Consider the following 57671-nt stretch of genomic DNA (forward strand, 5'->3'; position numbering starts at 1 on the left):
GGGTGAGGATCTCCACGTCCTTGTCCCGGGCGCTCATCGGCAGCAGACGCAGGGCGGCGAAGGCGTTGGTGACAGTCAGGTATGCCAGGCGAAGCAACACGAGTGCTCATCCTGCCGCAACCACCAAGCAAGCCCGTGAGCAGCACGGATGACATTCTCGGCAGGCGCAGAGCAGGTGAGCAGCACGGTCGGGGCGCGCGGCGGTGTCCTTCTGCAACCGGGTGGGACGGGGGACGGTAGGGGTGGCCTTACGGGAGCCGGGGGGATAGCAGCAGTGAACGGGGACGGCTGCTCCGTCTAGCGTCTGACGGTATGGAACATGCACAGAACACCTCGAAGAGATCGCCATCGTCATACGCCGGCCCGCCCGACCCGTGGCTCGCGCGCTGACAGGGGCTGCGGTGCCAACGACCTACCCGGTGCACATGCAAGGCGATGTCGATCGCGACATCCAACGCCTCAAGGAGACTCCGTGACCACCCCCAGCTCGGCCGCGCGCCGTACCTCGGCCGTTGGCCTCGCCCTCGCCACCTGCCTCGGCGCGGCCCCCAATGTCACGGCCGCGGCAGTCCCCGCCGCACCGAAATCAGAGGCCGGGCTCGACCGTTACCACCACCAGCACCTGCGCTGGGGCAACTGCGCCACGAACCCGGACGACACCATGGGCCGCGATCTGGACAAGGCCGGCGTGCGGTGCGCGGACGTCGTTGTGCCGCTCGACTACGCGGCTCCCAATGGCCGTACGATCACCATCGCGATATCCCGGCTCAAGGCCACAGACACCCGTCATCGCATCGGCTCGATCCTGCTCAACAACGGCGGCCCCGGCGGTCCCGCCCTTCAGTCGCCGCCCGAATTCCACGCGTGGATGAAGAAGGCCGGCCCGCGGTACGACATCGTCGGCTTCGACCCGCGCTTCGTCGGGCGTAGCACCCCGCTGGACTGCGGATGGTCCGTCGGTACCAACCTGTTCTCGGCCGGTATCAGCCGGGCCGGTTTCGAGCGCCAGGTCGCCCTCCAGAAGGACTTGGCCGCCAAGTGCCGTGCCTCCAACGCCTCCGTGCTGCCGCACGTCAGCACGCGCAACACGGCCCGTGACATGGACGTCATCCGCGGTGCGCTCGGCGAGGAGAAGATCTCCTACTTCGGCTACTCGTACGGTACTTACCTGGGCACCGTCTACACTCAGATGTTCCCCGGCCGCACCGACCGCATGGTCCTGGACGGTGCCGTCGACCCGCGTATGTACGGCCCCCGGCTGCTCCGAAGGACCACCAGCGAGAACGAGCGGGCGCTCGCCGACTGGGCCACCTGGGCAGCCGCCCGCAACGAGACCTACGGTCTCGGCCGCACCCGCGCCCAGGTTCTCGCCATCGTCGATCGCGTCATCAGGGCGTCCGCGCGCGGCCCGCTGACGGTCGGCACCGCCCCGGAGACCTTCCAACTGGATGACACTCAGGTTCCGTTGGTCCTGTTCTCCGGGGTCGACAGCGACACCGATGCGTCCCGGGCAGCGCTCAGCGACCAGGTGTCCGCGCTCAACAAGGCCGCGGCCGGGCAGTTGACCCAATTGTCGCCCCAGTTCGAGGAGACCCTGCGGGCGGCGACGACCGGAGAGCAGTCGCATCATGGCAGCGTGCAGTCTGCGGTCTTCTGCGGGGACCGGGCGGCCCCGCGCGATCCCGAGGTCTACTGGCGGGACATCGAGCGCAGCCGTGCCGCTTCCCCGCGTTTCGGCGCGCTGACCAACAACATCACCCCGTGCGCGTTCTGGGACCGGCCCCGAGAGGAACCCACCCGGGTGCAGCAGGACGCCAAGGTACTGATCGTGTCCGCCACCGGTGACCCGCGCACCCCGCACAAGGGCGCCGTCGCCCTGCACGGACTGCTGCCGAGCTCCAGGCTCATCACCTTGGAGGGCGCCAACCGGCACGCCATCTACGGCCTTTACGGGAACATGTGCGTGGACAGCAAGGTCAACCATTACTTGACCACCGGCAAGCTGCCCAGCGACGACCAGATCTGCTCCAAGTAGGTCAGGCGCTGCCGGAAGTCACACAGCCACCGGCCTCTGCCCGATGTGGAACCACCGTGGCACCCAGCCCAGCGTCCAGCGCCCTGGACTCCACGGTGGGGACCAGCCGCACTCTGACACTCTCAGCGGCGCCGTCGGCGAAGCCGCGCGGCGCCCTCCTCGGTGGCTGAGTCGATCAGTGGGCCGTGCCCCAAGTCGCAGTCCACGGGGGTAGGGCCGTCCCTCGGGAGGAGCCGCACCCAGATCGCCTACGACCTTGCCTACACTCCCTTGGGCACCCCCGTCCGGGAGCTGGTACTGATTGCCGGGTCGCGCTGGGTGATCCAGAGTGTTTCCAGGCCGCGAAGAACGAGTGAGGCCTGGACCAGTACGAAGTCCGCCGCTACGTCGGTTGGTTTCGGCACATCACCCTGCCGTGCTCGCGCCCGCCTTCCTGGCGGCTACGGCAAACACCAGACCAGGGGAAAGAGTGCGGAACCGGAGGGCAGTTGGGACCATCGCGCTCACAGTGGCGGAGGGCCGGCGACGCTTGGCATCTTGTCGGCCTCGGCCCCCGCACCTGTGCGGACGACGAGGCCGACGCCGCGCGATGAGCTGATCGAATGGGCGCCGACGACGCAGGCAAGCGCACGTCGCTGCCATTACCTGGCGCAGGTCGCGGCAAAGTTCCAGGACAGTCTCCACGTCCGACAGGCCGTTCAGGACCTGTAGCACCACCACGGTGGACAGCACCTGCGGCGGATAGCTCGGCCGCCCGTTCTTGGACGGGTGCATGTCCGCGAACGTCCCTGCTGGGAACAGCGCCTCCCGGTGGTCGGTCAGGAACGCGAACACTCTCCGCTGCGAGATCAACTCCCGGCAGGCTTCCCACACGTCAGGAGGCCTCACCGGAGGAGCCTCGCCTCCCTGTATACCCACAGTGTGGCCCCGCCCCTTCCGGGCCGGGGCCACAACCCCAGCATCTTCAGTGATCTTCTAGCCGACCCGCTTGACGCAGGTCTGGTCCTTCGTCGGCAGGTTACCGGTGGCCAGGTAACTGTTGACCTTGTCGTCTACGCACGCGTTTCCGTAACGTCCGTAGAGGGCGTGCCTGTTCGCGCCTTCCAGAGTGAGCAGCCTGGAGCCCGGCAGGTGGTCGTGCAGTTCGACGCTGCCCTTGTACGGGGTGCGCGGGTCGCCGGTCGCGGCCACGATCAGCGCCTTGGCGCCGTGCCGTATCCGGGTGGGTTCCTCGCGGGGCCGGTCCCAGAAGGCGCAGGGGCCGATGTTGTTGGTCAGCGGGCCGAACAGTGGGTGCGCGGCACGGCTGCGCTCGATGTCCCGCCAGTAGACCTCGGGATCGCGCGGGGCGGCCGCGTCTCCGCAGAGCACTGCGAGCTGTACGCCCGAGGGCTCGCCCCCGCCGTGCAGCATGTAGCGGAGCCCCGCAGCGAACTCCGGGGACAGCGCGGTCGGCGCTGCGCCCGCGGCGGCCTTGTCGAGTACGGACATTTGCTCGGCGAGGGATGCCCGCGTCCTCTCGCTGTCGTCCCCGAGGCCCGTGAAGAGGAGGACCGGTACCTGGCTGTCATCGAGCCGGAAGGTCTCGGCGCCGACGCCGACCGTCAGCGGGCCGCGGGCGGACGCCGTGACGACGCGGGCGATGGTGGCGAGCACCTGCGCGCGGGTGCGGCCGAGGCCGTAGGTGTCGTGGCGCCGGGCCGCCCAGGCAGCCCAGCCGGAGAGGGCCATCTCGTTCACGCGCTCGGAGCCTTGCAGCAGCCGGGGGCCGTAGTCGCCCGGGGAGATCGCCCCGTCGAGCACCATCCGGTCGGTGCGGCCGGGGAACAGCTGTGTATAGACCGTGCCCAGGTAAGTGCCGTACGAGTAGCCCAGATAGGAGACTTTTCGCTCGCCGAGCGTGCCGCGGATGACGTCCATGTCGCGGGCCGTATTGCGGGTGCTGACGTAGGGGAGCACGGCGGCACCGGTGGCACGGCACTTGTCGGCGAGGCTCTTCTGCAGGACGACCTGGTGGTCGAAGCCCGCCCGTCCCGCGCCGGCCGAGAGCCAGGACACCCCCACGGGCCAGCCGCAGTCCAGCGGGGTGCTGCGGCCGACGAAGCGCGGGTCGAAGCCGATGATGTCGTAGCGCGCGCCGACCTCCTTCATGGCTTTGCGGGCGTCCGGCGGGGATTGGACGGCGGGGCCGCCGGGGCCGCCGTTGTTGAGGAGGATCGAGCCGATGCGATGGCGGGTGTCGGTGGCCTTGAGGCGGGACACCGCCACGCTGATCGCGCGCCCCCGGGGAGCGGTGTAGTCAAGCGGCACGGTCACGTCCGCGCACTGCACACCGGCCGTGTCCAGGTCGCGGCCCGTGGTGTCGGTGGGGCCCTTGACGCAACTGTCCCAGTGGAGGGGTTGCCGGTAGTAGCGGTCGAGAGCAGTTCCGGAGTCGGTCTTGGCAAGGGGCTCCTGGGCCGAGGCCAGGGCAGGCGACGTGGTGCAGCAGGCGGCGAGGGCGAGGCTCGCGGCGATGGTGCGCCGCACCGCGGGGCTGAGGGTTGTCACGGGTCTCCTTGGGGCGGTCGGTTGTCACGGGTTCTGGCGGCGACGGTGTCCTCGCGACGGCGGGGCCCGTGGCGGAAGGGGTCCGCACTGCGAGGCGGGCCGCGCCGCATGAGGCGGTTGACTCAGGTCGGCTGATCGTGGGCCCACCGGCCACTGGTGCTGCTCACCGAGTCCGGCTTGATGTGACGGGCGCCGTGGCGAGTGTGGTCGTAGGTCGCTGGAGCAGGCCGCCCGCGGTGGGCCGTGTGTGTGGGGGGCCACCAGACGCTCCGGACGAGGAGTGTGGCCAGGGCGGGGACCAGCACCAGTGAGAGGACGAGTGCGGAGAGCACCGTGGGAGGTCATCGCCCTCTGGGCGGTGCTGGGTGTCGCACTTATCGCCCTGACCCCGACGCCACCACGGTGACGGTGCTGGTCGCCCACGCGATGTCTGGTGGAGTACCGGCTCAAGGCGCGGATCATGATGTCCTCCGGCGGACGGACTTGAGTGCGGACGTCTGCCAGGGGGCTCCCAGCCAGGCTCCAGCCCATCACCGGAGAGGGCAACCGGTCGTCGTGGCAGCGGATGATCAGGACCGGGGACCTGGGTCCCTCCCGGGCTCCCGACCAGGACCCTGGTCCTTGTCCTGGTCCGGGGCACCGGACCAGGACTGTCGCTGTGTGGGGGGGCAGGACCTCAATATGGGGCAGGGGACGTGGAGTTGGATTGTTCCGGATGGGCTGTGGGAGATCGCGAAGCCGTTGATCCCACCCTCCAAGGTGCGGCCACAGGACGGCGGAACACGGGACAGACCTGATGAGACGCTGTTCGTGGCCATCATCTACCTGCTGGTCAGCGGCTGCGCCCGGCGGGCTCTGCCGCCGTGCTTCGGTATCTCGAAGTCGACCGCCCACCGCCGGTTCCTGGTCTGGTCGCGGGCGGGTGTGTGGGGTCGGCTGCACCGGGCCGTGCTCGACAGACTCGCTGAGAAAGACCTGCTCGACCTCTCCCGCGTCCTTCTCGACACCGCTCATGTGCGGGCCAAAAAAAAGGGGGCGAACTCACAGGTCCGAGCCCCGTGGACCGGGGTAAACCCGGTTCCAAGATGCATATTCTGTCCGACCGGTCGGGACTGCCTCTCGTGGTCGGTATCTCACGTGACAACACCCAGGACTGCCAGGGGCTGAAGGCCATGGTCGCCGGGCTCCGATCGAGACACGATCCCGACCGGGGCCGGTACTACAAGCCGCGCAAGCTCCACGCCGACAAGGCGTACGACCAGCCCGACCTGCGGAAATGGGTCCGCGGCAAGCGCATTGGCGTACGGATCGCCCGCAAGGGCATCGAGTCCAGTGAGCGTCTGGGGCGCCACCGTTGGGCGGTCGAGCGCACCATGAGCTGGCTGACCGGCTACCGCCGGCTGAGCCCCCACTACGAACGCCGCCCCCGCAACTACCTGGCCTTTCTCGGCCTCGCCGCCGCCCTCTGCTGCTACAAGCGATACATCCGCCTCACCACACAGGGCACCGTCTAAGCTGAGAACGCATCCTGTCCGGGGCTGCAGGCTGGCCCGGCTGAGTACTGACCCGCATCGAGGGCACCTGGCGATCCCCCACCCGGCCTGCCAGGGTTCATCAGCAGTACTCCGTGGGCGCTTACCCGGGTCCGCGCTCTTGACCCGGGAGACGGCTAGATCGACTACCGGCCCGTCGGGTCGCTGATAGTCAAGCGGACACCTTCCCCCGCCGAGATCGCCAACCCGTGCTCCGCCAGGCTTCGTTGGAGTTCGGATGCTTCCGGACATCCTTGTTCGCGGCCACGTACGTCGACGGTGACGGGAGGGCCGTGAGGCTGCCCCGGTCCTGCATGATCTGCCCCATGTGCGAGCGGCGCACCGTCCACGCGCTTTCGCCGCGGCCGCCGAACGGGCCCACGCGGCCGAACACGCCGAACGCTCGTCCCGCGCCCGCTACCTGCACGTGCCGCACCTGCACCGGCGCGACCCCTCAGGAACCCGGTGCGCCCGTCCGCAGCCCGTCCATGACGAGGTCGAGGAGACGGGTCGAGCGTGTCTGCCAGTCGCTGTGCGGGTCGATCTGGAGCAGCCCGGCAATTGCGAGCAGGAAGTCGTCGGGCGTCACTCCGGGACGGATCGTGCCCGCCTCCTCGTTCGCCCGCAGCAGCATCGATACCGCCGCGACCATGGGGGCGTGGCCCAGGGCGCCCAGGGTGCGGTAGGCCGTGGTGCCGCCGCGCAGGGCTGCCGCCAGACCGACCTTCGCCATCACGTACTGGGCCAGGCGGTCCATCCATTCCCGCAACGCCCGGTCCGGCGGCCGGGTTTGGACGAGGTGCGCCGCCGCGTCCGAGAGTTGCTGGACCTCGTAGCGGTAGACCTCCAGGACGAGCGCCTCGCGGTTGGGGAAGTTGCGATAGAACGTGCCCTGCCCGACACCGGCCTTCTTGGCGATCGAGCTCAGCGGCGTGTCGGCCGAGCAGGTCAGCTCCTCCAAGGCCACTTCCAGGATGCGCTCGCGGTTGCGCAGGGCGTCCGAGCGCAGGGGTGCGTCCTTCTTGTGCCGCATCCGTCCTCCTTCCGACGCCCGGTACTCCGGCGCCCCTGGGACTCGTGCCCGAAGTCCTCTTGCTAAGCGGACAGCTGTCCGTTAGGTTCGAGGCTAACGGACAATTGTCCGCTTGACTGCACCATAGCGGCACGCGGAGCCCGTGCAGCTGGTCGGAGGGCCGCGCGATCGGGCCGCGTTCCGCCGCACATGCCGCCCATCTCGGCCCCGCCCTTCGTCTCCGTACCCCTTTGCTTCGCGCACACGCCTCAGGCGCACGTGACAGGGGCCTTCCGGCCCCCGGCCTCGCCCGCCGTCCACACCACGCACGTGAAAGAAGGCTGTTCATGGCCCCGTTGACGTCCAGCGTCATCACCCTCAACATCAACGGCGAGAAGCACACGCTGCCCGTCGACCACCGCACCACGCTGCTCGACGCCCTGCGCGAGCGACTCGATCTGACCGGCACCAAGAAGGGCTGCGACCAAGGCCAGTGCGGGGCGTGCACGATCCTGGTCGACGGGCGCCGGGCGGTCTCCTGCCTCCAACTCGCGGTCGCCGCCGAGGGCCGCGTCATCACCACCATCGAGGGGGTCGCGGACGGCGATCGGCTGCACCCGGTGCAGCAGGCCTTCCTCGACCTCGACGGCTTCCAGTGCGGCTACTGCACGCCGGGGCAGATCTGTTCGGCCCTCGGAGTGATCGAGGAGCACACGGCCGGCTGGCCCAGCGCCGTCAGCGCCGACGTCAGCCCCAAAGCGGAAGCACCACCGCTCAGCGCCGAGGAGATCCGAGAGCGAATGAGCGGCAACCTGTGCCGCTGCGGGGCGTACGTGGCGATCGTGGCGGCGGTCGCCCGGGCGGCCGGGGACGCGACGGACACCGCCAAGGAGGCGGTGGCGTGAGGGAGTTCGGCTACCAGCGGGTGCACGACGTCCGCGGCGCGGTCGCGCTGCTCGGCGCGGAGCCCGAGGCGCGCTACCTGGGCGGCGGCACCAACCTCGTCGACCTGATGAAGGCCGGTGTGGAGCGGCCCGCGCTGCTGATCGACGTACGGGAACTGCCGCTCGACCGGATCGAGGCGACGGCGGACGGCGGCCTTCGCATCGGCGCGACTGTCACCAACAGTGACCTCGCAGCCCACCCGCAGGTGCGACTCGGCTATCCGGCGTTGGCGCAGGCCGTGCTCGCCGGCGCCTCCGGTCAGCTGCGCAACATGGCGACCGTGGGCGGAAACCTGCTCCAGCGCACCCGCTGCGGATACTTCACCGACACCGCGCTGCCGTGCAACAAGCGTTCTCCGGGCAGCGGTTGCCCCGCCGTGGCGGGGGAGCACCACAATCACGCCATCCTTGGCGCCACCGAGCACTGCGTCGCCGTGCACCCCTCCGACATGGGCGTCGCGCTCGCGGCCCTCGACGCGGTCGTGTCGTACGAGACGGCCGCCGGGCCGGGCGAGCTGGCGATCACGGACTTCTACCTGCCTGTGGGGGACACCCCGCACCTGGAGACCGCGCTGCCGAGCGGAGCGCTGATCACCGGGATCACCCTGCCGCCCGCTCCGGTCGCGGCCAACTCCCGCTACCGCAAGGTCCGCGAGCGCGCCTCGTACGCGTTCGCAATCGGCTCTGTCGCCGCCGCCCTGGACGTACAGGAGGGAGTGGTGCGCGACGCGCGCCTGGCCCTGGGGGCCGTCGCGTCCCGGCCGTGGCGGGCGCGTGCCGCCGAGCGGGCGCTGATCGGCGGACCGGCGAGCGCCGAGGCATTCGCGGCCGCCGCCGCCACCGAACTGGCCGCCGCCGAGCCGCTGCCCCACAACCGCTACAAGCTGGCCCTGACACGCAACCTCGTCGTGGCGGTGCTGACCGAACTCGCCGAGCAGGCCGACCCCGCCGAGGAGACCGTCCGATGACCACCACGACCGGAACCCCCGTCACCACAGGCGCGGTCGGCGCCGCGCACAGCCGGGTCGAGGGCCGGGACAAGGTCACCGGAGCGGCTCGCTACGCCGCCGAGGTCCCCTTCGCCGACCTCGCTCACGGATGGATGGTCGCCTCCACCGTCGCCCGGGGCCGGATCCTGGAGGTGGAGGACGCCCCCGTCCTCGCCATGCCGGGCGTCCTCGCCGTCCTGCACCACGGCAACGCCCCGCGCGTGAACGGGGAATTCATCGGTCTCCTCGGTCGGCCCGACCCCGTCATGGCGGCGTTCCAGCACGACCGCGTGCCGTTCGTCGGCTGGCCGATCGCCCTGGTCGTCGCCGAGACCTCCGAACAGGCCAGGGAGGCGGCCGAAGCGCTGGTGGTGCGCTACGACACCGAGCCGCACGACGTCGCCTTCTACGCGGGCCGCCCCGGCACGTACACGCCGGAGAACTCCCCGATGCTGCAGGCCGAGACCACGAAGGGCGACCTGGAAGCCGAACTCGCCGCGTCCGCCGTCGTCGTGGACGCCCGCTACACCACGCCGGAGGAGCACCACAGCTCGATGGAGCCGCACGCGGCCACCGCCCGGTGGGAGGGCGGCCGCCTGGAGGTTCACGACTCCAACCAGGGCAGCAAGTGGGTGGCGGACGAACTCGCCGCGCTGTTCTCGCTCGATCCGGCCTCGGTCCGCGTGCGCTCCGAGCACGTCGGCGGCGCCTTCGGCTCCAAGGGCGTCCGCCCCCACCAGGTGCTCGCCGTGATGGCAGCGACCGTCCTGGACCGCCCGGTCCGCGTCGTACTGACCCGTCACCAGATGTTCTCCGTCGTCGGCTACCGCAGCCCCACCGCGCAGCGCGTCCGGCTCGGCGCCGACGCGGACGGCCGGCTGCGCGGCCTCGACCACCAGGCGCAGAGCCTCACCTCGACCGTCTTCGAGTTCGTCGAGCAGAGCGCCTCCTTCGCGCGGATCATGTACGACGCCGACGCGCACCACACCGTCAACCGCGTCGTCCCGCTGGACGTCCCCACGCCCACCTGGATGCGGGCACCCGGCGAGGCGCCCGGGTCCTTCGCCCTGGAGTCCGCCCTGGACGAGCTCGCCGAGAAGTGCGGCATCGACCCGATCGCGCTGCGGGCACGCAACGAGCCGTCCGCGGGACCGGTCTCCGGACTGCCCTTCAGCAGCCGCAACCTGAACGCATGCTTCCAGGAGGGCGCGCGCCGCTTCGGCTGGGCCGACCGCGACCCGCGTCCCGGGCTGCGCAGCGAAGGGCGCTGGCTGCTCGGCACCGGCACGGCGGCGGCCACCTACCCCTCGGGCGTCGCCCCCTCCACGGCGGCCGTGACGGCCGAGGCCGACGGCACCTTCACCGTGCGCATCACCGCGGCGGACGTCGGCACCGGGGCCAGGACCGCGCTGACCCAGATCGCCGCCGACGCGCTCTCAGTGGCGGCGGAGCGCGTCCACGTGCGCATCGCGGACAGCGACTTCGGGCCGGCGATGGTCGCCGGCGGTTCGACCGGCACGCGCTCCTGGGCCTGGGCCGTGATGGCCGCCGCCGGGGAGCTGCGGGAGCAACTGGCCCTGGGCGGAGACATTCCGCCGCAGGGGATCACCGCCCGCTCCAACACCGCCGATCTCGTCGGCTCCCTCCCGCCGAAGGAACGGCACTCCTTCGGGGCGCAGTTCGCCGAGGTCGCGGTGGACGTCACCAGCGGCGAGGTCCGCGTCCGCCGACTCCTCGGGATCTTCGCGGCGGGCCGGATCGTCAACCCCCTGACCGCACGCAGCCAGTTGGTGGGCGGCATGACCTGGGGCCTGTCCATGGCCCTGCACGAAGAGGCGATCAGGGACCAGGCGTCCGGCGGGCACGTCGGCGCCGACCTCGCGGGCTACCACTTCGCGGCCAACGCCGACGTGCCCCTCATCGAGGCGGACTGGGTGGACGACCCGGTGCCCGACGACCCGGTCGGCGGGATCAAGGGCATCGGCGAGATCGGGATCGTGGGTGTCGCGGCGGCCATCGCCAGCGCGGTCTGGCACGCCACCGGCGTACGCCACCGCGACCTGCCGATCCGCCCCGACCGCGTCCTGCGGGCCGCGAGCGCCCCGCAGGCGGCCGGACAAGCAGCTCCCGAGGACGGCTCCCTTGCTTGACCTGGCGGGGGAGTTGCGGCGCTGGGTCGAGAAGGGGCGGGACTTCGCCGTGGCCACCGTGGTGGCCGTCGGCGGCAGCGCGCCCCGCCGGCCCGGCGCGGCCCTCGCCGTGGACAGCGCGGGCACGGCCATCGGTTCGGTGTCCGGCGGGTGCGTCGAGGGTGCGGTGTACGAGCTGTGCGGGCAGGCGTTACAGGACGGCCGCCCGGTGCGCGAGCGGTTCGGCTACAGCGACGAGGACGCCTTCGCCGTGGGGCTGACCTGCGGCGGAGTGATCGAGGTCCTGGTGACGCCGGTGACCGCCGCCGCGCCGGACCGGGAGGTGCTGTGCGCGGCGCTGTCCGCCGCAGCCGAGGGCGAGACGGCCGCGCTCGCCCGGGTCGTGGACGGCCCGGGCGGCTTGCTGGGCAGGGCGCTCTTTGTCCGGTCCGACGCCTCCTACGAGGGCACCCTGGGCGGGCGGCCGGAGTCGGCCCGCACGGCGGCGGACCTGGCACACGCCCTGCTGGAAGCGGGCCGCACCGGCACGTTCGCCCTGGAGTGCACGGACGAGGGCGTCGACGAAGGCCCGCTGACCTTCTTCGTCGAGTCACTCGTGCCCCCGCCCCGCATGATTGTTTTCGGCGCGGTCGACTTCGCCTCGGCGCTGGTGCGCACCGGCAAGTTCCTCGGCTACCACGTGACCCTGTGCGACGCACGGCCCGTCTTCGCCACCCGGGCCCGCTTCCCCGAGGCCGACGAGGTGGTAGTCGACTGGCCGCACCGCTATCTGCGGCGCACCGGGACCGACGGGCGCACCGTGCTGTGCGTGCTCACCCACGACGCCAAGTTCGACGTGCCCCTCCTGGAGGAGGCGCTGCGGCTGCCGGTGGCGTACGTCGGAGCGATGGGGTCGCGGCGCACCCACGAGGACCGCGAGCGCAGGCTGCGTGAAGTCGGCGTCACAGAGGGGGAGTTGGCGCGGCTGCGCTCGCCGATCGGCCTCGACCTCGGCGCCCGTACGCCCGAGGAGACCGCCCTGTCCATCGCGGCCGAGATCATCGCGCTGCGGGAGGGCGGCACGGGCGCCCCGCTGACCGGTGCGCGCACGCCGATCCACCGCGACAGGAGGCGGGCGGCCGCGTGAGCTCGCTCTGTCGGAGATCTTGGAGTTGCTGACGTCAGCTGCCCAAGGTAGCGACAGCGTCGCATGCTGTGGCCGTGGGCGAATTCGTTATCCCTCCACTCCGGAGCGGACCGCGTAGCGGTCTCCCACTCCGGTGTCTGTTGCCTGGTGCGGAGGCGGGGTTGCAGGCGCGGCGGGGGACCTGAAGACTGGAATCCGGCCTGACTGCTCTGGGGTGTACGGGACGAGCGTTCCGTCACCGGTCGGGTGGCCAGCCGTCCGCCCCGGGCCGTGGTCACTCCCACGGCCCCGCGCGGGGCTTCCCGGGCCGCGGGCGTGCCCTCTTCCCCCGGGCGGGCGGGGTGCGCGAAGTCCCAGGATCTGACCCAGGTCCCGGGACTGCCTTCGTGCACTTCTTATTTTCCTTGACCGCCATCTCGACGAGCGACGGCGACCGGGGTCACCCGGCCGCGTTCTTCTGCGCTAGGGCAGTGTGGTGACGGTGGCGACGTCGAGTTGTTGGTATGCCTCTGCCATGTGGACCGTGCAGGCGGTGAGGGTGTCGCCCATACGGTCGGTGATCCGGTGAGCGGCGAGTTCTGCGCAGGGCTGGTCGAGACGGTCGTAGGTCCAGCGGCGTCCGCACTTCGGGAAACAGCAAGGCGCTGCTGGCCGTACGGCAGACCGTCGCTGGACGGTGCCGGCTACGACGCCGTTCCGCCCCTGGCCAGCGCGGTTCGTGCCAGCCCGCGCAGCCAGGCGTGGGCGTGGTCGGTGTCGTAGCGCTGATGCCATGACAGGTATATCGGTGCGGGCGGTAGTTCGAGCGGGAGGGGGAGCGTGGTCAGGCCGAGGTCGGCGACTGCTGACCGTGTGGTGGCTTCGGGGACGCAGATCAGGAGGTCGGAGCCGCGCGCGAACTCCAGCGCGGCCGCTTCTGTGGGCGCGGTCGCCACCACGCGGCGGGTGAGGCCGAGGCGCGCGAGGGCGTTGCTGAGGTTTCCCCGTCGCGAGACGGTGACGTGCTCAGCGGCGGCGTACCGCTGTGCGGTGAGAGTCCTGTCACAGGTCAGGGGGTGGCCCTGCCTCAGGGCGACGACGAGGGGGGTCTCGCCCACGTTCTCGGCACGGATGTCCGGTGCGCTCGGAGGGTTGGCGTTCGCCTCCAGGTCCACCTCGCCGCGCCGCAACTCGGGTGTGGCGATGCTCGATTCCGCGACGAAGCGCAATCGCACGCCCGGTGCCTCTTCCCGTACGGCCGAGAGCAGTGCGAGGCCGCCCAAGGCGACCAGGGAATCGTGCCAGCGAAGGGTGAAGGTGCGCTCCAACGTCGCCAGATCGAGTTCACGGCTGGGTGCCAGCACCCCCTGGACCTGGTGCAGCAGCTCATGCACCTGTTCCCGGACTGCGATCGCGTACGGGGTCGGTGTCATCGTGCGGCCGGTGCGCACCAGGATCTGATCCCCGGTCGTGCGCCGGATGCGGCCCAGGCTCCGGCTCATGGCGGGGGCGGTGACGTGCAGGCGGGCGGCCGCCCCGGCCACACTGCCCTCCTCCAGCAGCGCGTCGAGCACGGCCAGCAGATTCAAATCCAATTGCATGTGAGTAAACCTAGCCGTGCTTTACGTGCAGTTGAAGTTAATCAAGGTGCTGTATAGCTTCGGGACCAGAGCGCTGAACAGAGCGCACAGTCCGATCCGGACAGCCCCATCACCCGCTGCCCGCAAGGGAGTTCACCATGCCCGAAACCGTTCAGACCCTTGACGCCGCCGCCTCCGACGCCGACCTGCTCGACCAGACCGCGACCGCCGTGCGCGCGGCCGGTTCCGCGCTGCGCGAGCGCTTCGGCGAGGTGGTCCGCCACCGGACCCGCGAAGAGCTGATGCACGCCCTCGCCGCCAACGACGACACCGCCCTCGCCGTCCTGCGCCCCCGCCTCACACACCTGCGCCCGGACGCCGGATGGGTGGAGGACGAGCTCGACGGCGGGGCGCTGCCGCCCGGCGAATGGTGGGTCGTGGATCCGGCCGAAGGCAACGTCAACCACCTGCACGCCCTGCCCGAATGGGCGGTGACCGCCACCCTCGTGCGCGACAACCAGCCGGTGCTCACCGCGGTCCACCTCCCGTTGACCGGCGAGACCTGCACCGCGCGCGTCGGCGCGGGCGCCCATCTCGACGGCCGGCCGCTGCACGTCTCCCAGACCACGGACCTCGGCCTGAGCATCGTGGCCACCAGCCAGGCCCGGCCGGACGAGGACGAGAAGGTCGTGCGGCGCGTCGGTTCCTCGATCACCGCGATGCTCTTCGACGCGCTCGTCGTCCGCACCGCAGTGCCCGCAACCCTGCACCTGCTGAACGTGGCCGCCGGCCGGATCGACGCCTTCTGGCAGTTCGCCGGCGCCCGCGCGGACCTGCTGCCCGGGGCCCTGCTCGTCTCCGAGGCCGGCGGACGGATCTCCGACGCCGCAGGCCGCCCCTGGACCCCGCAGAGCGAGAGCCTCCTGGCCGCCGCACCCGGCGTCCACGCTGCCGCCGTCACCACGCTCTCACGCTGAACGCGCACCACGACCTGCACGCATGGAAGGGGAGGGGCACGCTCTCGCCTGCTACAGACGCTTCCGATAGGCCGGTGGTGGTGCGTGCCGTCCTCTCCGCGCTGGACCCTCGTCGCCCGCGTCGGAGAGCGCGCCTCGAACACGCTCGCGAAGGAGCGGTCGTAGCGGTACACGGTGGCGAACCCGGCCGAGCTGCGCGTACGTGTCTCCGCAACGCAGGTGGGCCAGCGCGAGTAGGGCCCGCTTCCCCGCCGCCGCTGTGCGAGGGCGGCGGTCTGCGGCATCCCAGGGTCAGCTGGCCTGCCCGGTGGGCATGATGGTGACCTGCTGCAGGTTGACCCGCGGCGGCAGGGTGGCGATGAACCCGACGGTCTGGGCGACATCCTGCGGCGTGAGCCATTCCATCGTCTCCTTGGAGCCGGCCAGCCACTCCAGTGCGCCTTCATCGGTGACGTGGCTTTGCAACTCGGTGCCGACGATGCCCGGCTCGATCGCCGACACCCGCACCTTCTTCGCACCGAGCTCGGCCCGCAGGTGCCGGGACAGGTGGGTGACGTACGCCTTGGTGGCGGAGTAGACCGCGAAGGTCGGGAAGATGTTCTGCGCCGCGATCGAGGAGGTGTTGATCAGGTCGGCCACCCCGCGCTCACCGGCGGCCTCGACCAGCTGGGGCGTGAACGCGCCGATGGTGTTCATCAGGCCGGTGACGTTGAGGTCGATCTGGCGCTGCCACTGGTCGGTGGCCAGCTCCTCGACGGGGGCGGGAAGCATGACGCCGGCATTGTTGAACAGCAGGTCGGCGTTGCCCAGTTCGGCCGCCACCCGGTCGGCGACAGCCTGCACGGCCGCCGTGTCAGTCACGTCGGCGGCCACAGCGAGGGCCTGGCCGCCGTTCTTCTCGATCCGGGCGACCAAGTCGTCCAGTCGGTCCGCGCGCCGCGCCAGGACGACGACTCGGGCTCCCAGGGCGGCCAGGTGCTCGGCGGACGCCTCACCGATGCCGCTGGAGGCACCGGTGACGACCGCGATTCGGCCGGAGAGAGGGCGGAGGGAAGTCTGCGCGGTCATGAGACACACCTTTCAAGGTGGGTGAGATGAGGGGGTCGGGACCGCGGCCTCTCGCCGTCGGCCCCTCCACAAGAACACCACCCACAGACGCCTCATGGGGCGCCGGAAAGGGCCCTGCCCAGGCAGGTATCCGCGAGGCAGGTACCGGCAGTACTACCCACCCCCGGAGTGTGGCCGCTCTCGCCCGCCACACTGGGGACATGGAAAACCGTAGTCGCGAGATCGCCGATTTCCTGCGCACCCGCCGTGCCCGGGTAACCCCCGACCAGGCGGGGCTACCCGATGACGGCCGGGCCCGTCGCGTGCCCGGCCTGCGCCGCGACGAGGTCGCCCGCCTGGCCGGAGTCAGCACCGAGTACTACACCCGCCTTGAGCAGGGCCGCGCGCAGAATCCCTCCCCGGAAGTACTCGAAGCCCTCGCCAGCACCCTGCAACTGGACCCCTCCGAGCGCGAGCACCTCACTGACCTTCTGGCCCGCCCCACACCGGCCCGCCGCGCTGCGACCAGCCCCCAGCGCGTGCGCCCCGGCCTGCACCTGATGCTGCAGACCCTCGACCATGTGCCCGCGTTCATCCTCGGCCGGCGCACCGACGTCCTGGCATCCAACCGCCTGGCCCGCGAGGTCCTGACCGACTTCGACGCCCTGCCCGCACCTCGTCGCAATCTGGCCCGCTACTACCTCCTGGACCCCGAGGCCCGCCAACGTGTCGGGGACTGGGAGCGGATCGCCGCCGAAACCGTCGCTGTCCTCCGCCTGGAGGCGGGCCGAAACACCCATGACCGCCAGCTCGCCGACCTGGTCGGCGAACTCACCCTGAAGTCACCAGAGTTCTCCACCTGGTGGAACGACCACCGGGTGCTGCGCCGCACCCACGGCGCCAAGTCCTACCACCACCCCCTCGTCGGAGACCTCCACTTCTCCTACGAGTCCTTCCAAGCGCCCGGCGAAAGCGACCAGACCCTGTGCGTCTACAACGTCGAACCGGGCTCCGAAACCGCCCGCTCCCTCCAACTCCTCACCAGCTGGACGGCACCACAGCCGGACACGCTTCCCCGCCCCGAGCCCACCATCCCGCCCGAAGCAACCCCATAACGAATCCGCCGGGTGATTGCGGCAGGGATCTGAGCAGCGGAAACAGCTCTCCGGCTCGCTCCGGTGCCGGAAGTCGCGCTCAGATCACGCAGCCCTGAGCAGGGCGTTCACGGGTCAAAGATCCACTCATTTGCCCCTTTGACCCGTACCTCGGCGATACCCGAGGTAGACCAAAAGCCGCCAGTAGTTGATCTTGGTGTCAGTGGACCGGCTGTCAGCGGTCGCCGCGACACACTGAGGTGATCATCGATTGGGGAGGTCGGATGGCGTTTCGGGCAGTGCACGCTGAGTGGGGAACAGTGTTCTCGCACCTGCCGGATTTGGGGTGTGGTCAGGCGTGGGAGGCGGTGTGGAAGGTCAGGCCACCCGCGCCGATTGTCTGCGTGGAGTGCCGACAACCGATGTACGCGAGGACCTCCGAGCGGCGCCTGCGGTTCTTCGCGCACGCCCCGTACGCCCCTACGACGCCGATGCCGACAAGACCCGCAGCACAGGTGGCTTCTTTGGACGGCGGTGAGGGATGTGTCCGCGGGTCGGCCGGTCCGAGATGGCGAGTTGGTGAACAGATGCGGCGGGCTGTTTCCGCGGCCACGATCCGTGCAAGTGTGGGAAGTGGACTGGCCGATGCCGGGCACTCGGAAACCGATCGGCTGCGGCGGTCGGTCGTCCGTGACAGTAAGGAGCGCGCCATGGGCGCGAACACCGTCGAGACTGCGTTACCCGACCCCATTCAGGAGGTCACGGACCGGCTGACTGCCTCCTTCGCCGGCCTGCTGACGGCCTCAGTCGTACGGGATGTCGTGCAAGGCTGCTACGAGCCGCTCCGTGACGCTCGTATCACCAACTACGTACCGATCCTGGTCGAGCACAACAGCCGCACCAAGCTACGACAGCTCATCCGCCGCACCGATCCCACGCCCCCCTTCGCGAGAGGCCCAGAAGGACAACCGGCCATTCCGTCTTCACGGCCCTGCGAAGCATTCGAAAGACCCTGACCGGCTCGGCATAGGCGCCGCGCCGGTCCAAGGCCGGCCGGACACACGGACCCTCTCCGTCGACCGTCTCGCCGGACCACTGCGATGCCCGCACACGCGGACGCCGTTCACAGGGGTGGTGTGGTTGGTACCCGGGAGCCAACTGCGAGCTCGTCGCCGACGGTTTACGTCCGACTGACGCTTCAACTCCGGTACCTGTGTGTATGTGTCCGTTCGTGCGGATTGCGGCTGCGGGGTTCGCCGTCGCCTGCGTCGACTACCGGCTCGGCGGCGAGGCCGCCTTCCCCGTCCCGCTAGATGACGTGCGCACCGCACTGCTGGCTCACCCTGCGCTCCGCAGAACCCGGCATCGACACTCAGCGGACAGTGGTGTGGGGAGAATCCGCCGGCGGACACCCGCCTCACTCCTCGCCCTGGCTCAACCGACCCGTCCCTGGTCGGCGCCGTGACCTGGTGCGCACCCGGCGACCTGACCACCGCGCGGGGCTGCTTCACTCACGAAGACACGCCACCCCTGAGGCGCTCATGCTCGGCGCGGCCCCGGCCACCGTCCTGGAGCACGCGGCGGCAACCAGCCCCCTTGCTCAAGTCCACTCCAGCGCGCCGCCGTTCCTCCTCGTCCACGGCCACGAGGACAGCCTGGTGGCTTGCTCACACAGCGAATCCCCGCCGACGCACTGCAGGAAGCCGGGGCTCCGGTCGAACTGTGGCCGGTGCCGGGCGACGACCGAATGCCGAATACTGCGTGTGTGGGGCAACGGGGGCGGGGCCGTAGGCATGATCCGCACCACCCAACGTGCCTGCAGGGACTGTGCCGTGCTCATGGCGCAGCAGGGGCGTTGCCCACGATCCCGGTGTCCCGGACTCTTGTAGTTATGGGGTGACCGGCTGGGTTCACCCGTTCCCGAACCCTGGGGAAGACTCGGTCTACGGACCGCAAACAACCACGGGGCGGCGCTACGGGTGACGACTCCGGTCAGCCGACACCTGCTGTCTTCGCGTGGCAGACGGATACCGGTTTGCCGCCGTTGACCTCGCTCCACGGCGCCGTCCAGGAATGGCGTGGATCAGGGTTTCGAGTGACGTGTTGGTGGCCAAGTACTTCGACTATGGGCTTATCACCGGTTGCCGGTCATCCTGCTGTCGCTGTCTTTCGCGAGCCCCGGGGCGGGCGGTCCGCCCCGGCGCTGGGCCCGCGGGTCGATGCCGAGGCCAAGCGGGCCGAGCGCGTGCTGGCGGGGGTGGCGACCCATGCCAGGCCTGTCGAGCGGACTCTCGCGCTGCGGCACGCCGCCGCAGCTGCCGGTGCATTGGTGGCCGCCCTGTCGGACCAGGCTCCGGCCGTGGTCGGTGAGGCACTGCCGGCCGATTCGATCAGCCAGTCCTTCTTCCGGGTCCGTGAGCAAGAGCTGTCCGATCAGCAGGCCGCCCTGCACGGCGTCCTGGTCATCCACCGCGCTCTGGAGGACCTGTGTGAGGCTCCGCTGTCGGGCGGTGACCTGGCACTGGAGCTGGCCGGGATGCGTCAGGCGGTGGTCGACCTCACCGGCGCGACGCAGGGCACCGGCCGCGAATCCGAGCCGTCGGCGGCAGTCCTGGAGCCTGGTATGGAGGCGTCGTTGGAGGACGTGTGGAGTGCTCGGTGGCTCATCGGCCATCAGGTCCATGTCCTGTTCAACGTCTGCGCCGCGGTCGCCGTGGCCGACGCCGCCAGCCGTCTGCGGCACGGCGACAGCGACGCCGCGCTGCTGCGGCTGTCAGACGCGACGGTGTACGTGCGGGGCTTCCCGGCGGCCATGACCCACGCCAGTACCATCCCGGCCGAGTACTACAGGGCGTCGATACGCCACACCATGGCGCCGCCGTCGGTGGACATCCCGTTGAGCGGGCGCCAACACCGCGGCTACAAACTGTTCCGGGCGGCGATGAGGGACCTGCTGTCCGTGGTTCCCGACTCCTACGAGCACCTGGCGGCTCACGCCCCGGAGCTGGCCGAGGCACGGGGCGCTCTCCTCGAAGCCGACATCGTCGACGGTGAACGGCACGTCACCCTCGCGTACTCGATGGTGCATCTGGATCGTTCCATCGCCCAGAACCCCGAAGGGCCCGACAACGCCGTCGCCGAACTACGGCTCATGCGCCATCGCCGCGCGGCCCAGTACGCCTCCTTGATCCGGTTCGGGGACCACTACGTCGCCGAAGCCGTGGCGAGCCTGCGCCACAAGTGAGTCCGCGCGTCCGCCGCCCACGCCCCGGCAGGAGACCCTGATGCCCGACACGACGCCCGACAGCACCCCCAGCACCGACGTGACCAGCCGGGAACTCGATCCGGCCGATACCGACGCGTGTGAGCGACTGGCCCGCACCCTGTGCACCGGCGGGATCGATCAGGTCGACAGCCCCGAGTGGGTGGAACGGGCCCGGGATGCCTGGGAGGACCTTCCGCTACGGCTGCGCCGCGAGGTGCGGCGGTTTCGACGACATTCCGGCCCGAACGGCACCTTGCTGATCGGCGGCCTGCCCGTCGATCAGGCGGCCCTGCCCCCGACACCGACCGTATCCGGCTCGGTCCAGCGCCAGGCCACGATTTCGGCCGCGGTGCTCACCATGGTCGCCTGCGGACTCGGCGAACCTCTCGCGTACCTGGCCGAGAAATCAGGCGCCCTCGTACAGGACGTCGTACCCGTGCCGGGGCAGGAGACCTTCCACGGCAACGCCGGATCGACGCCGCTGTCCTTCCACACGGAGAACGGCTTCCACCCTCACCCGCCCGACTATGTGGTCTTCCTGTGCCTGCGCGCCGACCACGACCGGATCGCCGGCATGCGTGTCGCCGGCATCCGCCAGGCACTGCCCCTCCTCACCCCAGCCAGCCGCCAGGCCCTGTTCACACCGGAGTTCCGCACCACCCCGCCCCCCTCCTTCGGCCCCGACGCCGCGAGTGGGCCCGACGCCAAGCCCCGAGCAGTACTCTCCGGAGCAGCCGAGGACCCCGACATACGCATGGCCCAACTCGTCACCACCCCGCTCACCCCCCGAGCCGCCACAGCGTTGAGTGAATTCGGCCGCGCCTGCGAGGCGACCGCCCGCACCCTGCGCCTCACCCCCGGCGACCTGGTCGTCATCGACAACCGCGTGACCGTCCACGGGCGCACCGCCTTTCACCCCCGCTACGACGGATCAGACCGCTGGCTGCAACGTACCTACGTCACCACCGACCTGCGCCGCTCCCGCGACCATCGCCCCCACGACGGCCACATACTCGCCCGGTGACCCAACTGCGGGAAGGACACGGACCCGTGGCCGTTCGCAGGGCCGGAGGTCTTGATTGCGCACAGGCGCCGACGGTCGGGATGCCGTGGGGGAAGCGGATGAGTAAGGCGTACCCCAGTGCCCTGGGCTGGGCTGCCGAGATCGAACGGGCGGCTGAGGCAGTGGGTACTCCGCCGATGGAGATGTCCTTCTCCCTCTTGGACGAGTTCCGCGCTGAGCGCAGCACACTGCAAGCCAGGCTGTAGAGGCGGCAATTCCTCCCGGCAGACGGCAGACGGCAGACGGCAGACGGCAGACGGCAGACGGCAGACGGCTCGGCTGGCATCCGCCTGGCCCAGCACGACTTCGATGATGGTGGGGGTGGGCCCGTAGGCTGGGGACGGTGGCTTACGACATCATGTTCCTGCGGGTTCTTCCGGGCCGTACCTTCGACGAGGCTCTGGAGGAGGTCAACTCCGCGTACGACCCGGACGCCGGCCTCAGGCTTATGACTGTGACCGGTGTTGAGCGTGGCGTTTGGGACAGGCTCGTACGGGCCTTGCCCCCTCCGCTCGTCGCCCGGCGGGTGCGCATCTCCCGGAAATCCGCTCTCAGCACATGGCATCCGGGCGGGGACACAATGCAGACCGTCGACGAGAGCCATTACAACTGAGCGCGCTCCCCGAGGCCCGGTCTGGTGCAGTCATCACCCTGACGGGCCGACATCAGTAGGTGGGGGCGACGGCTTCCTCGCCGTGTTCGACGGCGGTCAGGCGGTCTGCCGCGGAACTTTTGACGAACTCGCCATGCCGGGTGATCTGTCCGTTCCGGTTGAGCGATATATGGCGATGGCGCGGAACAAGACCGCGGTGTTGCTGGAGGCGGCGTGTCGCGTCGGTGCGATCCTTGGCGGCGGCGATGAGCGGGATGCCGAGTCTCTGGGCACCTTCGGCGCCCACCTCGGCATCGCGTTCCAGATCCGCGACGACCTCCTGCCCTACCTCCCGGGTCCTGCCGGAACGAAAGGCAAGCCTGCGGAGAGCGACGTCCGTAACCAGCGCCCCATCTTGCCGGGCCTCCTGGCCCACCGCAACGCCGACCGCGCGGGCCGCGCGGCCATCCGCCATGCCTTGCTCAACGAGTCCGACCCGCGCGTGCCGCTGGAGCAGATGTCCTTCTTGTCAGAGAGATTCGGAGCCGTGCAGGCAGCCTGCCTGATGGCAGATGAGCACCTCGATCAGGCGCTCCGGGCCATCGCCGAAGTCGGTGCCGGCCCCCACTGCGAGGCCCTTTCGCTGATCGCCGAAACGCTGGTCGGCAGGAGCCCGTGATCACGCACGCGACCCACCCCACGGACTCCGCCTCGCACCCCCAGCACGACGGTGCGAACACAGGGAGGAATCCCATGACGCGTTACGACGTCCGCTTCACCGGCCGTTGGAGGACACCCCTCCCACCCGACGCCCTCTACACGACACTGGCCGACATCGCGAACTACGCCTCATGGTGGCCCGAGATGCGCCACACCCGACTGACCCGGGAAGGAGAAGCCGAGGTGACCCTCAGGGCGCTGCTCCCTTACCAACTGACGATGCGCGTGCAGCGACTCGTGGAGGACCCCGTCAGCCGGGTGCTCGAAGCAGCACTGGACGGCGACATCACCGGCCACATCCGCTGGGACATCCGCGCCAGCACTCCCGCAGGCTCCATCGCCGTGCTCACCCAGGCCGTCACCGTCAACAAACCTTCCCTGCGCCGCTTGATGCCACTGGCACGCCCCCTGTTCCGCCTCAACCATGCCCTCTCCATGCGATCCGGCAGACGCGCCCTCCTCACGCGCACATGCTCAGCGGGTGGGTAGCTCTGGGGTGCGGGCGGCTGGGCCTCGGGCTCGCCGGACAGGCCGGTGACCAGGCACTGGCCACAAGGGTGTGCTCGCCCTCCGCGGGAGGGGGATGAGCGCCCCTTGAACGCGTCAGTCCTTGATGGCGCTCGATGGAAACGACCACCTGGCAATCTCTGGTGACCCCGGACTTGCTCGATGGATCTCCCCATACATGCCGTGCACAGGTGTCTTTTCCTGCGCTTTGTCTGCCTGGGTGTCGTGCCGCTGCCCTCGGCCGGCTTGCAGGGCCGGTCGGGGGCAGCGGTGTCTCGTGGCGGGGATTCACCGCGTGTGGGGTGTCAGGGGCAGGTGACGAGGATGATGGAGATGGCGGTGCAGGTGGCGGTCGCGCTGTCGTTGGCTGGGTTGGGGTCGGTGGGTGCGGAGGTGGTGCGCAGTCCGGTGACGGTGACCTGGCCGAGGGTCAGCAGGCTCAGTGGGACGCGGAACGTCTTGTTCACGCTCGCCCCGTTGGCGATGGCCCCGTAGGCGCACGTCACCGTGGTGCCGGCGAGTGTGCATCCGGCGGCGAGGTTCGTGGCGGAGCTGCCCGCCGGGAGGGCCGCGGTGAGGGTCGCGGAGGTGACCGCGTCGGGGCCGGTGTTCTGGGCGGTGAGGGTGTAGCTCAGGTAGGGCACCAGGATGCCCAGATGCGGCTGCGCGACGAGGTTGACGTCGATGTCAGCCTTCTTGGGCGTGGGCTTGGGGAAGAAGGCGATGTCGTAGGGGCTGTTGAACCCGGGGATCGTGGCCGTGACCGTGTTGGACGCGGTGCTGATCACCGAGACGGTGTTGCCGCCCAGGTTGGTGGAGTAGGCGGCAGTGCCGGCAGGGTTGACCCTGACCTCGGCCGGACCGGCACCGACCGCGACGGTGGCCGTCACGGCATTGGTTGCCGTATTGATGACCTTCACGTCGGAACCACCGTTGTCGGCGACGTAGGCCGTGGTGCCTGATGGGGTGAACGAGACGCCGTTCGGGGCGGACCCGACCGCGATGGTCGCGCTCACCGTGTTCGTCGCGGTGTTGATCACCTTGACGGAGTTGCTGGCGCTGTTGTTGGTGACATAGGCGACCGCTCCTGACGGGCTGACCGCCACGCCGGTGGGGGTGCTCCCGGCCGGGATGGTCGCGGTGACGGTGTTCGTCGCGGTGTTGATGACCGAGACGCTGTTCGCCTGGTTGTTGCTCACGTAGGCGGTGGTGCCCGCCGGGTTCACCGCCACCCCGTTCGGGGCGGACCCGACCGGGATGGTGGCGGTGACGGTGTTCGTCGCGGTGTCGATGACGGAGACGGTGTTGGTGCCGCTGTTCGCGACGTAGGCGCGGGTTCCGGACGGGTTGAACGCGACCGTCAGGGGGCCGCTCCCGACGGGGATGGTCGCGGTGACCAGGTTGGTCGCGGTGTCGATCACCGAGACGGTGTTGGAGGAGTAGTTGGTGACGTAGGCGCGCGGCTGTGCCGGGTTGATTGCCACGATGATGGGACTGCTTCCGACGGTGATGCTGCCGGTGATGGTGTTTGTGTTCGTGTCGACCAGCGAGACGGTGTTGCCGCCGAAGTTGGTCACATAGGCCAGCGGGCCGTTGTTGGCGTGGGCGGGTGCGGCGAGCGCCACCAGGCCCGTCAGCGCCAAGGCGCCGCCAGCAAGAAGGGAGGTCAGTCGGCTGCCCCAGCGGGATAAGGAGCGGCGGGGTCTGGAAGGTTCAGAAGTCACAGGACTTCCCCCTCTGTTGGTTCCGCACCGTGACGGCGGATCCGAAGGACCCTGAGAACCGGCAGGGGTGCGGCCGCGCAAGCCCCACCACCCGCGGTTTGCTCAACCGCCCGGCGACCGGGCCCCGTGCCTCGCGCACCGCGCCACCAGCAGTTCCGTCATCATCCGGCAGCACGACACACGTCGCGCACCACCACGGCAGGATCCGGGCCGCAACAGCTTTTCCCCGCCCGGACACCGTCAGAAACGGCGACCGTCGGAGTCACCAGCATCGTCCCGCTCCCGCACCGGCTCTGACCCGGAACCTCCATAGTTGTCCGTATCCAGTCAAAAGCTGGCCAATCGGCAACTTGACACCCCCGACACCCTGCAAGCAATCGCCCAGCCCTGCACGCCACCTGGCGGTTAAACGAGCACAGAGCCAACACGCTCGGTGAGACTCCCCACTCACTTCAAGATCCAACGAAGCGGAGGGAAGAGCAGCACCGGCCGATTTCAAGAATCCTCATCATCCTCATGGTGCGGTTCGCGCGCGATGGCTTCCTCCACCGTGGCGACGGGGCGTAGAGCCGTGTTCAGCCCTGTTGCTTGCAGTAGCTGCAGGTGCCACGGGTGTGTGCAGATCAATCCGATGGTGCCGCCGGTGTGCAGGGCTCGGCGGCGGGCGCGGCAGATCAAGGCGAGGGTTGTGCAGTCGAGGAAGTGGGCGGGCCGCAGGTCAACGATCACGCGGGCACCCGCGGTTGAGGTGGCTGCGTCCAGTTGTTCCCGGACCGCGGGAGCTGAGCACAGGTCGAGCTCGCCGTGGAGCTCGACCACGGTGTATCCGTCGAGGGTGTGGGTGTGTGCGCTTCCCTGTGCTGTCGGGACGTGTTCTTCGCGTGTGGGTTGGGTTTCGTGCGTCATGGCAGTTCCCCGGTTGAACGGGCCCCGCGTGGACGGGGTGTGGCTGGCTCAGGCAGCCACCGGGGTCTGGAGTGACACCTGCCCACGGTAGGGAGGCATTTGGGTGCAGAAACGTGCAGGCAGTTGCTGGTTCATCCGTGTGAGCGGTGCCGTCTCCAGCAGCCCGCGCGGCCCCGCCCCTGCCCGATAGGGTCATCGGCCAGCGCAGTCAGGAGCGGGCACGACCACCACCATCTCCCCGCCGGTCGCCGGTCGCCGGTCGCCGGTCGCCGGTCGACGGTCGGTGGCCGTGGCCCTCGACCACGGGGCACTGGCTGCGGGAGTTGCCAGGTGCCTCCAGGCGAGACCGATGAGCTCCTGCCGGCAACCCAGGGCAGAGCGGGACGGCGTTGGTAGGCCTGTAGCTGGCCAGCAGAGGGCACGGTCCGCCGCTCCTCCACGTAGAAACAAGGGTGGGGCTCTGCGTCGTCATCGACGAGTTGGCGGGGGCCTGGTGGTGAACGGCTGTCACCAGGATCGATTACATGGCCGAAAGCCAAGGGCCAAGGTTCCGGCGTCGGCGTATCCGGCCTACGCTGCCCGCAGAGGGGTGCAGTCCACCCGCTGGCAGTGCTGGGAGTGGTGACTGCGCACTTGCTGCTCTCCCAGACCCCGAGGCGGCACCGACACCAGGACAGACAGGCCAGCTGGAGCCGCAGCACCGACTCCGCGGCTCCAGCCCATGCCCGTCCGGTGACTTCAGGGCAGGGATTCCCGCATCCTTGCCGCCGGAAGGGCGCCTCGCGCGGGGGACGTTGGAGGGGAGCTCACCGTTCCCCGCGCGGATGAGGCCGCCGCTCCTTCAGCCAGGGGCGGCGGCCGTCCCGGGCACTCGCACCCAGCATCCCACCGTGCTGCCGAACAGGAGCAGTGTGCGCGGCCCCAAAGCACAACCTTGGTGGACAACCGCGGACACGGAATCGTCCGAGCCGCGAGCCGGGGCACGTTGGCGACCGGGGACCGGGGGCCTGTGACCTGCGGGAGGTCGTGAACGCGATCTTCTATCAGAACCGGACGGGCTGTCAGTGGCGCTATCTGCCCCACGATTTCCCGGCCTGGTCAGCGGTGTTCTACTACTTCGGCCTGTGGCGCCAGGACGGCCTTGTCCAGCGGATCCAGGAACTCCTGCGCTGCCAGGCGCGGGAGAGAGCCCGGCGATTGGAGGACCCGTCCCTCGTGATCCTCGACACCCAGTCCGTCCGCGGCGCGGCGGGTGTCCCGAAGACCACGACGGGACTGGACGCCAACAAGACGGTGTCGGGCCGCAAGCGGGGACTGGCAGTGGACGTTCTGGGACTGATCATCGGCGTCGTGGTGCTCGCTGCCTCGGCCCACGACAACGCCCCCGGCACCGGCCTGCTCGACCAGGCCGCCGAGCGGTGCGGGATGCGCCTGGAGAAGGCCCTGGTGTACCAGGGCTTCAAGGACGAGGTTCTCATCCACGGGCCCTGCTGGACATCGACGTCGAGGTCGTCCGCCGCAACCCCGAAGACCAGGGCAAGGGCTTTGTCCCGCAGCCCAAGCGGTGGATCGTGGAGCAGGTCAACGGCACATTGACGCTGCACCGCTGCCTGGCCAGCGAGTACGACCACCGCGCCGACACCTCCACCTCGCGCGTCTACTGGGCCTCCATGGCGAACATGGCCCGCCGCCTCACCACACCGACCCCCACCTGGCGCGACGCCCTCGGGCTGGCCGCGTGAACGTCATCGAGCTCCTGGCGGACCTCCAGGCCCGGCACGACGAGACCGCGGCTCGCGCCGGTGAACTACGCGAGCAGATCGCGCACTTGACCGCCGCCCTGACCGAGACCGAGGCTCGACTCATGGACCTGGCTACCACCCGGAAGGTCATCGCCGAACTCGTACCGGTCGCAAGCGAACCCGAACCGGCCGAGACGAACACCGCCTACCAGGCCATCGTGAACGCCTTCAACCAGCACCCAGACCAAGAGTTCCGAGCCCGTGAGCTGCACGAACGCCTCGGCATGCCCACCGACGAAGCAGCCGTCAACATCACCCGCAGCCGCCTCGGACGCCTCACCTGCCAGGGCTTCCTCACCCAGCCCGGACGAGGCCGCTACCAGAAAAGGACTTAACGTCCACTGAGAGCCGGGCTCAGCCGAGAGAAGCCTCCGCGCGTCAGCGCCGAGGCAGTGTCGGTGAAGGTGGCGAAGTCGCCGCTGGCGGTGAGGGTCTGGCCGGCCGATAGTGGCGGTCAGGTCCTGGTCGGCGCCGCGGACGGCGTGGTGGAAGGCGAGGGCGAGTTCCAGGAATGGAACAGCCAGGGGGAGCCCAGCGTGCAGGGTGCCGGCCCGGTCGACGACGTCGCGGCGTCCTGGATCAGGGCGACGGTATGGGCGAAGAAGGTGCGCCCGGTCGTGCGGCCATGACGGGGCACGGTCCGCGCCGTAGCCTCGCGCCGACCTCGCTTGTCACCGCGGGAGGCGCCGTCGGCAACTTCTCGTGGCCTCGCTTGAGCACGAGACTGGTGTGGCCACCTAGGGCGAAACCGCGCGCGAAGTCGGCAGCGTCGGCATCGTGGATGAGTCGACGTGCCGCACCGGTGCTCAAATCCCTTGCGGGGAAGGGGGCCTTCGTGTTGACACTGTTTGCATGATCAGGGCGGCGAGGGAACTTCTACCGGCGGGCGGTCTCGTTCTGGGCGTGCCGGACGGGTGGCCGGGGCCGCCTCCGCTGCGTTTTGAGCGGGGCATGGACAGGCAGTGGTACCTCCGGCAGGGCGAACAACCGCTGATCCAGGCCCGGTCGGAGGGCGAGGGCTGCTGCCGCGACCTTCACCTGCGCCGCCTTCCCGGCTACCGCTCTCCACTGCCACCTCTGACCGCCGCGGTGATGCGGGCCGGCGCCGAGTGGTCGCACCGGTACGCCCGGTGGCTGGAGGAGACGGGGCACGGTCCGTTGCACCACGGGCGATGGCGCCTGACCCCGCGCACCACTTTCGCTCCGGGCATCTGGAGTTGCGACCTCGTCCAGGACTGGCCGGACGTCACCCTCGACATTCTCTGCGGGGGCGGCTGGCACGGTGTCCTGCCGCTGCGTCCACTGCCGGCCCCGGATGCCCCGCGTGTGAAGGCGTACCGCAAACACGTCCGCGAGGGCACCCTCGCCCCCGTCCTGCTGTGGTGGGTGTCCTTTCTGGATAGCTGGCTCATTCTCGACGGCCACGACCGGGCTGCGGCCGCGCTGGCCGAGGGGACGCAGCCGGCCTGCGTGGAACTGGTCCGCGTACCGGACCAACCTGACTGGCAGGCGACCGCGGAACACGCCGCTGGGGCGTACGAGGAACGGTTGGCGCGCCTGGCCGCGCTCCCCAAGGGCCCACACACTGCTCGCCAACGGCAGACCCTGGACCAGGGCTACGCCGCCGCCGTCTCCACCCTGCCGTACGACGCGGAGGCCACCCCCTTGTTCGAACGCCCCCGAGACTGACGCTGGCGTGCTGCGTCCCATCTCGGAGGCGCCAGTGTCGAGAGCGGTGCCTTCCGCGCCGCCCTGTCCGCTGCATGAACAGGAGACCATCGCCATCAAAGGCTCCGCACAAACGACGACCGTGGCCGGTTGGGTCCTGAAGTTCATGGACGCCATTGACACCCTGGAGTTCGATGAGGGCTTCGCGTCACTGACCGAGGACACCGACATGTTCTTCGGCACCGCGCATGTGCACGGTGTCGAAGCCATCAAGGCGTTCTTCGTGAAGATTGACTCGCCGCTGAACATCACCCATGAGGTTCTTGAGTTCTGGACCGCGGACAACGGGGTCCGTCTGCTGCGCGGCGAGGCAACTATGGCCAGGAAGAGCGAACCGGACCAAGTGGTGCGGGCCCCGTTCATGCACATCTTCTACCTCGACCAGGAAGAGCCGGTCCGCATCCGGACGCTGCGCATCACTGCAGGCCCGCTGCAGACGGACGCCGTGTTCCCGGAGGCTTGATCTGCGGCTCGACGGCGGCGAGACATGTGCAGGGCTTTCACCGCGCCGGCCGCCCGCCTCGCTACGACGGTGAGCGTTGCGCAGGCTGGACCTCAGGCGGCGGCCGTGAGGCATCTGGCCGTCCGGTGGCACCGACGACGACTGAACCCATCGCAGAAATCGCCGCCGAATACCTCTGTGCGGAAGAGGAGATCGGGGTTGGGGAGGCGACGGCCCCGACCGTTCCCTTCTTCCTGGAACTGGCCGGGGCCCCGCATGTGCCGTGCAGGGCGGAACTACTGGACCTGCTGGAGAGCATCTGCCAGACAGAGCAATGGCACTCCGACGCGGCGGCGAGCGGCCCGAGGAACAAGAGCTTCCAGGAACAACCCGCCTGGGAGGTGGCAGCCAGGGCGGCTGTGCTCGCCGGCCGACCGATCATCGAGGGCCTCGCCTCGTCTGTGCGGCCGGAAGAGGCCGGAGCAGCACGCAAAGTGCTGCAGGCGATGGACGAGGTGGCGCCCTTCCCGGAGCTCTAAGCGGCGGGCGCGCGCTCTCCGGGCGGTAAACCTCTCGTGCCGGAAGTGAGGGAAAGGATGTTCAACGATCAATGCGGGACGAGCCTTAGCCACGTGCTGGGGTGGTCGGTGTGGCCTTGCGTCCGCGTTGGGCCGCGCGCAAGGCGAAGTGGGCTGTCAACCCCGCAGCAGCGAGAGGCAGGACGGGATACAGAACTCCCGTTGCCCACGACGTGACGCTTGTGTCGATGACCTCGAAGGCTCCCCACGGTGTCCTTGCAGCGGGCACAACCTCTCCCTGTTGGCCGTCATGGCGGATCTTCACGGTGTCCGTGCTTTTTTCCCCCAAAAGCTGCCCAGAGCACTGAACGTAGCTCCCCCCACGCCCCCCGCCTTTGGTCTGGCACTGGGCAAGACGCAGGTGGACTTCGTCTCCAGCCAGGCCCAGCCGAACAAGCCCGAGAGTTGCGACCCAGACCGTTGTTCCCACGAGCAGCACTGTGATCACGCTCCAGGCTGCAACGGCTATAGCCCACCCCTTGCTCGTCATGGTGTCAGCATGGCGCACCAGAAACAGAAACGGAGCACTCAGTTGGCTTCGGCCTGGGCTTTGGTGTGGGCGAGGCGGTACGAGTCGGTGCCGGTCTGGATGATCGCGCCGGTGAAGGTGAGCCGGCTCGCCGGGCGAGGGGGTGCTGGGGTGGGACCAGAGCGCTTTCACCGGATCTCGGACGTCCTATGCACGGTGGGGGTTCGAGTGGACGGATGTGGCCCGTTGTCGCTCAGTTGTTTGGAATGCTGGGCTCATCGGCGGGATCGGGGCTCGTGTGGGCAGGGGGGAGCGCGTCGATGGGTCGGCAGAAGCGGGTTGATAGGGCCGGTGATCTCGGTCGGGGCGGTGGGAGCGGCTGCCGTTCACATCGTCAAGCCGGATGTGAAGATCGACGGTGCCACCCTGGTCCTGGCCGCGATCGCGATCGTGCCATGGCTGGGCGATCTGTTCGAGAGCATTGAGCTTCCTGGCGGTGCCAAGTTCCAGTACCGCAAGCTGGAGGAGCGTTTGGAGGCCGCCGAGCAGAGGGCCGAGGACGTGCGGCTGGCCGTGAATGATGCGAGTCGTCAGGCGCGGGTCGCGCTGGTGGCGTCTGGAGACGAGAGTGTCCAGGGGGAAGAGGCGGCCGAGGGAGTCGGGCGGCTCATGGCTGAGTTCACTGAATTGCGGCGCAGTATGCATTCCACCCCGGCGCGGACCCTCCGTCAGGAGCGGATCTTCGCGGAGTTGGTTAGGCTCGCACCGCAGCTCGTCGATTTTGACATCGCTGGCGCCCTCGGCTCGGCAGACGGCGGTATTCGGTTGACCGCCTACGCCCGCCTGTACGCCTGCCCGGAGGGGGAGTTCCTGCCAGCTCTCGTGGAGGCCGCCGCCGAGGAGGTCCTGCCGTTTGGCCAGTTCTGGGCGTTGCAGGCGGTCCGTGCGGTGATCGACGCCGTCGGGCCGGGCAACGTCCAGTTGGCAACGGTGCAGCGGCCTGCGCTCGTGCCTTGCACGACTCCCGCAGGGCGCGGTGGACCGTGCCCAGACACTGCGCGCGATCCTTGGGCACTTGGAGGACACAGCGGGCTGAGCGTGGCCGCGGTGGGCTGGGTGGGGACCGGGGCTCGGCCCTGAATCTGCCTGATGAGCGGGCTGCATTCGAGGGCACCCGCCTGGTTCCCCCACGGTTTGATGCCGACGGCTCGCCACGTATCGAGCAGCTCGTCGCGTGCGCTTCGGAATTGGGCGTCGTGCTTGCCCTTGAGGAGCAGGGTGGTGGCCACGGTTCGGACGGCTGGGATGTCCAGGGAGGGGACGGCCAGGATGCGCTCTGTGTCAGTGACCACGTCGTCGACGCTGCGCGGCGGGAGGAAGCAGTGCATGGCGTAGTCGCGTACGAGGTCCAGGACCTGGTCGGCGTCCACGTCCGCGTCTCGTGCGCGCCGCAGGACGTCCAGGACCTGCCACAGCGCTTCCAGTCGGAAGGCTGGCAGGGCCATGAGAAACAAGGCGCCGGGGCGGGCGGGTGGCATGCCGGATCTGATCTGGCCAAGGGTGTCGGCGGCGACCTGGTACGGAAGGCGCGGCAGGACGTACTTATCGGGGTCTGCGTAGTCGTGGGCGACCGCCGCCGCGGCGGCAAGGGAGTTGAGGACGTCCTGCACCTATTGGGCGTCGTGGATCCAGTTGGGGTCTCCCGGCAGCACACAGGGGTAATCCGCTCGTCACCCCGCCACCCTGCCCATGCGGGGCCTCGACGGAACCTCAGCACCTGCTCCTAGCCGCCGTCGACCGCGCCGTCCTTGCCCAGCAGATCGCCCGGGAGGAACAGCAGCGCCGCGCTCCGGAGGAGTTCATCGGTCGCTGGGGCGCGGCGGGCCGGGCGAGTGAGAGGCCGTCTTAGGGAGTGTCCGGTGGGTCACGCATAAGCTGGCGTGCCGCTGGACTTGCTGTGCCCTGCATGCCGTGGGCGGCCTTGAAGCTCCTATTCGCGGCCAGCTGACAGGGGGGTGACCCAGGCTTTGGGGTTGGTGTCGTCGCAAAGGGTGTAGTGGAGCTCTGGTGCCGTGGCGTGGCCGAGGCGGGTGGGAGCCGGGGTGGCGGTGGGTTGGGGAGAGTAGTTGAGGCCGGTGCCGCGTAGGGAGCCGGGTCCCAGGGTGAGGGCGACCGGGACGGGCGGGGTTCGGCGTGTGGTGGGACGGCGAGGTCCCGGCGGGCTGCGCGCTGGGTGACGAGCATGGTGCGCAGGTTGTGCTGGGTGGCAAGGAGTTCAGCCAGCTCCGGGAATGCGGCCAGGGGTGCGGTGTCGTCGGGACCGTAGCCGATGGCGAGGGTGATGTGCTCTTCGATGCCGGCGGGGGCGTGCAGGATGCGAGCGGAGGAAGTGACGAAAAAACGGCACGGTCAAAGGGGCCAGCCGTCGCGGCGGCCGCATACGCTGCGTCATCGAGCTCTCGCTTTCCGAGCATGTGAATGGGTGGCACCTTCGACGCCAGGGACGAGAATCCGACCCCACACCGGCGCGAGGCGGCTGCCTCATCCCGCTCCGGTGCATCCGCGGCCGCCGAGGTCGTGTCCCGCGGTGCGAGCAGTCCCGGTCCGACCTCCGCCAGCCAGCCCCGCTCGGCCAGTCGTTGCAGCTTCGACCGGAAGCCTTCCACCTTGTTTTGTCCGTCAACAGGTCCAGCGTGGCGCAGATGCGGTGGGCACGCATCGGACGCACAGCGTCGTCGAGGACCTCAACGATGTCCTGGTGCGAACGCGGCAGTACCTCCACCGTCACCTCAGGCGTCCACTCCGGCACCAGCCGCACCCCAACCGATGCTTCCCCCGCCCCGGACCAGTCCTCCTCCTTAGGCAGCCCGGACGCCTCCACCGACCCGCCGGCCTCCCCCCTCCGCTCCAGGTCCCGTGACGGTCTCGTCTCCGGACGGGATCCCCGTCATCGTCTCGTGGGTGATCTACAACCGGGACAGCACCTTCTCCTGCTCAGTCAGCCGATCCGTCAACTCCCCGATCTGGATGCGTAGTTCAGTGAGTCGCTCTCGCGCAGCAGCCTGGCGCCGCTCCAACTCCTCCAGCCACGAAACCGTCGCCGCCCCCAGCAACCGACCCCTGGACACGACGATCGGGCAAGCCATCGCGATCAGCACCGACGCAGCTGAAGGAACTCACTGGAGAGGAGCCGCACCTTTCCAGGATGAGGGCGGCGGCTGCTTCCCCCTCGTTGTGCTCGTTTGGGTGAACGTGTCTTTTGCGGAGCACTGGTTGGCGCCATGTGGCGTTGATCGGGATGCCCTATTGGCTTACTGAGAAGGGGATCGAGCGGCTGATGCGGAGCCAGAACGGCATGTAGTCCCAGCGCGGGGCCCGGATGGCAGGGCGGCTGCAATGAGCTGCTGCGCCGATGCCCCAGAGGGGCCGATTGGATGCCCCGGTTGCCTTCGGGCCCGGCATGCGTGACGAACCCTATGAGAAGAGGAGAGTGGGCCTTGCGCTGCGAAGGCGGGTCAAGCGAGCCGGCGGAGGTCCTGGTGGCACCGTCGGGGCACGTTCGGTGGCGGCATTGCGCGGCAGTGTTGACTTTTGTTCTTGGGGCTGCCTATGCGCTGCTGTCGAATGGCAGTGCCAGCGCGCTGCAGTTCGCGTTCACCGGACGCGTACCAGTCGCGATCACCGCGGATCAGATCCACGTGACCGGCCTGTCCATCGCTCCGGGTCTCTCCTCGGGAGAGCACTCCGATACGGCGCTCCTGTCGCTGTTTGAGGACTTTCAGGCCGATGGCGTATGCGTGACGTCCACGGTGGAGCTGCCGGTGATTGGGGCTACCACTGCACGTCTGTATGCCGACACGCTCTCCGGCTCGAGATTTACCATCGAAGCCGCTTCCCTCACCTCCTCGGGCGTTTCCCTTTCCGCCGCCAGTATGAAAACCGACCTGGCGGGTCGGAGCCAGGCTTCGCCCTTCAGGCTGACAGCAGGCTCCTTCACGGCATCCAAGGTCCGCGTCGAACCCCGGACGTTCGCCGCTGCCACCCTCGCCGCGAAGGGATTCCACGCGGACTTCGTCCACGGCCGACAAGGCTGCCCCTCCAGCCCTCAGGGCTCCGAGGAGTGACTGTGAACCGACTTTGGCCGTCCGTCCGGTCCCGCTGGCTGCCCTGGTATCGCACACGTCCCTTCTGGGGCGGCCTGTTGATGTGCCTGGGCGGCGCCGAACTCGTGCTAACCACCTGGAACGGCCTGAGCATGTTGCCGTTCTCGGGAACCGCCGGCGCGTCGGCATGGCTGCTGGGCAGTCTGTGCCTGGTGTCCGGGATCACCACCTGGCACGTACCCGAGAGACGACTCTTCCCCGGGGTTCTCGCTCTCATGCTGTCCCTGGTCAGCCTTGTCGCGGCCAACATGGGTGGCCTGTTCCTCGGCTTCCTGCTGCTGGCATCCGGTGGAGCGATCACCGTGGCCTGGACCCCCGAGCCACGCACACGCAAGGCACCGTAGAAATCACCTCCCGAGAAAGGTCAAGCCTTGGCACGTTGGGAACTGGGCAAGTTCGACGAGTGCCTCGATCTAGCAGGTATCAAGGACACCAGATTGAGGAAGTCTTACCGGGCTTGCTTCAAGTTGGCGCTCAAGACGGACTGGACCATGGCCATGGCCGGGGCGTTCCTGCCGCCGCATCGCCGGCCGGCGATGGCCGCGGTGGGAGCCGTGGTGCGCTGGGTGGATGACCTGGCGGACCACCGCAAGGGCAATGTCGCGCGGTTTTCCGAGGAGACGCAGGAGCTTCTGGCGGAAGTCCGTTCGGGCCATTCAGCGCACCCTGTGCGCGCCGCGATCGTGCATAGCATCGCCGCTTTCGCCTTGCCGGTGCCTTCGCTGGAGCGGTTCGTCGCGACGACCCGGGCAGACATCGGGAGAACCGAGTTCGCCACCGAGGCAGAGCTGTCGGAGTTCGCCCGCCACGCCGTGGGCGCCCCTGTTCTGCTCGGCTGCCCCCTGCTGGGCGGTCCGGTCGACGATCCTGCGTTCGACCAGGCCGTGCTGTCGTTCGGTGAGGGACTGGACCGGGTGGACAACCTGCGTGATCTCTCCGAAGACCTGGCGCGCGGGTGGCTGGGAATCTCGAGAGAGACCCTGGACAACTGCGCAGCCGATCCCGCAGATCTAAAGAACCGCAGGGCAACTCCCGAGGTGCTGCAGGCGCTGCGATGCGAAGCCGACCGAGCCGCGGCGCTCCTGGCCGGCGCCGACATGGTGGCGGCGGGCCTGCCGGCGTATGGCAAAGCCGCAATCGACACCATGCAGTCCCTGTACCGGCTGCACCTGCAGACCGTGACCGAGGATCTGCCCGCTGTTCTGCGCCGACGCCCCCGCCCGCGCACGGCTTCTCTGAAACGGCTGGCGGTTTCCTCACTGGGATCCATGGCCGGAGCCATTCCTCAACCCCGCACGGAAGCGGCTCCCCTCTGCCCTCCCATCGCTGCTCCCAACGCGCCCGAGCAGTCCGACAACGTACGTCATTGGGCATCGCACCGGGCGATCAGCGCAGAGCTGCGGCGCTGCTGCGAGCAGTCGCAGGACGGAGTGCTCGCCGCGATCCAGAGCCACGCCCTCTTGCCCGTCGGGAAGTTGCTCCGACCGGTTCTCACCGTGGAAGGTGCCGGAGCGGTCGGCGGGGAGCCGGCCATGGTGGTCCCGGCCGCGGTCAGTACCGAACTGGTCCATGTCGCCAGCCTGATCAACGACGACATCATCGACGGTGACGACCAGCGCAGGGGCCGGGACTCAGCCCCCGCCCGCTTCGGTGTGGACCTCGCGCTCCTGGCCGCCAACGGCCTGTTCATGAAGGCCCTCCAAGGGCTCTCCCGCTGTCGCGAGCAGGGCGTCAGCGCAGAGCGCCTCAACCAAGCCTTCAACGACGCGGGCCAAACAGGCGAAGATCTGACGCGCGGCGTGGCTCTCGAACTGTCCATCACCGACGATCTCACCTGCCCGGTGGATACCTACCTGGAGATGATCAAACTCAAAACGGCTGTGCTCTTCGCCTACGCCAGCCGCCTTGGCGCCTACCTCGTCGACGGCGGCAACGACCAGGTCAAGGCGCTGAGCGCGTACGGCCTGGCTCTCGGCATGGCCTTCCAGATCCGTGACGACCTCCTGCCCTACGACAGCACCTCAGAGGCTGCCGGCAAGGACGCCTCCAGCGATCTGAGAAATCGTCGCCCCACCCTGCCCATCCTGCTCGCGTACGCCCATGCCACGCCGCATCAACAGGACGAACTGCACGCTTTGTGGAACGACACGGACCACGAACGGGCTCTGCCGGCCTTGCACCGAGTGCTCCAGAGCACCCAGGCGATGGTTCGTGCCCGCAACCTGGCCACTACGTATGGCGAGCAGGCCCAAAGCCACCTGGAGCAGCTGCCCGATACCCCCCACCGAACTCGACTGCGACATCTCGTGCGCCAGGCCACACAACGAATCAACTGACCAGCATCGCGCTGGACCGTCAGCTGCACGCGACGATCAACCAAGCACGGCGGACAGCCATGGCCTCGGGCGGGTGCCTGCAGCTGCCGCCCACACAGCAGGAGCGTCGCCCACAGCGCGGCAAAAGCCGCAGCGGTATCCTCTGCCCCAGCCTTGTTCCCACACGGTGACCGGGCCGGAGACACATCCCCCCTCCGGCCCGGATCTCCGCCGCCCGCCGCTGACTCACTAACAACTCCAGAACCACCGTTAACTCTACGGACCCGAGGTCTGCGTTACGTTCGCTTCACTCCATTGAGTGAGCGGTGAACGGTCCTTGGCTGAGGTTCCCCAGGCAGTTGGCTGGGCACCCTGTGCCAGCCCCGCCGAAGTAGTTGCTCTGCAGGAGATCCTGACGTCCTTGAGCCTGCTGCCAGGGTGGGCCCGACCCCGGGGCGATGCTCGCAGAATGGTGGGTCAGGTGACTTTCCAGGCCGCCTCGATCATCTGGAAGATCTCGTCCACGGCGGCCTGCGGATCGTCCGCCTCACGGGCCAGCGAATAGGCGTCGATCACGAACCTCGCGATCGTTCGGCAGGCCGTTGTGCTCTGTGCCAGGCCGGGATCGGCAGCGATGGCCGTGGACAGCGACTCCGCGTGGCGCAGCCGCATGGACTCCTCGTACTCCCGCAGGGCGCGTGACTCGTCGATCATGCGGTAGATCGGGGCGGTGCCGTCCCCCGTGCAGTGCCGGACCATGGCCTGGATCTCGCGGCGCAGTGCGGGGATGAGTGGCTCGTGCGGCGCGCGCTCTGTGACCGCCTGGGTGAGGCGTTGTTCGAAGTTGTCGTCCTGCTCGAAGACCAGGGCCTCTTTCGAGGCGAAGTGGGAGAAGAGCGTGGTGACGGCCACGTCGGCCTCGGCGGCCACGTCACGGATGCCCACCGCGTCGTACCCGCGTTCCAGGAAGAGCCGCAGGGCGGTGTCGGCGATCTTCTGGCGGGTCGCGGCCTTCTTGCGTTCACGGCGTCCGGTCGTCGGCACGGTCATGCCGCTGACACTATCAAATCCAAAGGAGTGACTGTTCCTAAAAGCTAACCGTTAGTGTTACGGTCGGCGGCATGAAGAGAGTGAGCTTCGCCGAGTTCGGCGGTCCCGACGTTCTCCACCTCGTTGACGCCGAGGAGCCCCATGCGGGTCCCGGTCAGATCCGCGTCGTCGTGCGGGCGGCGGGCGTGAACCCCGTCGACTGGAGGATCCGGGAAGGCCAGTTCCAGAAGGTCCGCCCGATCGAGTTGCCCGCCGGCATTGGGCAGGATGCCGCCGGGGTGGTGGACGAGGTCGGCGCGGGCGTCGACGGGGTCGAGGTTGGTGACCACGTGTTCGGGCGCGGCTCGAGCACCTATGCCGAGGTTGCCGTGCTGTCGGCCTGGGCCCGGATACCAGAGGGGCTGACGTTCGAAGAGGCTGCCGGGTACCCCTCCGTGGTGGAGACCGCGCTGCGCATCCTCCGCCAGGTCGGTGTGCGGACCGGGCAGACGCTGCTGGTCAGCGGCGCGTCCGGGGGAGTCGGTTCGGCGGTGCTGCAGATCGCCGGCGACCGCGGGATCACGGTGATCGGCACCGCTGGGGCCGCAAACCAGGACTATCTGCGGAGCCTGGATGCCCTCGCGGCGACGTACGGCGAGGGCTGGGTCGAGACGGTGCGGCAGCTCGGCCGGGTTGACGCGGCGCTCGATCTGGCCGGATCGGGCGTGATCCGCGAACTCGTCGAGCTGACTGGGGATCCGCAGAAGGTGATCTCCATCGCCGATCTCGGCGCGCCGGAGCTCGGTGCCCGGTACTCCGGCGTCACCGGGAACGTGCCGCAAGCCCTCGCCGAGGCCGCCGCCCTCATCGCGCGGGGAAAGCTCCACATCCCGGTCGAGAAGTCGTACACGCTCGCCGAGGCCCCGGCGGCACACAGCGACAGCCAGGCCGGTCACACGCGCGGGCGCCGGGTCATCGTCGTCTGAGCCGTTCCCCGCCCGGTCGCACGGCCCGGCGAGCTGCCTTCCTTCCAGCGATCCTGCCGGGGCCCACCCGGCAGGTGTGCGACACGCAAGGAGCCCCATGCACACTCCTGTCACGATCATCGGCGCCGGCCTCGGCGGCCTCGTCCTGGCCCGCGTCCTGCACCTCCACGGCATCCCGGTCACGGTCTACGAGGCGGAGTCCTCCCCGACGGCGCGTTCGCAGGGCGGGATGCTCGACATCCACGACTGCAACGGCCAACTCGCCCTCAAGGCAGCCGGACTGATGGACGAGTTCCGCGGCATCGTCCTGGAGGGCCGCCAAGCGATACGGCTCCTGGACCGCAACGGAACCGTCCTGTTCGACAAGGCCGACGACGGCACGGGCGAAAGCCCCGAGGTACAGCGCGGCGAGCTGCGACAGATCCTGCTGGACGCACTCCCCGACGGCACCGTCCGATGGGGCCACAAGGCCACCGGCGTCCGCGCCCTCACCGAGAGCCGCCACGAGGTGACCTTCGCAAGCGGCGCCGTCGTCGTAACGAACCTGCTGGTCGGCGCTGACGGCGCATGGTCACAAGTCCGACCGCTGCTCTCCGACACCACACCCGAATACGTCGGCCGGTCCTTCGTCGAGACCTACCTGCACGACGCCGACACCCGGCACCCGGCCACCGCGAAAGCGGTCGGCGGCGGGACACTCGCCGCCCTCGACCCGGACGAGAACGGGAAGTGGCTCGTGGCTCACCGGGAGAAGAGCGGGGTCCTCCGCACCCTCGTCACCCTGGCCAAGCCGCAGGACTGGTTCGGCGCCATCGATTTCACCGATGCCGCCGCAGCCGCCGAGCGGATCGCGGAGGAGTACGGCGGCTGGGCACCGGAACTCACCGCCCTGATCACCGCCGGCCGGACCGCGCCGGTCCTGCGCCCCCTCCACGCCCTGCCGGTCGGGCACCGCTGGGACCGGGTGCCGGCAGTCACCCTGCTCGGCGACGCCGCCCACCTCTCAACCCCCAACGGTGAAGGCGCCAACCTGGCCATGCTGGACGGTGCCGAACTCGGAAAGGCCCTCGCCGCACACCCCGACGACATCGAGACCGCCCTCACCTCGTACGAACAAGCGCTGTTCCCCCGCAGCGCCGCGGCCGCTGCCGAAGTCGCCCACAACCCCACGCCCCAGGACCTGATCAATTTCTTCACCGACCGAGACCAAGCGGGAATCTGACGGTCCCGCGGAGGTGAGCGACTGCGAGCTCACCTGCTGAACGACTTACTACGCGTATGGAGGTTGTCCGTGTTTGCTATGCAATTCCACCGCTATGGCGGTTCCGAAGTCCTCTGCATGGAGGAGGTCGAAGAGCCGCACGCCGGGCCCGGTCAGGTCCGCATCGCGGTGCGTGCCACCGGCGTCACCCCGGCTGACCACTACTTGCGTTCAGGGATGCTGCGGGACATCGCCACCCTGGACTTCCCCCACATCCCCGGCATGGATGCCGCCGGAACAGTCGACGAGGTGGGAGAGGGCGTGACCGGCACCGCCGTGGGAGACGAGGTCTTCGGCCTCGTCCCCTTCCTGGACAAGGGAGGCGCCGCGGCCCAGTACGCCGTCCTTGAGGCATGGGCACCCAAGCCTCAGTCGTGGTCTTTCGAGGAAGCGGGTGGCGCCGCGGGCAACATCGACACAGCCATGCGTGTACTGGAGGCCCTGGAAGCCGCCGAGGGCATGACCTTGCTGATCGATGGTGCCGCCGGAGGCGTCGGCACCATCACCGCGCAACTCGCCCAGGCCCGCGGCCTCACCGTGATCGGCACCGCGAGCGAAGGCAACCACGGCTTCCTCGACCGACTCGGCGTCGTTCCGGTCACCTACGGGGCGGGGCTGGCCGATCGCCTGGCCCCACTGGCTCCGCACGGCGTCGACGTGATTCTGGACGCGGCCGGCAAGGGCTCTCTTGCCGAACTGGTGGCCATCGCAGGCGACCCACACCGCGTAGTGACCATCGCGGACTTCGACGCCGACCGACACGGAGTGCGGTACTCCCGCTCCCAAGCAGGAGAGTCGCCAGGCTGGGCAGGACTGCCACTGGCGGCCAACCTCGCCGACCACGGCCGCCTCACCGTCCCGCTGCACGCCGTGTTCCCGCTGAAAGAGACCGCCTCAGCTCACGACGCCAGCGCCACCGGCCACGCGCGCGGCAAGATCGTCATCACCGTGCCCTGACAGCCGTGGACCTGGCCGCGCTCGCCGCCTCCCGCCCCTTTCCGTCAGCACCTGGAAGAGGAGCGCAGCGCCCCGGCGATCAAGCGGCGGCGGGCTCGGTCGTCGCACTCGGCCAGCAGCAGTTCCGCGCGGAAACCCGGTACGAGATCTGCTCACGCGACGCGGCCCCGGCGAGATCGGGAAACTGCCCTCGGACAGTGGGGAGCCGCAGCATCCGGCATGCCTGGTCAATGACGGTAGTCGCGGCTTCCTCGGTCAGCCTCTCCTCGGACGGCCCGGGTAGGACCCGGCGGGGCGGGAGCACCGACTCGAACGGAACCCAGGACACCGTCCCCAGTACGGACTTCCTCAGCCCGCCGCCCTCACCGTCGGCCCACTCGACATCGACCAGACCTGGATCCATCGCCGCCCCCGGCTCCGCGTACCTGCCGCAAACAACGGTGACAGGTACAGAGAGAACCGGACCAGGACCAAGCCTCATATACGGGGCAAACGCCGCTGCTCAGCGCGCGACGCAATGAGAATCCGACAGCACGAACGAGAAGCACCGAGAATCCGACACCTTCAGTGGGACAGGACACCAGCCCGTCTCAGGTTTGTGGCCGATTGGCCACCAGGTGGCCACCGATCGTGAGATTTGGCCACCGAATCTGAGATCCCACAGCTGAGTCCGACCAGGGGGTTCGGAAGGTTTCATATGCCTCATCCTGTTTGGTCCGGTTCAATCAGTTCTGGGCTGGTTACTTCTCTGAAGTTACTGCCGAGCCTTGCTCGTAGCCACGATGTCGATGGCAACTCGGAGCGGTGTTTCCGCATTTCCCAGCAGTGCCCGTGTGATTGCGATCGCCTGGATGATGCTCATGCCGCGCTCGGCCAGAGCCTGTCTCCTTGGAACCTCTAAGGTCGCCATTCCCGCCGGTAGGCGGGGTGCTCGGCGTACGCCTGCGCGAGGACACGAATGGTGTAGGTGAGTCCCGCTTTACGGGGATCTGTCGAGTCGATGGTGTTGTAGTCCCGCGCCAGCATGTCGATCAGGTCGAGCATCGGCAGGTGGCTGTCGAGCAGTGCTTCGGCACCGAAGGTGCGGGCCACGTAGGCGTAGGCATGGTTGTCCTCCGCGTTGCGTGTACGGAGGAAGTTCAGAATGTCGTCCACGCGCTCATCTTCACGTGCCGCCTTCTTCGTGAGGGCGGCACGGGCCTGGGGCAATCTTCGTGCTCAGCTGCGGGTCCAAATCAAGATGGCGGCGAGGTGGAGGGCGGCCTCATGGGCGAGGGCGAGTTTGTCGGTTCGCATGGCGAGGCCGCGCCACTGCTTGAGGCGGGCGATGCAGCGTTCAACGGTGTTGCGCTCCTTTGCGCCTCGGGGTCGAATCCTGGCGGGCGGCCTCCGGCTTGTCCTTGCCGAAGACGGTGCCTGATCTGGTCGGCGGGCTGCGGGATGACGGCCCGGATGGCGCGGCGGCGGAGATGCGCCCGGATCGCGCGCGAAGAATAGGCACGGTCCGCGAGAACGGTTGTCGGTCGGGTTCTCGGTCCACCAAGTCCGCTGCGCGGAACCCGGATCCCGGCCATGACGGCCTCGAAAGCGGGCGCGTCACCGGCCTGACCGGCTGTGACGTGCAGTGCCAACGGTCGTGCGTGGCTGTCGCTGGCGAGATGAACCTTGGTGCTCAGGCCACCGCGGGAACGACCGAGTGCGTGATCGTCAGGTTCCGAGCGGCCGGGCGCCCCCTTTTTTCTGGCTCCGGCAGCGTGCTGGTGGGCACAGCAGACGGTTGAGTCCACCGACACGGTCCAACCGATGTCGTCCGCAGAGTCCGCCGCGGACAGTATCGCCGCCAGGATCCGTTCCCAGGTGCCGTCCACAGCCCACCTGATCAGGCGCTTGCGTGCGGTCTGGAACGGGCCGAGCTCCCTGGGCAAGTCTCGCCAGGGTGAGCAGGTGCGGTACTTCCACGCAATGGCTCCAAGGGTCCGACGGTGGTCTGCCCATCGTCGCCCACGGACCGGATCAGCCGGCATCAACGGCTCGATCCGGTCCCACATCGCATCGGTGATCAGCAGCCGGAGAGACACATCCGATCAACTGACCGTCCCATCAGGGAGACACGCTCTAGCCCTGTCTCCGGGAGGGTGAGACGGGCGCCGTCTCGCCGGAACCGACGGACGGGCCGGAGGCGGCGAGGTCGAGGAGCGTCATCTTGTCGTGGTCCGGGCTGCCGGGCGGCGCCATGTAGATGATGAGGCGCTGGCCTTGTGCGCGGCTGAGGGACAGCCCTTCGTGCGAGAGCGTCATCGTGCCGACCTCCGGGTGTCGGAGCGTCTTCTCGCCGTCGCCGATCGTGTGCACCTCGTACCGCTCCCAGAGCCGGTTGAAGTCGGGGCTCTTGACGATTAGCTCACCTACGAGTGCGGCGAGATCCGGGGCATCCGGATCGGTGCCGGCGATCGCCCGCAACTGGGCGACGCACCCCTTGGCCTTCTGTTCCCAGTCCGCCCACAGCTCGCGGGCAGCTGGGTGCAGGAAGATGTACCGGACGGTGTTCCGCTGCCGCTCCGGCCAGTCGGCGATGCCGTGGAGCAACCGCAGCCCGCCGGGATTGGCCGCCAGCAGGTCGTTGGTGCGGCTCACGACGTACGCCGGGTTGGGCCGGAGCGTCTCCAGAAGCTGCGTGACGGTCGGACGGACCCGCCGTGACGGCAGGGGACGGGGCTCGGGCGCACGCCGCGCCGCCCGCGCCGCCAGCTCGTGCAGGAAGCCGCTCTCCTCCTGGTTGAGGCGGAGCGCGTCGGCCAGCGCCTCGACCACGGAGGGGCTCGGATGGGTCTCCTTGCCGCGTTCCAGACGTATGTAGTAGTCGATGCTCACACCGGCCAGCGCCGCCAGCTCCTCCCGGCGCAGACCCGGCGTACGGCGCGTGCCGGTTCCGGCGGGCAGTCCGACGTCTGCCGGGCGGACGTCGCCACGGCGAGCGCGCAGAAACTTCCCGAACTCGGTCATGTCGTCATTCTGCCAGCGTGTGATCAGGGGTCCAGCCCGGAGCCTGGCCCTGCTACACCCACCTATGGCGCACCCCGGAAGATCACGGTCTGCCTCGCCCTCGCGAGCCTCACCAGCCTGGACGGATGACCACTCTTGAACCAGCCCGCGCGTCACAGGATGCCCGGCAACGCACGGCCGCACCGAAGCTGATCCTGGCGACCACGTTCATGGGCATCTTTCTGCTCAACCTCAACACCATGGCGATGAACGTGGCGCTGCCCGGGATCGGGCGGACCTTCGGCGGCAGCACGGCTGGACTGCAATGGATCGTGGACGCCTACACGCTGATGTTCGCCGCACTCCTGCTTTCCGCGGGCACGCTCTCCGACCGCATCGGGGCGAGCCGCGCGTTCGGCGCCGGCGTCGCGGTCTTCACGGTCGCCTCGGCGGCCTGCGGACTGGCGCCGGGGCTGGGCGAGCTGATCGCCGCCCGCCTGATCCAGGGGAGCGCGGCGGCGATCATGCTGCCCTCCTCGCTGGCCCTCGTCCGGCAGGCCTTCCCGGACGCGGCCGAACGGGCACGGGCCATCGCGCTGTGGACCGTTGGCGGAGCCGTCGCGGTTGCCGCCGGCCCGGTGGCCGGCGGGGTGCTGTCCAGCACTCTGAGCTGGCGGGCGATCTTCGTCGTCAACCTGCCCGTCGGCATCGCCACCCTCGCGGTGTTGACCCGCGCGGAGCGCTCCCCGCGCCGTGCCACGCCGCTCGATCCGTACGGCCAGCTCACGGCGATCGTCGCGCTCGCGGCGCTCACCTTCGCGGTGATCGACGGAGGGGAGAACGGCTTCGGCGAGCCCGTGGTGCTGGGCTGCCTTGGGCTCGCCGCAGTGGCGGCGGCCGCGTTCATCATGATCGAGGCACGTACCGCCGCGCCGTTGGTCCCGCTCGACCTCTTCCGTTCGCGCACGGTGACGGTTTCGGTCGCGATCGGCTTCGTCGCCAATGCCGCGTTCTACGGGCTGGTGTTCGTGCTGAGCCTGTTTTTTCAGGACGTTCTGAACCTGTCCGTCATGGCCGCGGGGCTGATGTTCCTACCGATGATGGCCGTGATCGCCGGAGCCAACCTGGCCTCGGCCAGGGCTGCGGCACGCTTTGGGCCGCGGATGCCGATCGCCATGGGACAAGCGATCTTCGCGCTGGCGATGTTCGGCCTGCTCTGGATCGACGAGGGCACCAGCAGACCAGTGATCGCGGCGATGCTCATCCCGGTCGGCCTCGGCCTGGGTTTCTTCGTACCTTCCCTGACCGCCATCCTGCTGAACGACATCGCCGCAGATCGGGCCGGAATGGCTGCCGGGATCCTGAACTCCTTCCGGCAGACGGGCGGCGCGCTCGCCGTGGCCGTCTTCGGAGCCTTGGTCGCGGACCGGGGTGAGTTCATTGTGGGTCTGCGGGTCGCCTTGTGCGTCGCGGCTGTGATGCTGATAGCCACCACGGCCGCGGCCCTCATGCTGCCGCGCGGCCGTAGCTGACGGGACGGTGACGGGGATGTCTGGCGCGGGGCCCGGTAATGAACTCAACCTGAGGGAGCCGGGCGGCGCACGTCGTGAGGGTGCTCCTCGCCTCGGCCGGGTGAGGGGCACCCCGACCTTCAGATCGGCCAAGGAGGCTCTGGACACCCTCCATTCCGTCACTCTGAAGGACTGGGCGGGACTCCTCGACCAGCGCCGCCCAACGTGCAGCTTCGTCGGGGCTTAGCCCGATGACGTGGTCAAACACCACTGCTTCCTTCTCATGTTGAGCCGATGGATGGTACTCACGTCTCGTCAACGAGCACCGCACCCACCGTTCCCTGCAGGCAGCCGCGCCGCTGCGCGCACTCCCCGAAACCATCACCAACCCCAGGCAGATCACCCGCCTGGACATACGCCGACGCGACCGCCTCGGCGGAGTGATTCACGAGTACCAACACACTGCTTGACCTGCGTGGGCAAGATTCTCGGCACGCACAGCCCCGTCCGGGTCGGCTGGCCTGGCCGTGTGCTCGGCCATCATCTGCGCAAGCGCGTCGAGCTTCTCTTCAAGCATGCGGGAGATCTTGCCAGGCACGCGCTCGCGTCATTGGATCGGATGTCCCAGCACACTAGAACACCCGAGAGCCCCCACCCGGTGAACCTAATGCGGTCAGAGCCCTGGCCAACCCCGCAGGCCAGGTCACCGGCGGTCATGGACTTCGAGGCTTGCGCGTAGGGCGCTCTCCAACGCCCCTTCGATCCAGGCCGGTTTGAGGCTGGTGTGCTCGCCGGCAAAGTGGACCCGGCCTTCGACGGTTCGGGCGCTCGCATGGTGCTCGTGAAGCTGTCCGGGCGTGAAGATGACCGCTTCCCCCAGCGCATAACGGGCCCTGGCCCATGACTGCGTGGCGCCCACGCCGGTGAACTCCCGGTAGACCTGTGGCCCGAACATCTTCGCCATGTTGTCGAGCGCGAAGGCATACCGTTCACCGTCGGTGAGGGAGTCCCACCGCATGGCGTCATCAGCCCACGTGTACGAGGCGAGGACCACTCCTCCCTTGGATCGTTCCACGAGAGAGGGAAAGTAGGTGAACCGGTTGGGGTTGTCGGAAACACATCCGCCGCCGGTGAAGCCCTGCGGGCCTCGCTCCCAGAACCGGTTCTTGAACTCCAGCAGCACCTTCGTCGCCGAGTCGTAGTGGAGCTCGGTGACGGCCCGGCGCTTCGGGTATGACAGGGCGGGCTCGAACTCACAGAACCGGACCGCCGAGAACGGCGCGGTGATGATGGCGTAGTCGCCTTCGAACACCTGCTGGGGCGGTCGGGGAGCGCCGTCGCACGAATCCTCGGTACCGGACTCGGCGGTCGTCTCGATCCGCACTCCCCGCGTCGTCTGCGTCAGCTTGGTCATCCGGCGGTTGTACCGGATGGTCCCTTCCAGGCGGGCGGCGAGAGCGTCGGTGAGTGAGGCGGTGCCGCCTTCCAACTCCCAGTAGCGGGACGACGGGTTGATGATGGCCCGGTCGAACAGTGCGTTCATCAGGGAGTAGTGGAGGCGCGACGTCTGGTTCTCCAGCGTGCCTGCCGCCTCGATCCGGGCCAGGTCCCAGCCCGCGTACTCCGCCAGATATCGATGGACGGAATAGTCGTCGAAATCGTGGATGACCTTCGCCCACGCGGCGACCTGCTCATCGATCGTGCCGTGTTGTGCGACCGTCACCGGGGCGAATGCCTTGTCCAGCGTCTGCGACATGGTGGTGGGCACCGACGCTCCGAAGGAGCCGTTGACTTGCTGCGGCGACCTGGCGTATTCGCCGCGGGTCACTTGGACTCCGTTGACCCGAATGAGGCTGCGCTGCGTCGCCGCAGGCGCGGTGAAATTGGTGGGCGCGCCGTTGGTCCACCGCTGGCCGGTGAAGGAGGTGTGGACCACGGGCGGAACGCTTCCGGTGCCGCGCGCGCCGGGGGCCACGTCCGCGTTGTAGAACAGGTGGCGTTTGATACGGAGTTTGTCGGCGAGCGCCAGTACCAGTGGGTGGAAGTCCGGCAGCCGCATGGCCCCCGCCTCCGCGTGGAGACTTTTGTCGGAGAACACTCCACGGAAGGTCTTGATGCGGCCGCCGGCCCGGTTGGCGTTGGCTTCCAGGATGGTGACGCGGTGTCCGGCTTCCTTCAGAAGGAGTGCGGTGACCATACCGGCGATTCCGGCACCCACCACGAGGATGTCGCGGGGTGCGGCCGTCCTGGGGAGCCCGTGGTCGATGAGGACGTTCAGATAACGGAGTTTCAAGTCCTCGCCCCCGTCGCCCACCAGGAGGAGTTTACGGGCGAGGTCGTGGCTGGCATCGCTCACCCGGTCAGCCGCCCGGGCATCCGGCGCGGTCCTCAACAAGGTCCCCGAGGCCGCGGCCCCAGCGCTCAACGCGGCGGCGGCACCAATGAAACCACGACGCCCGACAGGGCGCTGAAAATGATTTTTCACGACAGGAAATCTAGAAGAGCGGCGACAGCGTTGTCAGCGCGAGAGGCAACGACGACGAGATATCGATGTAGCACAGCTTCGAACGATGAGCAGGCCTTACGTCGTGATTCCGCGGCTCCCCTGTGTCCACGGGCGGCCCCCACGAAAGAGTTAACTCACAGGAGTGACAGGCGAGTTGGCTCCGACTGGCACCCGGTCCGTTCAAACACCGAAATCCGGCTGTCCCTTTACGGGCCGCGTTGTTGGAGCGGGTTATTGCCGCCAGGCGGCGGCGCTCTGGTCGAAGTCCTCCTTGTAGGAGCAGCGCAGCGTGAGGTCGGATTCGGTCAGCTCCGGGTGCACCGGCGGCTGTTGCGGGGCGGCCCACAACTGGATCAGGTGGCGCTCGGCACGGTCGCCGACGCCGGGTTCGGGGTGTGCGCTGTGGCAGTACAGGCGCATCCGGATCCACACCGGTACCGGGCCGGCGGGCAGCGCGAGCGGGCCGTCGTCGGGTTCGGCCTCTTCGAAGTCGCCGCTGCCGAGGATGTAAATGAGGGGGGGGTGTCTTCGGTGGCGTGCAGGCTGATTTCTTCTGCGGGACCCCAGTCCGGGCCGGTCTCGGGCGGGGGCGGCCCGTCGTGGGTCTGGACGGTGATGGTGATGGTGCCGGTATCGGTGTCGGTGAGGATGTGCGCGGTGTCGCTCCCGATGGGCCCGCACCGCCAGCGGCTCCGGCACGGAGTCCTTTGCCGGACCCCACCCCGAGGCGCGCTGAGGCCCGGTCCCCTCCCCTGGGCCCCGGGCGGCAACTGCCCAGGGGCAGGTGCCGTTCGTGGTCCAGCTGTGGGGCACCGACGAATAGCCCGGCCAGCACCGACGAGTTGCTGAAGAGACGCGCTGGTCGCCGTATCGGCGCCCGCACCAGCGGCGGGAAACGATCTCGGATAGCGCGGGAAGCGGTCTCAACGAGCAGGGGCATCACCGCAGTTCAGCGGAATTCGTCGGTGCTCCTGAATGTGCCCTCAGGGGTTCCCACCCGGCTTGTCGAGCCGACGGCTAGCCACGGCAGGCCGGTAGTCGGATGTCCTCGATGCGCTCGCGGTTGAGGAGATAGGTGGGCAGAGGGGCCTGTTGCCGGTTGAACGGGATGTCCCAGTCGAAGGCCAGGCTCGCCTTCGCGAGCGGACCGAGTGCCACGCGGGCGCGGGGCGTCGGAGAAGGTACCGATCACGGGGAGGCGAGATGATCCACGGACGGTCCACGCCCAGACGGCGCACGGGGGTTACTGCCCTTGGTCAATCCCTGCCTGGGCTCCGATCGGTGCCAGTTACTCGCCGTCCAACGCTCCGACGTGCTCGGCGACGGCTGCCCGGACTTCCTCGAAGCCCCCGCCGGCAGGGATCAGCCACTCGCTGTCGTCCCCGCTGTCCAGCGCCCGCTCGCCGCTGAAACGGATGAGGTCGGGGCGCGGCGCCAGACCGCTGCGCAGCCACAATGCGAAGTGCGCCGCCTCCGCGGCGGTCGCACCCGCCACCGTAACCACGGCGCTGTTCTCGACCGGAGTGCTGGCAACACCCTCCACTCACATCTCCGGCTGCACTTCGACCTCGAAGTCCACGACAGAGTTCCCGCGGAGACCGCTGGTGCGGTACTTCGTGAACGCCTCGGGAAACGCCGCCGTGAGGGCGTGAACGAACCCCTCGACCGTCATCTGCCAGGCGCCAGCATCATCAACGGGCGGATGGAAAACGAACGTAGACCGGATGTCGTCTGCTTCACTCAACTCTTGCTGCTCCCTCATGGCACGTACCGCGCTGACCCGGTAAGCCCGTTCATGGCCATCATGCGAACGTCTGGCCGCGGTTCGAGTGGGAGCCCGCCGAGCTGGTGGGCAAGCCTGTGTGGCTGTATCCGGGTGACCGGTGGAGTGACGAGGGCTTCAGGCTGGGTTCGCAGCATGACGTGCTGCGGGACGAGATCGGGAGCGAACTGGATCAGTTGCGTTCAATGGGCTGACGGCGTGAGCCCACCGACCGTCAGGTCGGCGGGCTCGGTGGTCCGTGACGGTCAGCGGACGACGGTCACGGAGTCCTTCGCAGCGGAACGATGTCGGGGCTGGCGGTGGGGACGGAAGGGCGGGCGGCTTCGGGGGTCGCGAGAAGCGCGACGATGGTGACCGGCTGTTGCCCAGGCAGCACGTGTCCTCCGCCGCGGTGGTTGTGCCGCGAACCCCCGCCGTCCCAGGCCCGGTTCTCGAGAAGGCGTCGTGCATCGCGTGTTACTCCGCCTCCTTCAGGCACTCGATCCGGTAGTCCCCGGTGTCCTCGTCGATCGTCACACCGTGGGTCTCGCTGCGGAAGCCCGGAAAGTGGCGGTCGAAGGTTTCCAGGGCCGTGAGGTAGCGCAGCAGGGGGCCGTCGAGGGCACCCGTGGACTCGCCGGGCATGAGCACCGGGATGCCGGGCGGGGTGACCGTCACCATCGCGGCGGCCACCCGGTCCGCGGCCTCGGCGATGCGGACCCGCTCGGTGCCGCCGCGGACCAGGCGCTGGTAGCAGTGCTGCGGCGGGAAGACCGGCTCCGGAAGCTGCTGGAAGGCGGTGTCCAGCAGCTCCACCAGGCGTACCGCGCGCAGCTGTTCGTGCATCTGTCGGCACAACTCGCGCAAGGTCAGGCCGCAGTAGCGGCGAGGGTGCCCGGCGACGGCTGCCGGCAGCACCCGGTCCAGGGGCGCATCGGCGTCGTACAGCGCCTTGAAGTCCATCAGGGCGTCCAGCAGCGTGCCCCACTTGCCCTTGGTGATGCCCATCGAGAACAGGATCAGAGTGGTGTAGCTGTCGGTCTTCTCGACCACGATGTTCCGGGTGGCGAGGTAGGCCGTCAGCACGCGCGCAGGAACGCCCTCCTCGGCCATCTCCCCGGTGGCCGTGATGCCCGGGCAGGTCAGTGTGACCTTGACCGGATCGAGCATGCAGTGGCCCTCCGTCAGCCCGGGGAAGCCGTGCCATGCGGCGCCCGGCTCCAACAGCCAGCAGGACTGCTCGGTGCGCAGCAGGTCCGTCGGGGCCCGGTCGAAGGGCAGACGTTCGCCGGTCGCCGGGTCGGTGACCTCGTCCGGCTGCCAGACGCCGAAGAACCAGGGCGGCCGGTCCCCGGCGCTCTCCACCCGCCTGCGCAGCCGCACCATCTCCTGCCGGAAGCGGATCGCCTCCGTCACCGCCTCGTCCACCAGCCATTCGCCCTGGGGGCCGTCCATCATCGCCGTCGCGACGTCCAGGGAGGCGATCATGGGGTACAGGGGAGAGGTGGTGCCGTGCATCATCAGTGCCTCGTTGAAGCGATCATGCTCCACGGGCGCACGGGAGGCGGGCCGTACGTGCACCATCGCGGACTGCGACAGCGCGGCCAGCAACTTGTGCGTGGACTGGGTCGCGAACACGGTGGGCCGGTCCGGTCCGGGGAAGGTCTGCTCGTCCACGGACATGCCGTACCGGCCCGCGTACAGCGGATGGAAACGGGCGTACGCGAACCACGCCTCGTCGAAGTGCACCCGCGGGGTGCTTCCCGCGAGCGCCCGCGCTGTCGGCACGGCGTGGTAACTCAGCCCGTCATACGTGGAGTTGGTGAAGACCGCGTATGGGGCTTCCCGTGACACCGCGCCCTCGGCGAGCGGGTGCGCCGCGATGCGGGCCGCGATCGAGTCCGCCGCCAGTTCGGCCGGGGGCAGCGGACCGGCGAGGCCGTAACCGTTGCGGGTCGGGATCAGATAGACCGGGCGGGCGCCGGAGACCACGAGCCCGTGCAGTACCGACTTGTGGCAGTTGCGGTCGACCAGCGCCAACTCGTCGCGAGTGACGCTGAAGTGGCCCACCAGGCGGTTGCAGGTGGAGTCGCCGTGCAGCACGAAGTAGGTGAGGTCGGAGCCGAAGACGCGGGCCGCGTTGCGCTCCGCCTCCCCGATCGGACCGGTGTGCTCGAACAGCGAGCCCAGTTCCTCCACCGAGATGGACAGGTCGCTGCGTAGCAGCCGTTCCCCGAAGTAGTCGTGGAAGGCGCGCCCTGCGGCCGACTTGAGGAAGGCGACACCGCCGGAGTGGGCGGGGGTGTGCCAGGAGTACTCGTGGGCGTCGTCGAAGTGCCTGAGCGCGCGGAAGAACGGCGGCAGTACGTCCTCCCGGTAGGCGCGCGCCGCACTGGTGATCCGGCCGGCGATGAATCCCGGCGTGTCCTCCAGCGGCCACACGTACCCGACGACCGTCTCCGACACCCACAGCGGCAGGTCCCGTACCCCCTCGTCGGCCATGACCAGGAACACCGGCAGATCCCGGAAACGCCGCCCGATCCGGCGCAGTACGGCGGCCCCGCCCGGCAATCCGTCGACGTCACCCTTCGCCGGTCCTGGCGCCGCGAGCGCAGCCCCCGGCCCGTCCCTTCGCCGCTCACCCGGCAGGTCCCAGGCGACCAGTGCCGCGGCCAGCCCCGCCTCGGTACGCAGCACCGCGTCCGCGTCCTCGGCGGTGACCGCCCAGCGGACCTCGAAGCCGCCCGACTCCACGGCGTCCCGGATCTTGCGCAACTGCTCGGCCCCGGCACCCTCGGCGCGCGGGTGTTCCGGTACCGCGATCAGAATCCTGCTGTCGGCCATGCCGCCCCCGCCCTCCCCGACGACACCCCGGCCGCCTGGAGGCCAGTGTCCGAGGTTCCGGACGTCCCGGCCGGGGCGACGAACGGCAAACCACCACGATGAGGGAAAGCGGCGTCGCCGCCTTGACCCGTAGCGCGACCATGACCACCCTCTCGTGGGCGTGTCCGTAAGGGCGACGCGATGTACACGACCGTTCGGCCACACGTCACCGCCCTTGGCCGCCCCGGTCCGAGCCGGCATGCACCGTGGTCCGGCCGGACGCCCGTCCGAGTGCGGAGAGACTGGTTCACCGGCCCGGCCCTGGGCCAGAGGTCGTGCGAAAAGGCCGAGGGGAGCCACCCACCATGTCCGGCTGGTCGTTTCGGCATCCGGCCCACCAGAGGTCCACGAAGGGGCCCCCGCCCGCCTGGCCTGCCGCATGATAGGCATGCCGGCCCCCTGGCCGCGGCGGGCGACGGCGATCTGTTCGAGGTCCCACACCATGCTGTCGACGACGGTGCGCCGGGCGCCGCGCCGCTCTACGGTGCCGCGCACGAGCAGCCAGCCTGGCTGGAAGACGGTGTGGGCGCAGGTGTCGTGGGAGGTCCCGTGCCCCGGGTCAGACGCGGTCGAGCTGGTCCGGGATGACCGAGCCGTCGGTGCGCCGGACGGGGCCGTGCGTGCCGTCGGGGTGTGTGGCTCCGGCGGTGGCGCACGGGTAGGTGCCGGACTTGCGTGGCAGCGGGTCGATGAACATCGGGTTGGCCACCCAGCGGCCGTCCGCGTCGTCGAAGGCCCGGCACATCAGCTCGGACTTGTTGCGGTTGATGGCCACGTGGGCACCGGTGGCGTCGTCGACGAAGGTGACGTCGGTGTCGGCGTCGCCCGCGCCGAGGGCGATGCGGTGTGCGAAGTCCTGCTTCTGCCAGGCCCTGGCGCCCTTGATCTTGAAGATCTCCTGGTTGATCATGCAGCGCTTGCCGTCCATGTAGGGCAGCGCGTCGCCCCGGCCGGTCTCGACGCCGCCGCAGCCCTTGATCTCCGTGGTGAGACGGCCGCGCTTGGTGACGTTGCGGATGCCGATGGTGTGGTCACGGTCGAGGCCGACGCCGCTGGACCACGCCTCGGCGATGGGCTCGGAGGAGGCGGAGACGATGTAGACGTCGAAACCGGCCGCCTTGAGGGTGCGGATCAGGTCCTTCTGCTGGTCGTAGTAGCGGACGTAGCCGGCCAGGGTGTGCGTGCCCACGGTCTGCTTGGTACCGACCGGCGCGGAGAGCTGCTCGGCGCGCGCCTTCTTGGCGAAGGAGGTGAGCTGCCCCGGGGTGTAGCCGGCGAACAGCTGGGGTATCCAGGCGTACGCGGGCACGGTGCGGCGGTGGTTCCAGTCGCCTGCGAAGGCGGCCTCGCCGGCCATCGTCTGCGACTTCTCGCGGATCTCGAAGATCTCGTCGGCGCAGGCAGGGTTCTTCGAAGTGGGCAGCGGTCGGCCGGCGCGCACCTCGGTGCCGCACGCCTTGGTGAGGGCCTTGTCCGCGGCCGGGGTGAGCCAGGCGTTGGTGTCCCGCCAGCTCTTGGGCCGGAGGATCTTGTCGTGCTTGAGGGCCCAGGCGAGGGTCGCGTCCGTGATGTCGTTCTTGACGACGGTGTTGTCCCAGTCGAAGGCGGCGACGGGGCGGGGGCCGCCCTTGCCGGAGCAGGTGCCCCGCTCGTCGATCATCTTCTGCAGCTTGGCGCGGTTGGCACCGGACCAGGAGAGGTTCTCGGCGAGCTGGGGGCACTTGGCGCGGGACAAGTGGGCCGGTGCGGCGGTGGCGGGGACCGTGGCGGCGAGGGCTGCGGCGGCCAGGAGGCCGACGACGGCGGGCTTCTTGCGCATGTGTTCTCTTACGTGCGAGGGGTGGCAGGGTGGTACACCGGGGCCGGCGGGTGGCTCGCCCCGGTGCTTGATCATGGACCCTACACAGGGGGCACATAGGCGGGCTGCCGCGAGACTTGACGGCCCGTCCGAGGCCGGTCTGGGTGATCGGATGCTCTGCGGCCGGGCTGTGTTGTTCAGGGGGTCGAGTGGTAGCCCGAACTGCGGTTGTCGAAGATCTGGTGCAGCCCGTGCCGGCGACGCTTGGCATGTCCCTTGCGTAAGGGGTTCTCACTGGTCGTCAGTTGCAGCCGGTGAGCGGGTTCGAGGCGGCTGCGGGGCCCATCCGGGGAATCGGCGGGTTGAACGCGGTGTGGGGGTGTTGTTGTAGCTGGTCAACGCGCGTAGCGCGTCGGTGCGGGGTGGAGTTGTCTTGGGGCGGCCGGAATCTCCAAACTGCCCCGTGGCGGGCGGCTATTGACCGGTTCGCAGCTGAGCGGCGATCACCCAACTGCCCCCGAGCGGATCCCGGAGCGGTCCCGTTCATCCCCCGGCACGGGGGGCTGGAACCTGACGGATACCACCGCGACCGCGGGGCGGGTGCACGACGCGGCAGGCCGTGCTGGCCCGTGACGGCAAGGAATGCTTGAAGCCGCTATGCCGCCGTCACAACCCGCGGCGACCGCAGAGGGCGAGTCATACGAGCGTGGCCGGCGCCTGTGACAACGCCGGTGCGTTGCCTCCGGCGTCGAACCGGGCTGTTTCATAGGCATCCCGGTAGAGAGCATCCCGCCTCGGCCGCCCAACTCCGCTCGGACAGGCGTTCGCCGAGTACGGCCGTATCGCCAAGACCCTGCACCTGCTCGCGGTGGTCGACCCCGTCGACGACACCTACCTCCGCCAGATGAACCGGCAGCTGACCGTGCAGGAGTCCCGGCACAAGCTCGCCCGCGACATTTGTCATCGAAGCCTTGTGCTCGCTGGACCGATCTGTCGTGTGAGAAGCGGTTCGCGGTTCGCTTCGGGCGAGGGTGAGTTTCGTCGACGAGGTCAGCGAGACAGTCCAGCTGGCCCGGACGTCGCGTCGCTTCTTCGATCCGCCCGACAGGGATCAGGCCGTCAAGGACGTCGACGACGAACCGGGACGCAGGGCATGGCTTCGAACTCGTCTCGTGAGTCGTCGTTCAGCACCGTGTGCGTATCAGGTGACGGATGCTCAGCGATGGCTGGGCCCGCCGGTCAGTCGATGCCTTCGATGATGCGGAAGTCGCGCTCGACACCGTCGGGGAGGGCCACCAGCGCCTTCTGGTATGCCTCGCTCTCGTATGCCGCGACGGCCTGCTCAAAGCTGTCGAACTCGATCAGAACGACGCGTTGCGTGATTCCGGCCTCGTGGGCGACGACTCGACCGCCACGGGACGGAATCCGGGACAGGGTGCGCCCGCCCCCGGCCCGGACAGCCGGACCGGCCAGCTCGTCGTAGGCAGTCAGCCTCTCAGGGTCGGAAATGGCGGGGTAGACACTGACCCAGTAGCCCTTAGCCATGGAAACCTCCTGTGTTGGGCCGGACACGTCCGACTTCGAACTGACACTCAGATCGATCGATCCCGGCGACGGGTACTGCGGTCGGTTGAAGCGTCATATGCGCAGGTTAGGGCTCGATGTGCGGTCGAGGGAAAGACCGGTACGGGATAGGCTCAGAACGGATCGTTATCAATCGGCAGGGAGGGCACGTGGCGCCGGATACGGTGAGCCTGCGGTACTTCCTGGTGCTGGCGCAGGAGTTGAACTTCACCCGCGCGGCCGCACGGATCGGTATCGCACAGCCCGCACTCAGCGCCCGGATGCGCCGATTGGAGGCGGAACTCGGTACGGCCCTGCTGGTCCGCAACACGCGTAGCGTCGTATTGACCACGGCCGGTGCGGCTTTGGCGGAGTCCGCGCCGCCCGCGCTGGCGGCGCTGGACCGGGCATGGGACACCGCCCGGAGCGCGGCGGCCGGTGAACTGGGCACGCTGCGCATCGGATACAGCCTCAGCGCCGGGGCCGAGACGGCACCGGCCCTGGTGGACAGGCTGCTTCGCGACAACAGCGGACTCGAGGTCGGCGCGGTCCCGATGGCGACACCGGAGATCTCCCCCGCGGTCGCCGACGGCCGCATCGATGCCGGGATCACCCGCGGTGAACAGCCGGGCCGTGGCGTGCGCCGGTTCCTGCTGCGGCGTGCGCGCATCGGGGTCCAGCTGGCGCAGCACCATCCGCTGGCCGAACACCCGGAGATCGAGATCGCCGACGCGGCCGCGTATCCGCTGCGACTCCCGGACCGTGCGGCCAACCCAGTGATCCACGATCAGCTGTCCGCACTGTTCCGAGACACCCGACCACACCCCCGATTCCACACGCCCGCAGTCTCTTTCGACATGTCTCAGCGCGACCTGCGCGACGGGGTCACCCTCGCCCCGGCCGGAGAAGCCGCGGTCACGGCACAACCGGCCGGTCTCACCTGGCGACCGCTGCGGGGCGCGCCCAGCCTGACGATCCACCTGGTCCTCCCACACGAGCAGTCGCCGCTACACCGCCGCATCCGTGCCGTCGCCAAAACCCTGGCGCACGAGCTGCACTGGCTGCCGGACTGACGCGCAAGAGGTCAAGCGAGACGGACGCCTGCGGTGGCGAGGCCGCGCTAGGCACGACCCGCGCACCAGCC

48 protein-coding genes and 8 pseudogenes (1 of these 56 only partly in view) are annotated in these 57671 nt (G+C 69.1%); 32 read left to right on the top strand and 24 right to left on the bottom strand.

The genetic code is table 11. The features are described 5' to 3' along the window. Positions 1 to 100, bottom strand: a pseudogene (locus OHA17_RS39365) (integrase core domain-containing protein); it reaches 999 nt to the left of the window's first position. 372 nt (positions 101 to 472) lie between these two features. Here OHA17_RS39365 and OHA17_RS39370 point away from each other — a divergent pair. After that, positions 473 to 2035, top strand: coding sequence for an alpha/beta hydrolase (locus OHA17_RS39370; RefSeq protein WP_406510543.1), 1563 nt, complete (start codon positions 473 to 475; stop codon positions 2033 to 2035). A gap of 405 nt (positions 2036 to 2440) precedes the next feature. Here the strand turns inward: OHA17_RS39370 and OHA17_RS39375 are convergent, their stop codons facing one another. Both OHA17_RS39375 and OHA17_RS39380 read right to left on the bottom strand, forming a co-directional pair. After that, the gene (locus OHA17_RS39375; protein ID WP_406510936.1) at positions 2441 to 2809 is read right to left on the bottom strand and encodes a transposase; all 369 of its coding nucleotides are present in this window, start codon (positions 2807 to 2809) and stop codon (positions 2441 to 2443) included. 201 nt (positions 2810 to 3010) lie between these two features. Beyond that, entirely contained in the window at positions 3011 to 4585 is a 1575-nt protein-coding gene (locus OHA17_RS39380) for an alpha/beta hydrolase (protein WP_406510544.1), read from the bottom strand. Between the two features lie 681 nt (positions 4586 to 5266). Between OHA17_RS39380 and OHA17_RS39385 the strand changes: the two genes are divergently transcribed. Continuing rightward, a protein-coding gene (locus OHA17_RS39385) for an IS5 family transposase (protein ID WP_406510545.1) occupies positions 5267 to 6099 on the top strand; the annotation gives its coding sequence in 2 pieces (ribosomal slippage) (positions 5267 to 5608 and positions 5611 to 6099; 831 coding nt in all). 472 nt (positions 6100 to 6571) lie between these two features. Here OHA17_RS39385 and OHA17_RS39390 read toward each other — a convergent pair. Further along, a complete protein-coding gene (locus OHA17_RS39390; protein ID WP_398880797.1) occupies positions 6572 to 7150 on the bottom strand; it encodes a TetR/AcrR family transcriptional regulator in 579 nt (192 codons plus the stop codon). 326 nt (positions 7151 to 7476) lie between these two features. Here OHA17_RS39390 and OHA17_RS39395 point away from each other — a divergent pair, with 326 nt between their 5' ends. Genes OHA17_RS39395 through OHA17_RS39410 form a run of 4 tightly spaced genes read left to right on the top strand, consistent with a single transcriptional unit; the run spans position 7477 to position 12338 of the window. Next, entirely contained in the window at positions 7477 to 8034 is a 558-nt protein-coding gene (locus OHA17_RS39395; RefSeq protein ID WP_406510546.1) for a (2Fe-2S)-binding protein, read from the top strand. Next, positions 8031 to 9041, top strand: a complete 1011-nt coding sequence (locus tag OHA17_RS39400; RefSeq protein ID WP_406510547.1) for an FAD binding domain-containing protein — start codon at positions 8031 to 8033, stop codon at positions 9039 to 9041. The genes OHA17_RS39395 and OHA17_RS39400 overlap by 4 nt, the downstream gene beginning before the upstream one ends. Next, positions 9038 to 11212, top strand: coding sequence for a xanthine dehydrogenase family protein molybdopterin-binding subunit (locus OHA17_RS39405; RefSeq protein WP_406510548.1), 2175 nt, complete (start codon positions 9038 to 9040; stop codon positions 11210 to 11212). The genes OHA17_RS39400 and OHA17_RS39405 overlap by 4 nt, the downstream gene beginning before the upstream one ends. After that, entirely contained in the window at positions 11205 to 12338 is a 1134-nt protein-coding gene (locus OHA17_RS39410) for an XdhC family protein (protein WP_406510549.1), read from the top strand. Before OHA17_RS39405 ends, OHA17_RS39410 begins: the two co-directional genes overlap by 8 nt. Positions 12339 to 13021: 683 nt before the next feature. Here OHA17_RS39410 and OHA17_RS39415 read toward each other — a convergent pair. Further along, positions 13022 to 13918, bottom strand: a complete 897-nt coding sequence (locus OHA17_RS39415) for a LysR family transcriptional regulator (protein ID WP_406510550.1) — start codon at positions 13916 to 13918, stop codon at positions 13022 to 13024. A 137-nt stretch (positions 13919 to 14055) separates the two neighbouring features. Between OHA17_RS39415 and OHA17_RS39420 the strand changes: the two genes are divergently transcribed. Next, a complete protein-coding gene (locus OHA17_RS39420) occupies positions 14056 to 14874 on the top strand; it encodes a 3'(2'),5'-bisphosphate nucleotidase CysQ (protein ID WP_406510551.1) in 819 nt (272 codons plus the stop codon). A 119-nt stretch (positions 14875 to 14993) separates the two neighbouring features. Here OHA17_RS39420 and OHA17_RS39425 read toward each other — a convergent pair. Together OHA17_RS39425 and OHA17_RS39430 are read right to left on the bottom strand one after the other, a co-directional pair. Continuing rightward, positions 14994 to 15144 (bottom strand): annotated as a pseudogene (locus OHA17_RS39425) (IS5/IS1182 family transposase); the annotation flags it as partial. A gap of 21 nt (positions 15145 to 15165) precedes the next feature. After that, the gene (locus OHA17_RS39430) at positions 15166 to 15942 is read right to left on the bottom strand and encodes an SDR family oxidoreductase (protein ID WP_406510552.1); all 777 of its coding nucleotides are present in this window, start codon (positions 15940 to 15942) and stop codon (positions 15166 to 15168) included. Between the two features lie 200 nt (positions 15943 to 16142). Between OHA17_RS39430 and OHA17_RS39435 the strand changes: the two genes are divergently transcribed. The 8 genes from OHA17_RS39435 (at position 16143) to OHA17_RS39470 (ending at position 23144) form a co-directional block, all read left to right on the top strand. Further along, positions 16143 to 17036 (top strand): helix-turn-helix transcriptional regulator, encoded by an 894-nt coding sequence (locus OHA17_RS39435; protein ID WP_406510553.1) that lies wholly within the window; start codon positions 16143 to 16145, stop codon positions 17034 to 17036. A gap of 689 nt (positions 17037 to 17725) precedes the next feature. Then, positions 17726 to 18031, top strand: coding sequence for a three-helix bundle dimerization domain-containing protein (locus tag OHA17_RS39440; RefSeq protein ID WP_406510554.1), 306 nt, complete (start codon positions 17726 to 17728; stop codon positions 18029 to 18031). A 525-nt stretch (positions 18032 to 18556) separates the two neighbouring features. Continuing rightward, complete coding sequence (locus OHA17_RS39445; protein ID WP_406510937.1) at positions 18557 to 18904, top strand: hypothetical protein; 348 nt, start codon at positions 18557 to 18559, stop codon at positions 18902 to 18904. A 368-nt stretch (positions 18905 to 19272) separates the two neighbouring features. Further along, complete coding sequence (locus OHA17_RS39450; protein ID WP_406510555.1) at positions 19273 to 20259, top strand: hypothetical protein; 987 nt, start codon at positions 19273 to 19275, stop codon at positions 20257 to 20259. 40 nt (positions 20260 to 20299) lie between these two features. Beyond that, positions 20300 to 21304, top strand: coding sequence for a TauD/TfdA family dioxygenase (locus OHA17_RS39455; protein ID WP_406510556.1), 1005 nt, complete (start codon positions 20300 to 20302; stop codon positions 21302 to 21304). A 382-nt stretch (positions 21305 to 21686) separates the two neighbouring features. Continuing rightward, positions 21687 to 21956 carry a hypothetical protein gene (locus tag OHA17_RS39460; protein WP_406510557.1) on the top strand — a complete coding sequence of 90 codons (270 nt, stop codon included), beginning with the start codon at positions 21687 to 21689 and terminating at the stop codon, positions 21954 to 21956. Between the two features lie 82 nt (positions 21957 to 22038). Continuing rightward, positions 22039 to 22614 (top strand): polyprenyl synthetase family protein, encoded by a 576-nt coding sequence (locus OHA17_RS39465; RefSeq protein ID WP_406510558.1) that lies wholly within the window; start codon positions 22039 to 22041, stop codon positions 22612 to 22614. Between the two features lie 74 nt (positions 22615 to 22688). Next, positions 22689 to 23144 carry an SRPBCC family protein gene (locus tag OHA17_RS39470; RefSeq protein WP_406510559.1) on the top strand — a complete coding sequence of 152 codons (456 nt, stop codon included), beginning with the start codon at positions 22689 to 22691 and terminating at the stop codon, positions 23142 to 23144. 323 nt (positions 23145 to 23467) lie between these two features. On the opposite strand, the gene OHA17_RS39475 is transcribed toward OHA17_RS39470, so the two are convergent. Continuing rightward, a complete protein-coding gene (locus OHA17_RS39475; protein ID WP_406510560.1) occupies positions 23468 to 24805 on the bottom strand; it encodes a beta-propeller fold lactonase family protein in 1338 nt (445 codons plus the stop codon). Between the two features lie 576 nt (positions 24806 to 25381). Next, on the bottom strand, positions 25382 to 25792 hold the full coding sequence (locus tag OHA17_RS39480; protein WP_406510561.1) for an STAS domain-containing protein: 411 nt from the start codon (positions 25790 to 25792) through the stop codon (positions 25382 to 25384). Positions 25793 to 26791: 999 nt separating this feature from the next. Here OHA17_RS39480 and OHA17_RS39485 point away from each other — a divergent pair. The 6 genes and pseudogenes from OHA17_RS39485 to OHA17_RS39510 all read left to right on the top strand — a co-directional run. Continuing rightward, positions 26792 to 27534: pseudogene (locus OHA17_RS39485) on the top strand (IS5 family transposase); the annotation flags it as partial. Then, positions 27531 to 27929, top strand: a complete 399-nt coding sequence (locus tag OHA17_RS39490; RefSeq protein WP_406510562.1) for a hypothetical protein — start codon at positions 27531 to 27533, stop codon at positions 27927 to 27929. The pseudogene OHA17_RS39485 and the gene OHA17_RS39490, both read left to right, overlap by 4 nt. A gap of 57 nt (positions 27930 to 27986) precedes the next feature. Continuing rightward, positions 27987 to 28223, top strand: a complete 237-nt coding sequence (locus OHA17_RS39495) for a hypothetical protein (RefSeq protein ID WP_406510563.1) — start codon at positions 27987 to 27989, stop codon at positions 28221 to 28223. A gap of 322 nt (positions 28224 to 28545) precedes the next feature. After that, positions 28546 to 29283: a hypothetical protein gene (locus OHA17_RS39500; RefSeq protein WP_406510564.1), complete on the top strand. Its 738-nt coding sequence runs from the start codon at positions 28546 to 28548 to the stop codon at positions 29281 to 29283. Positions 29284 to 29428: 145 nt separating this feature from the next. Continuing rightward, entirely contained in the window at positions 29429 to 29785 is a 357-nt protein-coding gene (locus OHA17_RS39505) for a nuclear transport factor 2 family protein (protein WP_406510938.1), read from the top strand. Between the two features lie 125 nt (positions 29786 to 29910). Further along, entirely contained in the window at positions 29911 to 30303 is a 393-nt protein-coding gene (locus OHA17_RS39510) for a hypothetical protein (protein ID WP_406510565.1), read from the top strand. A 567-nt stretch (positions 30304 to 30870) separates the two neighbouring features. Here the strand turns inward: OHA17_RS39510 and OHA17_RS39515 are convergent. Beyond that, a pseudogene (locus tag OHA17_RS39515) lies at positions 30871 to 30957 on the bottom strand (AAA family ATPase); the annotation flags it as partial. A 205-nt stretch (positions 30958 to 31162) separates the two neighbouring features. Between OHA17_RS39515 and OHA17_RS39520 the strand changes: the two are divergent. Further along, positions 31163 to 31951, top strand: coding sequence for a hypothetical protein (locus OHA17_RS39520; RefSeq protein WP_406510566.1), 789 nt, complete (start codon positions 31163 to 31165; stop codon positions 31949 to 31951). Between the two features lie 850 nt (positions 31952 to 32801). Here the strand turns inward: OHA17_RS39520 and OHA17_RS39525 are convergent. Continuing rightward, positions 32802 to 33187 (bottom strand): annotated as a pseudogene (locus OHA17_RS39525) (DUF6177 family protein). 1121 nt (positions 33188 to 34308) lie between these two features. Between OHA17_RS39525 and OHA17_RS39530 the strand changes: the two are divergent. From OHA17_RS39530 to OHA17_RS39540, 3 genes are read left to right on the top strand one after another with little or no spacing between them, the layout of a single operon-like run. Further along, on the top strand, positions 34309 to 34935 hold the full coding sequence (locus tag OHA17_RS39530; protein WP_406510567.1) for a DUF6230 family protein: 627 nt from the start codon (positions 34309 to 34311) through the stop codon (positions 34933 to 34935). A gap of 2 nt (positions 34936 to 34937) precedes the next feature. Beyond that, positions 34938 to 35318: a DUF6114 domain-containing protein gene (locus tag OHA17_RS39535; protein ID WP_406510568.1), complete on the top strand. Its 381-nt coding sequence runs from the start codon at positions 34938 to 34940 to the stop codon at positions 35316 to 35318. A 27-nt stretch (positions 35319 to 35345) separates the two neighbouring features. Next, the gene (locus OHA17_RS39540; RefSeq protein ID WP_406510569.1) at positions 35346 to 37310 is read left to right on the top strand and encodes a polyprenyl synthetase family protein; all 1965 of its coding nucleotides are present in this window, start codon (positions 35346 to 35348) and stop codon (positions 37308 to 37310) included. Between the two features lie 456 nt (positions 37311 to 37766). Here the strand turns inward: OHA17_RS39540 and OHA17_RS39545 are convergent, their stop codons facing one another. Then, a complete protein-coding gene (locus OHA17_RS39545) occupies positions 37767 to 38339 on the bottom strand; it encodes a TetR/AcrR family transcriptional regulator (protein ID WP_398880865.1) in 573 nt (190 codons plus the stop codon). A gap of 71 nt (positions 38340 to 38410) precedes the next feature. Here OHA17_RS39545 and OHA17_RS39550 point away from each other — a divergent pair, with 71 nt between their 5' ends. The 3 genes from OHA17_RS39550 (at position 38411) to OHA17_RS39560 (ending at position 41522) form a co-directional block, all read left to right on the top strand. Then, positions 38411 to 39304 carry an NADP-dependent oxidoreductase gene (locus OHA17_RS39550; protein ID WP_406510570.1) on the top strand — a complete coding sequence of 298 codons (894 nt, stop codon included), beginning with the start codon at positions 38411 to 38413 and terminating at the stop codon, positions 39302 to 39304. Between the two features lie 97 nt (positions 39305 to 39401). Next, positions 39402 to 40526: an FAD-dependent oxidoreductase gene (locus tag OHA17_RS39555; protein ID WP_406510571.1), complete on the top strand. Its 1125-nt coding sequence runs from the start codon at positions 39402 to 39404 to the stop codon at positions 40524 to 40526. A gap of 69 nt (positions 40527 to 40595) precedes the next feature. Continuing rightward, on the top strand, positions 40596 to 41522 hold the full coding sequence (locus OHA17_RS39560) for an NADP-dependent oxidoreductase (RefSeq protein ID WP_406510572.1): 927 nt from the start codon (positions 40596 to 40598) through the stop codon (positions 41520 to 41522). An 83-nt stretch (positions 41523 to 41605) separates the two neighbouring features. Here the strand turns inward: OHA17_RS39560 and OHA17_RS39565 are convergent. The 4 genes and pseudogenes from OHA17_RS39565 to OHA17_RS39580 form a co-directional block, all read right to left on the bottom strand. Beyond that, a pseudogene (locus OHA17_RS39565) lies at positions 41606 to 41826 on the bottom strand (AAA family ATPase); the annotation flags it as partial. A gap of 593 nt (positions 41827 to 42419) precedes the next feature. Continuing rightward, entirely contained in the window at positions 42420 to 42677 is a 258-nt protein-coding gene (locus OHA17_RS39570; protein ID WP_406510573.1) for a DUF6221 family protein, read from the bottom strand. Between the two features lie 63 nt (positions 42678 to 42740). Beyond that, positions 42741 to 43600, bottom strand: a protein-coding gene (locus OHA17_RS39575; protein ID WP_406510575.1) for an IS5 family transposase whose coding sequence is annotated in 2 segments (ribosomal slippage) — positions 42741 to 42880 and positions 42880 to 43600 — 861 coding nt in all. Because the reading frame shifts where the segments join, the coding sequence is not laid out codon by codon here. 37 nt (positions 43601 to 43637) lie between these two features. After that, entirely contained in the window at positions 43638 to 44525 is an 888-nt protein-coding gene (locus tag OHA17_RS39580) for a helix-turn-helix domain-containing protein (RefSeq protein WP_406510576.1), read from the bottom strand. 125 nt (positions 44526 to 44650) lie between these two features. Between OHA17_RS39580 and OHA17_RS39585 the strand changes: the two genes are divergently transcribed. Next, positions 44651 to 46036, top strand: coding sequence for an MFS transporter (locus tag OHA17_RS39585; RefSeq protein WP_406510577.1), 1386 nt, complete (start codon positions 44651 to 44653; stop codon positions 46034 to 46036). A 682-nt stretch (positions 46037 to 46718) separates the two neighbouring features. Here the strand turns inward: OHA17_RS39585 and OHA17_RS39590 are convergent. From OHA17_RS39590 to OHA17_RS39610, 5 genes are all read right to left on the bottom strand, one after another. Beyond that, positions 46719 to 48371, bottom strand: a complete 1653-nt coding sequence (locus OHA17_RS39590; protein ID WP_406510578.1) for a flavin monoamine oxidase family protein — start codon at positions 48369 to 48371, stop codon at positions 46719 to 46721. Between the two features lie 381 nt (positions 48372 to 48752). After that, a complete protein-coding gene (locus tag OHA17_RS39595; protein WP_406510579.1) occupies positions 48753 to 48941 on the bottom strand; it encodes a hypothetical protein in 189 nt (62 codons plus the stop codon). A gap of 597 nt (positions 48942 to 49538) precedes the next feature. Continuing rightward, a complete protein-coding gene (locus tag OHA17_RS39600; RefSeq protein WP_406510580.1) occupies positions 49539 to 49679 on the bottom strand; it encodes a hypothetical protein in 141 nt (46 codons plus the stop codon). A 130-nt stretch (positions 49680 to 49809) separates the two neighbouring features. Then, positions 49810 to 50064, bottom strand: coding sequence for a hypothetical protein (locus OHA17_RS39605; RefSeq protein ID WP_406510581.1), 255 nt, complete (start codon positions 50062 to 50064; stop codon positions 49810 to 49812). Continuing rightward, positions 50065 to 50283, bottom strand: a complete 219-nt coding sequence (locus tag OHA17_RS39610) for a hypothetical protein (protein WP_406510582.1) — start codon at positions 50281 to 50283, stop codon at positions 50065 to 50067. A gap of 41 nt (positions 50284 to 50324) precedes the next feature. Here OHA17_RS39610 and OHA17_RS39615 point away from each other — a divergent pair. Next, positions 50325 to 50498 (top strand): annotated as a pseudogene (locus tag OHA17_RS39615) (diadenosine tetraphosphate hydrolase); the annotation flags it as partial. A 262-nt stretch (positions 50499 to 50760) separates the two neighbouring features. On the opposite strand, the gene OHA17_RS39620 reads toward OHA17_RS39615, so the two are convergent. Both OHA17_RS39620 and OHA17_RS39625 read right to left on the bottom strand, forming a co-directional pair. Further along, positions 50761 to 53127: an Orn/Lys/Arg decarboxylase N-terminal domain-containing protein gene (locus tag OHA17_RS39620; RefSeq protein ID WP_406510583.1), complete on the bottom strand. Its 2367-nt coding sequence runs from the start codon at positions 53125 to 53127 to the stop codon at positions 50761 to 50763. Between the two features lie 598 nt (positions 53128 to 53725). Further along, positions 53726 to 54985: a haloacid dehalogenase-like hydrolase gene (locus tag OHA17_RS39625; protein WP_406510584.1), complete on the bottom strand. Its 1260-nt coding sequence runs from the start codon at positions 54983 to 54985 to the stop codon at positions 53726 to 53728. 775 nt (positions 54986 to 55760) lie between these two features. On the opposite strand from OHA17_RS39625, the pseudogene OHA17_RS39630 reads away from it, so the two are divergent. Next, positions 55761 to 55928, top strand: a pseudogene (locus OHA17_RS39630) (Tn3 family transposase); the annotation flags it as partial. Between the two features lie 275 nt (positions 55929 to 56203). On the opposite strand, the gene OHA17_RS39635 reads toward OHA17_RS39630, so the two are convergent. Then, positions 56204 to 56509 carry a DUF1330 domain-containing protein gene (locus OHA17_RS39635; protein ID WP_406510585.1) on the bottom strand — a complete coding sequence of 102 codons (306 nt, stop codon included), beginning with the start codon at positions 56507 to 56509 and terminating at the stop codon, positions 56204 to 56206. A gap of 188 nt (positions 56510 to 56697) precedes the next feature. On the opposite strand from OHA17_RS39635, the gene OHA17_RS39640 reads away from it, so the two are divergent. Continuing rightward, entirely contained in the window at positions 56698 to 57600 is a 903-nt protein-coding gene (locus OHA17_RS39640; protein WP_406510586.1) for a LysR substrate-binding domain-containing protein, read from the top strand. Positions 57601 to 57671 lie beyond the last annotated feature (71 nt).

Source organism: Streptomyces sp. NBC_00212 (assembly GCF_045206365.1).
Taxonomy (GTDB): Bacteria; Actinomycetota; Actinomycetes; order Streptomycetales; family Streptomycetaceae; genus Streptomyces.

Bases quoted from the DNA above. Each gene is read 5' to 3' on its own strand.
- OHA17_RS39420 (WP_406510551.1), top strand. From the start codon at position 14,056: ATGCCCGAAACCGTTCAGACCCTTGACGCCGCCGCCTCCGACGCCGAC.
- OHA17_RS39395 (WP_406510546.1), top strand. From the start codon at position 7,477: ATGGCCCCGTTGACGTCCAGCGTCATCACCCTCAACATCAACGGCGAG.
- OHA17_RS39500 (WP_406510564.1), top strand. From the start codon at position 28,546: ATGGACAGGCAGTGGTACCTCCGGCAGGGCGAACAACCGCTGATCCAG.
- OHA17_RS39390 (WP_398880797.1), bottom strand. From the start codon at position 7,150: ATGCGGCACAAGAAGGACGCACCCCTGCGCTCGGACGCCCTGCGCAAC.
- OHA17_RS39620 (WP_406510583.1), bottom strand. From the start codon at position 53,127: ATGGCCGACAGCAGGATTCTGATCGCGGTACCGGAACACCCGCGCGCC.
- OHA17_RS39555 (WP_406510571.1), top strand. From the start codon at position 39,402: ATGCACACTCCTGTCACGATCATCGGCGCCGGCCTCGGCGGCCTCGTC.
- OHA17_RS39415 (WP_406510550.1), bottom strand. From the start codon at position 13,918: ATGCAATTGGATTTGAATCTGCTGGCCGTGCTCGACGCGCTGCTGGAG.
- OHA17_RS39375 (WP_406510936.1), bottom strand. From the start codon at position 2,809: ATGCACCCGTCCAAGAACGGGCGGCCGAGCTATCCGCCGCAGGTGCTG.
- OHA17_RS39470 (WP_406510559.1), top strand. From the start codon at position 22,689: ATGACGCGTTACGACGTCCGCTTCACCGGCCGTTGGAGGACACCCCTC.
- OHA17_RS39580 (WP_406510576.1), bottom strand. From the start codon at position 44,525: ATGACCGAGTTCGGGAAGTTTCTGCGCGCTCGCCGTGGCGACGTCCGC.
- OHA17_RS39610 (WP_406510582.1), bottom strand. From the start codon at position 50,283: ATGAGGGAGCAGCAAGAGTTGAGTGAAGCAGACGACATCCGGTCTACG.
- OHA17_RS39635 (WP_406510585.1), bottom strand. From the start codon at position 56,509: ATGGCTAAGGGCTACTGGGTCAGTGTCTACCCCGCCATTTCCGACCCT.
- OHA17_RS39455 (WP_406510556.1), top strand. From the start codon at position 20,300: ATGCCCGACACGACGCCCGACAGCACCCCCAGCACCGACGTGACCAGC.
- OHA17_RS39480 (WP_406510561.1), bottom strand. From the start codon at position 25,792: ATGACGCACGAAACCCAACCCACACGCGAAGAACACGTCCCGACAGCA.
- OHA17_RS39435 (WP_406510553.1), top strand. From the start codon at position 16,143: ATGGAAAACCGTAGTCGCGAGATCGCCGATTTCCTGCGCACCCGCCGT.
- OHA17_RS39595 (WP_406510579.1), bottom strand. From the start codon at position 48,941: ATGCGCCTGTACTGCCACAGCGCACACCCCGAACCCGGCGTCGGCGAC.
- OHA17_RS39445 (WP_406510937.1), top strand. From the start codon at position 18,557: ATGCTCGGCGCGGCCCCGGCCACCGTCCTGGAGCACGCGGCGGCAACC.
- OHA17_RS39550 (WP_406510570.1), top strand. From the start codon at position 38,411: ATGAAGAGAGTGAGCTTCGCCGAGTTCGGCGGTCCCGACGTTCTCCAC.
- OHA17_RS39430 (WP_406510552.1), bottom strand. From the start codon at position 15,942: ATGACCGCGCAGACTTCCCTCCGCCCTCTCTCCGGCCGAATCGCGGTC.
- OHA17_RS39505 (WP_406510938.1), top strand. From the start codon at position 29,429: ATGGACGCCATTGACACCCTGGAGTTCGATGAGGGCTTCGCGTCACTG.
- OHA17_RS39585 (WP_406510577.1), top strand. From the start codon at position 44,651: ATGACCACTCTTGAACCAGCCCGCGCGTCACAGGATGCCCGGCAACGC.
- OHA17_RS39625 (WP_406510584.1), bottom strand. From the start codon at position 54,985: ATGCGCAAGAAGCCCGCCGTCGTCGGCCTCCTGGCCGCCGCAGCCCTC.
- OHA17_RS39440 (WP_406510554.1), top strand. From the start codon at position 17,726: ATGGGCGCGAACACCGTCGAGACTGCGTTACCCGACCCCATTCAGGAG.
- OHA17_RS39405 (WP_406510548.1), top strand. From the start codon at position 9,038: ATGACCACCACGACCGGAACCCCCGTCACCACAGGCGCGGTCGGCGCC.
- OHA17_RS39545 (WP_398880865.1), bottom strand. From the start codon at position 38,339: ATGACCGTGCCGACGACCGGACGCCGTGAACGCAAGAAGGCCGCGACC.